The sequence below is a fragment of the Planomonospora antibiotica genome (genome assembly GCF_014647955.1).
GTDB classification, from domain to species: Bacteria; Actinomycetota; Actinomycetes; order Streptosporangiales; family Streptosporangiaceae; genus Planomonospora; species Planomonospora parontospora.
Window position 1 is genome coordinate 55430 of record NZ_BMQE01000023.1, and the last position, 56415, is coordinate 111844.

The 56415-nt window shown below is 73.0% G+C and carries 53 protein-coding genes and 1 tRNA gene (2 of these 54 only partly in view); 21 read left to right on the forward strand and 33 right to left on the reverse strand.

The window, feature by feature from the left end:
* The 3 genes from IEZ06_RS20945 to IEZ06_RS20955 form a co-directional block, all read right to left on the reverse strand.
* On the reverse strand, positions 1–586 hold the 5' portion of the coding sequence (locus IEZ06_RS20945) for a sodium-translocating pyrophosphatase (protein ID WP_189238398.1). It extends 1754 nt beyond the left edge of the window; the window shows 586 of its 2340 coding nt (coding positions 1–586); its start codon is at positions 584–586; its stop codon lies beyond the left edge, outside the window.
* A gap of 668 nt (positions 587–1254) precedes the next feature.
* Positions 1255–1704: an ATP-binding protein gene (locus IEZ06_RS20950; RefSeq protein ID WP_189238399.1), complete on the reverse strand. Its 450-nt coding sequence runs from the start codon at positions 1702–1704 to the stop codon at positions 1255–1257.
* A 2-nt stretch (positions 1705–1706) separates the two neighbouring features.
* Complete coding sequence (locus tag IEZ06_RS20955; protein ID WP_012887265.1) at positions 1707–2057, reverse strand: STAS domain-containing protein; 351 nt, start codon at positions 2055–2057, stop codon at positions 1707–1709.
* 171 nt (positions 2058–2228) lie between these two features.
* On the opposite strand from IEZ06_RS20955, the gene IEZ06_RS20960 reads away from it, so the two are divergent.
* Complete coding sequence (locus IEZ06_RS20960) at positions 2229–4784, forward strand: DEAD/DEAH box helicase (protein WP_505852370.1); 2556 nt, start codon at positions 2229–2231, stop codon at positions 4782–4784.
* Between the two features lie 225 nt (positions 4785–5009).
* Here IEZ06_RS20960 and IEZ06_RS20965 read toward each other — a convergent pair whose 3' ends face one another.
* The 9 genes from IEZ06_RS20965 to IEZ06_RS21005 form a co-directional block, all read right to left on the reverse strand.
* Entirely contained in the window at positions 5010–6995 is a 1986-nt protein-coding gene (locus tag IEZ06_RS20965; protein WP_189238400.1) for a hypothetical protein, read from the reverse strand.
* Between the two features lie 183 nt (positions 6996–7178).
* Complete coding sequence (locus IEZ06_RS20970) at positions 7179–7571, reverse strand: Rv3654c family TadE-like protein (protein ID WP_189238401.1); 393 nt, start codon at positions 7569–7571, stop codon at positions 7179–7181.
* Complete coding sequence (locus tag IEZ06_RS20975; RefSeq protein WP_203872039.1) at positions 7571–8047, reverse strand: TadE family type IV pilus minor pilin; 477 nt, start codon at positions 8045–8047, stop codon at positions 7571–7573. Before IEZ06_RS20975 ends, IEZ06_RS20970 begins: the two co-directional genes overlap by 1 nt.
* Before the next feature lie 127 nt (positions 8048–8174).
* A complete protein-coding gene (locus tag IEZ06_RS37510) occupies positions 8175–8423 on the reverse strand; it encodes a DUF4244 domain-containing protein (protein ID WP_229798474.1) in 249 nt (82 codons plus the stop codon).
* 141 nt (positions 8424–8564) lie between these two features.
* Positions 8565–9383, reverse strand: a complete 819-nt coding sequence (locus IEZ06_RS20985) for a type II secretion system F family protein (protein WP_229798476.1) — start codon at positions 9381–9383, stop codon at positions 8565–8567.
* Positions 9384–9441: 58 nt separating this feature from the next.
* A complete protein-coding gene (locus IEZ06_RS20990) occupies positions 9442–9963 on the reverse strand; it encodes a type II secretion system F family protein (protein WP_229798478.1) in 522 nt (173 codons plus the stop codon).
* Between the two features lie 221 nt (positions 9964–10184).
* Complete coding sequence (locus IEZ06_RS20995) at positions 10185–11375, reverse strand: TadA family conjugal transfer-associated ATPase (protein WP_189238402.1); 1191 nt, start codon at positions 11373–11375, stop codon at positions 10185–10187.
* Positions 11372–12442 (reverse strand): septum site-determining protein Ssd, encoded by a 1071-nt coding sequence (gene ssd, locus IEZ06_RS21000; RefSeq protein WP_189238403.1) that lies wholly within the window; start codon positions 12440–12442, stop codon positions 11372–11374. The genes IEZ06_RS20995 and ssd overlap by 4 nt, the downstream gene beginning before the upstream one ends.
* Before the next feature lie 909 nt (positions 12443–13351).
* Positions 13352–14125: a Fic family protein gene (locus IEZ06_RS21005; RefSeq protein ID WP_189238404.1), complete on the reverse strand. Its 774-nt coding sequence runs from the start codon at positions 14123–14125 to the stop codon at positions 13352–13354.
* Positions 14126–14425: 300 nt separating this feature from the next.
* On the opposite strand from IEZ06_RS21005, the gene acs reads away from it, so the two are divergent.
* The 4 genes from acs (at position 14426) to IEZ06_RS21025 (ending at position 18852) form a co-directional block, all read left to right on the forward strand.
* Positions 14426–16438, forward strand: a complete 2013-nt coding sequence (acs, locus tag IEZ06_RS21010; RefSeq protein WP_229798480.1) for an acetate--CoA ligase — start codon at positions 14426–14428, stop codon at positions 16436–16438.
* 553 nt (positions 16439–16991) lie between these two features.
* Positions 16992–17486, forward strand: a complete 495-nt coding sequence (locus tag IEZ06_RS21015; RefSeq protein ID WP_189238405.1) for a phage holin family protein — start codon at positions 16992–16994, stop codon at positions 17484–17486.
* Complete coding sequence (locus IEZ06_RS21020) at positions 17483–18406, forward strand: alpha/beta fold hydrolase (protein WP_189238406.1); 924 nt, start codon at positions 17483–17485, stop codon at positions 18404–18406. Before IEZ06_RS21015 ends, IEZ06_RS21020 begins: the two co-directional genes overlap by 4 nt.
* The gene (locus IEZ06_RS21025) at positions 18403–18852 is read left to right on the forward strand and encodes a DUF309 domain-containing protein (protein WP_189238407.1); all 450 of its coding nucleotides are present in this window, start codon (positions 18403–18405) and stop codon (positions 18850–18852) included. Before IEZ06_RS21020 ends, IEZ06_RS21025 begins: the two co-directional genes overlap by 4 nt.
* Before the next feature lie 138 nt (positions 18853–18990).
* Here the strand turns inward: IEZ06_RS21025 and IEZ06_RS21030 are convergent, their stop codons facing one another.
* Positions 18991–20190 carry a MarP family serine protease gene (locus IEZ06_RS21030; RefSeq protein ID WP_189238408.1) on the reverse strand — a complete coding sequence of 400 codons (1200 nt, stop codon included), beginning with the start codon at positions 20188–20190 and terminating at the stop codon, positions 18991–18993.
* A 73-nt stretch (positions 20191–20263) separates the two neighbouring features.
* Between IEZ06_RS21030 and IEZ06_RS21035 the strand changes: the two genes are divergently transcribed.
* On the forward strand, positions 20264–20782 hold the full coding sequence (locus tag IEZ06_RS21035; RefSeq protein ID WP_189238409.1) for a HEAT repeat domain-containing protein: 519 nt from the start codon (positions 20264–20266) through the stop codon (positions 20780–20782).
* 117 nt (positions 20783–20899) lie between these two features.
* On the opposite strand, the gene IEZ06_RS21040 is transcribed toward IEZ06_RS21035, so the two are convergent.
* Together IEZ06_RS21040 and nth are read right to left on the reverse strand one after the other, a co-directional pair.
* Positions 20900–21544 carry an NUDIX hydrolase gene (locus IEZ06_RS21040; RefSeq protein ID WP_068898357.1) on the reverse strand — a complete coding sequence of 215 codons (645 nt, stop codon included), beginning with the start codon at positions 21542–21544 and terminating at the stop codon, positions 20900–20902.
* Positions 21545–21632: 88 nt separating this feature from the next.
* Positions 21633–22352, reverse strand: a complete 720-nt coding sequence (gene nth / locus IEZ06_RS21045; protein ID WP_229798482.1) for an endonuclease III — start codon at positions 22350–22352, stop codon at positions 21633–21635.
* Between the two features lie 232 nt (positions 22353–22584).
* Between nth and IEZ06_RS21050 the strand changes: the two genes are divergently transcribed.
* On the forward strand, positions 22585–23265 hold the full coding sequence (locus tag IEZ06_RS21050; protein ID WP_189238410.1) for a Crp/Fnr family transcriptional regulator: 681 nt from the start codon (positions 22585–22587) through the stop codon (positions 23263–23265).
* Positions 23266–23340: 75 nt separating this feature from the next.
* Here the strand turns inward: IEZ06_RS21050 and IEZ06_RS21055 are convergent, their stop codons facing one another.
* From IEZ06_RS21055 to sp36, 4 genes are all read right to left on the reverse strand, one after another.
* Complete coding sequence (locus IEZ06_RS21055; protein WP_189238411.1) at positions 23341–24132, reverse strand: MBL fold metallo-hydrolase; 792 nt, start codon at positions 24130–24132, stop codon at positions 23341–23343.
* A complete protein-coding gene (locus IEZ06_RS21060) occupies positions 24129–24956 on the reverse strand; it encodes an NUDIX hydrolase (RefSeq protein ID WP_189238412.1) in 828 nt (275 codons plus the stop codon). The genes IEZ06_RS21055 and IEZ06_RS21060 overlap by 4 nt, the downstream gene beginning before the upstream one ends.
* 148 nt (positions 24957–25104) lie before the next feature.
* A complete protein-coding gene (locus tag IEZ06_RS21065) occupies positions 25105–25563 on the reverse strand; it encodes a RidA family protein (protein WP_189238413.1) in 459 nt (152 codons plus the stop codon).
* 5 nt (positions 25564–25568) lie between these two features.
* Positions 25569–25724, reverse strand: a complete 156-nt coding sequence (gene sp36 / locus IEZ06_RS21070; RefSeq protein WP_141703503.1) for a Sp36 family protein — start codon at positions 25722–25724, stop codon at positions 25569–25571.
* Positions 25725–25865: 141 nt separating this feature from the next.
* Here sp36 and bagA point away from each other — a divergent pair, with 141 nt between their 5' ends.
* Both bagA and bagB read left to right on the forward strand, forming a co-directional pair.
* Positions 25866–26867 carry an ATPase BagA gene (gene bagA, locus IEZ06_RS21075; protein ID WP_189238414.1) on the forward strand — a complete coding sequence of 334 codons (1002 nt, stop codon included), beginning with the start codon at positions 25866–25868 and terminating at the stop codon, positions 26865–26867.
* A complete protein-coding gene (gene bagB / locus IEZ06_RS21080) occupies positions 26864–28027 on the forward strand; it encodes an ATPase BagB (protein WP_189238415.1) in 1164 nt (387 codons plus the stop codon). The genes bagA and bagB overlap by 4 nt, the downstream gene beginning before the upstream one ends.
* Positions 28028–28210: 183 nt before the next feature.
* On the opposite strand, the gene IEZ06_RS21085 is transcribed toward bagB, so the two are convergent.
* Positions 28211–28507: a WhiB family transcriptional regulator gene (locus tag IEZ06_RS21085; RefSeq protein ID WP_068898049.1), complete on the reverse strand. Its 297-nt coding sequence runs from the start codon at positions 28505–28507 to the stop codon at positions 28211–28213.
* A gap of 299 nt (positions 28508–28806) precedes the next feature.
* Between IEZ06_RS21085 and IEZ06_RS21090 the strand changes: the two genes are divergently transcribed.
* On the forward strand, positions 28807–31005 hold the full coding sequence (locus IEZ06_RS21090; protein ID WP_307811721.1) for a transglycosylase domain-containing protein: 2199 nt from the start codon (positions 28807–28809) through the stop codon (positions 31003–31005).
* A gap of 106 nt (positions 31006–31111) precedes the next feature.
* Here IEZ06_RS21090 and IEZ06_RS21095 read toward each other — a convergent pair whose 3' ends face one another.
* Positions 31112–31567, reverse strand: coding sequence for a GatB/YqeY domain-containing protein (locus tag IEZ06_RS21095; RefSeq protein ID WP_189238417.1), 456 nt, complete (start codon positions 31565–31567; stop codon positions 31112–31114).
* 92 nt (positions 31568–31659) lie between these two features.
* Here IEZ06_RS21095 and IEZ06_RS21100 point away from each other — a divergent pair, with 92 nt between their 5' ends.
* Together IEZ06_RS21100 and IEZ06_RS21105 are read left to right on the forward strand one after the other, a co-directional pair.
* Complete coding sequence (locus tag IEZ06_RS21100) at positions 31660–32583, forward strand: metallophosphoesterase (RefSeq protein ID WP_229798484.1); 924 nt, start codon at positions 31660–31662, stop codon at positions 32581–32583.
* Between the two features lie 32 nt (positions 32584–32615).
* Positions 32616–32689: transfer RNA gene (locus IEZ06_RS21105), tRNA-Pro, on the forward strand.
* Between the two features lie 109 nt (positions 32690–32798).
* Here the strand turns inward: IEZ06_RS21105 and IEZ06_RS21110 are convergent.
* The gene (locus IEZ06_RS21110; protein WP_189238419.1) at positions 32799–34244 is read right to left on the reverse strand and encodes a rhodanese-like domain-containing protein; all 1446 of its coding nucleotides are present in this window, start codon (positions 34242–34244) and stop codon (positions 32799–32801) included.
* A 51-nt stretch (positions 34245–34295) separates the two neighbouring features.
* The gene (locus tag IEZ06_RS21115) at positions 34296–34820 is read right to left on the reverse strand and encodes a DUF6789 family protein (protein ID WP_203872038.1); all 525 of its coding nucleotides are present in this window, start codon (positions 34818–34820) and stop codon (positions 34296–34298) included.
* A 259-nt stretch (positions 34821–35079) separates the two neighbouring features.
* Between IEZ06_RS21115 and IEZ06_RS21120 the strand changes: the two genes are divergently transcribed.
* From IEZ06_RS21120 to IEZ06_RS21135, 4 genes are all read left to right on the forward strand, one after another.
* Positions 35080–36279, forward strand: coding sequence for a cytochrome P450 (locus IEZ06_RS21120; RefSeq protein WP_189238420.1), 1200 nt, complete (start codon positions 35080–35082; stop codon positions 36277–36279).
* A gap of 331 nt (positions 36280–36610) precedes the next feature.
* Positions 36611–37264, forward strand: a complete 654-nt coding sequence (locus IEZ06_RS21125; RefSeq protein WP_189238421.1) for a hypothetical protein — start codon at positions 36611–36613, stop codon at positions 37262–37264.
* The gene (locus tag IEZ06_RS21130) at positions 37257–38930 is read left to right on the forward strand and encodes an N-6 DNA methylase (protein ID WP_189238422.1); all 1674 of its coding nucleotides are present in this window, start codon (positions 37257–37259) and stop codon (positions 38928–38930) included. Before IEZ06_RS21125 ends, IEZ06_RS21130 begins: the two co-directional genes overlap by 8 nt.
* Positions 38915–39559, forward strand: a complete 645-nt coding sequence (locus IEZ06_RS21135) for a restriction endonuclease subunit S (RefSeq protein WP_189238423.1) — start codon at positions 38915–38917, stop codon at positions 39557–39559. The genes IEZ06_RS21130 and IEZ06_RS21135 overlap by 16 nt, the downstream gene beginning before the upstream one ends.
* A gap of 9 nt (positions 39560–39568) precedes the next feature.
* Here the strand turns inward: IEZ06_RS21135 and IEZ06_RS21140 are convergent, their stop codons facing one another.
* The 6 genes from IEZ06_RS21140 to IEZ06_RS21165 all read right to left on the reverse strand — a co-directional run bounded on the left by IEZ06_RS21140 (position 39569) and on the right by IEZ06_RS21165 (position 45876).
* A complete protein-coding gene (locus IEZ06_RS21140) occupies positions 39569–40279 on the reverse strand; it encodes a 4a-hydroxytetrahydrobiopterin dehydratase family protein (RefSeq protein ID WP_189238424.1) in 711 nt (236 codons plus the stop codon).
* Positions 40280–40410: 131 nt separating this feature from the next.
* On the reverse strand, positions 40411–40869 hold the full coding sequence (locus IEZ06_RS21145) for a carboxymuconolactone decarboxylase family protein (protein WP_068898037.1): 459 nt from the start codon (positions 40867–40869) through the stop codon (positions 40411–40413).
* Complete coding sequence (gene sigJ / locus IEZ06_RS21150) at positions 40866–41735, reverse strand: RNA polymerase sigma factor SigJ (protein WP_229798486.1); 870 nt, start codon at positions 41733–41735, stop codon at positions 40866–40868. Before sigJ ends, IEZ06_RS21145 begins: the two co-directional genes overlap by 4 nt.
* Before the next feature lie 190 nt (positions 41736–41925).
* On the reverse strand, positions 41926–43176 hold the full coding sequence (locus tag IEZ06_RS21155; protein ID WP_229798488.1) for a PucR family transcriptional regulator: 1251 nt from the start codon (positions 43174–43176) through the stop codon (positions 41926–41928).
* Positions 43177–43439: 263 nt separating this feature from the next.
* Entirely contained in the window at positions 43440–44321 is an 882-nt protein-coding gene (locus tag IEZ06_RS21160) for a collagen-like triple helix repeat-containing protein (RefSeq protein WP_189238426.1), read from the reverse strand.
* A 256-nt stretch (positions 44322–44577) separates the two neighbouring features.
* Positions 44578–45876, reverse strand: coding sequence for an aspartate aminotransferase type Ic (locus tag IEZ06_RS21165; RefSeq protein WP_189238427.1), 1299 nt, complete (start codon positions 45874–45876; stop codon positions 44578–44580).
* 149 nt (positions 45877–46025) lie between these two features.
* On the opposite strand from IEZ06_RS21165, the gene IEZ06_RS21170 reads away from it, so the two are divergent.
* Entirely contained in the window at positions 46026–46955 is a 930-nt protein-coding gene (locus IEZ06_RS21170) for a DUF4429 domain-containing protein (RefSeq protein WP_189238428.1), read from the forward strand.
* A 158-nt stretch (positions 46956–47113) separates the two neighbouring features.
* Here IEZ06_RS21170 and IEZ06_RS21175 read toward each other — a convergent pair whose 3' ends face one another.
* From IEZ06_RS21175 to IEZ06_RS21185, 3 genes are all read right to left on the reverse strand, one after another.
* On the reverse strand, positions 47114–47845 hold the full coding sequence (locus tag IEZ06_RS21175) for an HNH endonuclease family protein (RefSeq protein WP_203872037.1): 732 nt from the start codon (positions 47843–47845) through the stop codon (positions 47114–47116).
* A gap of 231 nt (positions 47846–48076) precedes the next feature.
* The gene (locus IEZ06_RS21180; protein WP_189238429.1) at positions 48077–49045 is read right to left on the reverse strand and encodes a magnesium transporter CorA family protein; all 969 of its coding nucleotides are present in this window, start codon (positions 49043–49045) and stop codon (positions 48077–48079) included.
* Positions 49046–49153: 108 nt separating this feature from the next.
* Complete coding sequence (locus IEZ06_RS21185; protein ID WP_189238430.1) at positions 49154–50206, reverse strand: NAD(P)-binding domain-containing protein; 1053 nt, start codon at positions 50204–50206, stop codon at positions 49154–49156.
* A 91-nt stretch (positions 50207–50297) separates the two neighbouring features.
* On the opposite strand from IEZ06_RS21185, the gene IEZ06_RS21190 reads away from it, so the two are divergent.
* Entirely contained in the window at positions 50298–50819 is a 522-nt protein-coding gene (locus tag IEZ06_RS21190) for a hypothetical protein (RefSeq protein ID WP_189238431.1), read from the forward strand.
* Between the two features lie 376 nt (positions 50820–51195).
* Positions 51196–53556: an MMPL family transporter gene (locus tag IEZ06_RS21195; RefSeq protein WP_203872036.1), complete on the forward strand. Its 2361-nt coding sequence runs from the start codon at positions 51196–51198 to the stop codon at positions 53554–53556.
* Here IEZ06_RS21195 and IEZ06_RS21200 read toward each other — a convergent pair.
* On the reverse strand, positions 53543–54763 hold the full coding sequence (locus IEZ06_RS21200) for a benzoate/H(+) symporter BenE family transporter (protein ID WP_189238433.1): 1221 nt from the start codon (positions 54761–54763) through the stop codon (positions 53543–53545). The two genes, IEZ06_RS21195 and IEZ06_RS21200, sit on opposite strands and share 14 nt — an antisense overlap.
* 169 nt (positions 54764–54932) lie before the next feature.
* Here IEZ06_RS21200 and IEZ06_RS21205 point away from each other — a divergent pair, with 169 nt between their 5' ends.
* Positions 54933–55439 carry a helix-turn-helix domain-containing protein gene (locus IEZ06_RS21205; protein WP_229798490.1) on the forward strand — a complete coding sequence of 169 codons (507 nt, stop codon included), beginning with the start codon at positions 54933–54935 and terminating at the stop codon, positions 55437–55439.
* Between the two features lie 146 nt (positions 55440–55585).
* Positions 55586–56415, forward strand: the 5' portion of a protein-coding gene (locus IEZ06_RS21210; protein ID WP_229798492.1) for an MFS transporter. It continues 388 nt past the right edge of the window; the window shows 830 of its 1218 coding nt (coding positions 1–830); the start codon lies at positions 55586–55588; its stop codon lies beyond the right edge, outside the window.

Below are 56415 nucleotides of genomic sequence, written 5' to 3' on the forward strand. Positions count from 1 at the left end.
CCCTCATGAACATCGCGAGCAGGGCGGCGCCGAAGCCGAAGCCCTCCAGCACGGCGGGGGCGTCGCCCTTGTAGACGAACACCACGATGGCGGCGCCGAGCAGGCCCAGGCCGACGGTGAACATGCCCGCCACACCGCCGGTGCGGAAGGCGATGCGCATCGCCGTCTTCTCCCCGGCGGTGCGGGCGGCGGCGGCGACGCGGACGTTTCCCCGGACCGCCAGCCACATTCCCATGAATCCGGTCAATGCGGAGAAAACCGCGCCGATCACGAAGAATACTGAACGGCCGATCCTTACTTCCGTCGAAACCGCCGGAAGCAGATACAGCAGGAAGGGAATGGCGATGACGAATACGGCGAGCGTGCGGAACTGCCGCCCCAGATATGCGGCGGCTCCTTCCTGCACGGCCCTTGAGATGTTCTGCATGCGCTCGGTGCCCTGATCGGCGGCGAGCACCTCGCGGACGAGGCCGCCGGCGACGGCGAGCGCGAGCAGGGCTACGGCGGCGACCACGACCACGATGGTCAGGTGGGAGCCGCTCAGGGATACCGCTGTCTCATCGACGGCGGCGAGATGGACAGACATCCGACTCTCCTCGGCAAGACGGGAACACGTCCTGCCCGGAGTGCGTCGCGATGAGTGGAGCGGTGGGTCGGCGGCGCACGTCCGGGCGATTGGCAGTGCCGCTTCCGGTTGCGTCCACAGACCTTCTTTCGGAGCGGAACCCGACAAGGGTCCCGTCCGAAGGACAAACCTTGGCCGGTGCGGGGAGTCTACGCAGCAAGGACGCGGATATGAAGCCTCTGCACACCGCCAATCGGCGACGTGTCCAACAGTGCCCGCGAACCCGCCCGCCCATACCACCGTTTACGCTGCTGAGCGCCGCCCATGTCCATATTTTCGCGACATTTCGGCCTACAACATTTACCCCGTTAAAGAAGACCGAAAATCTGCGGAGCTCGCCGGGCGGAGACGTCGGGCCCAGGGGAGGACGAGACGGCAGGTCGGGGAAGGCGGATCCGACGGGTGCCCGGAGAGGGCGGGGACGCCCGGCCCTCGAGGAGAGGGCGGATCCGGCGGATTCCCAGAGAGAGCGGGTCCGGCGGATTCCCGGAGAGAGCGGATCCCGCGGGTTCCCGGAGAGAGCGGATCCGGCGACCCTCGGGTCCGGACATGACGACGACCGGGCGCGCCCCTGTGGGCGCGCCCGGTCGTGGAGAAGCCGTCACCCGGAGGCCACGGGCCGCCCCGGGTCAGACCGGGGACAGGCCGTTCGGCGCGGCGGGCCAGCTCATGCGGATGCGCATGCCCTTCGGACTCGGGAAGACCTCGACGTCGTCGGCCAGCCCCGCGATGACCGCGATGCCGAACCCGGACATCAGCGTGTCGGGGACCTTCCCGAGGAGGTCTTCGAGAGAGGGCGTGGTGCGCTCCTGCCGCTCCAGCTCATCACTCGGGGCCGCGTCGGTGACGATCACCTCGAACCGCCCCGAGTCGTCGCACAGCTCGATGCGGATCGGCTCCCCCGGGCAGTGGAGGCGGTGCGCCTCGACCGCCCGGGAGCAGGCCTCACCGACGGCGAGCCGTACCTCGTCCAGCAGTGACTCCTCCACCCCGGTACGGCGCGCGATCGCGGTGGCGACCAGGCGTGCCGTACGCACGTGGGCGGGAAGGGCGCTGAACGTCAGCTCGACGGTGGCCATGGCTACTTGTCTCGGCCGTGGGCTTCCTTGGCCTCCTCGACCGAGGCGTAGATGCCGAAGACCTTGGTCAGGCCGGTGATCCGGAAGATCTTCAAGATGCGCTCCTGGGTGCAGACGAGCTCCAGGGAGCCGTCGTGCGCCCGAACGCGCTTGAGCCCGCCGACCAGGACGCCGAGACCCGTGGAGTCGAGGAAGTCGACCTTCTCCATGTTGACCAGGAGGTGGAAGTTCCCCTTGTTGACCAGGTCGATGAGGAGCTCACGCAATCTGGGCGCGGTGTAGACATCGATCTCACCCTCGACCTCGACGATGGTGAGACGGTCCTCGGAATGGTGGTCCAACTTCAGATCCACAGATCCTCCAGCGCCTTGCCTGCGAAAATACGATTCAGGCGTGACTTCTGGGACCTGGAGGTCCCTAGACGACAAGCCCCGACGCGCGGCATTCAACCATGCGTACGCTCAGTGTCTATACGAAATCACGATTCCCGGCGACTCTGCCCACAGATGCGAGACTGAAAACCAGTGAGCCCGTCTTCTTCCTCCCCGTCGCGAGCAGACCCTCCGCTGTCCCGTCTGCTCGGCGTTCCCGCACGTCGGGGGCGCGTCACCCATGTGGAGCATGTTCCAGCACGTCAGGCGGGTCAAGCCCGATGGCCGGATTGGGTCAGCGAGACGCTGGTTACGCGCTGGGCGAACCAGGGTATTTTCGGTCTTTGGCCACATCAGGCGGAGGCCGCCGAGCTGGCTCACCGTGGCCGAAACGTGATCATCGCCACCGGCACCGCCTCGGGCAAGTCCCTCGCCTACCAGGTCCCCGCGCTCAGCTCCGTGCTGGACGGGGGCACCGCCCTCTACCTGACTCCCACCAAGGCCCTGGCCGCCGACCAGCTCCGCGCCCTGGAGGCACTCGACGTGCCCGGCCTGCGCGCCGCGGCCTACGACGGCGACACGCCCTACGAGGAACGGGCCTGGATCCGGCGGCACGCCAACTACGTGCTCACCAACCCGGACATGCTCCACCGCGGCCTGCTGCCGGGCCACGCCCGGTGGTCGGGTTTCTGGCGGCGGCTGCGGACGGTGGTGGTGGACGAGTGCCACGGCTACCGGGGCGTCTTCGGCTCCCACGTGGCGCAGATCCTGCGCCGCCTGCGCCGGGTCTGCGCCCGGTACGGCTCGTCCCCGGTCTTCGTCCTCGCCTCCGCCACGGCCAGCGACCCCGGGGCCTTCGCGATGCGCCTGACGGGCCTCCAGACGGCCGAGGTGACCACGGACGCCTCTCCCCGGGGTTCGATCACCTTCGCCCTCTGGGAGCCGCCCCTGACCGATCTGCGGGGCGAGGGCGGCGCACCGGTCCGGCGGCCCGCCGCCGCGGAGACCGCCGACCTCCTCGCCGACCTCGTCCTCGACGGGACCCGCACCCTCGCCTTCGTCCGTTCGCGGCGCGCCGCCGAATCCGTGGCCCTGTCCGCCCGGGCCAGGCTCTCCGACCTGGCCTCGGGCACGGTCTCCCCGCCTCCTTCGGGCATGCTCTCCCAGCCTCCGCCGTCCCCGACGAGCCCGGCGGGTCCCGCGCCGGGGACGGACCCGGCGGACCTCTCCGGCCTCCGGTCCCGGGCGGACCCGGCCGGGACGGCATCCGGAACGACCTCCAGGACGGACCCGGCGGGCCCCACCCCCGGCGCGGACCCGACCGGCCCTTCCGGTCCGCCGTCCCGGACCGCCCCGGCGCCCCTCACGAGCCTCGCGGACCTGCCCGGCAGGATCGCCGCCTATCGGGCCGGATACCTCGCGGAGGAACGCCGGGGCCTGGAGCGGGCGCTGCGGTCGGGGGACCTCCTCGGGCTGGCCACGACCAACGCCCTGGAACTCGGCGTCGACGTGTCGGGGCTGGACGCCGTGCTCATCGCGGGATGGCCGGGCACCCGGGCGTCACTGTGGCAGCAGGCCGGACGGGCCGGCCGCGCGGGCCAGGACGCGCTGGCCGTGCTGATCGCCAGGGACGACCCGCTCGACACCTATCTGGTCCACCATCCGGAGGCCCTGTTCGGGCGGCCGGTGGAGGCGATCGTGCTCGATCCCGGCAATCCCTACGTCCTGGGCCCGCACCTGTGCGCGGCGGCGGCAGAGATCCCCCTCACCGAGGAGGACCTGGAGATCTTCGGTCCGACCTCGAAGGAGGTGCTCGCCTCGCTGGTCGGCGACGGCCTGCTCCGGCGGCGGCCGTCGGGGTGGTTCTGGACCAGGCGGGAGCGGGCGACCGACCTCGCCGACATCCGGGGCTCCGGCGGGGCGCCCGTGCAGGTCGTGGAGCTGTCCACCGGATGCCTCCTGGGGACCGTGGACGAGTCGTCGGCCCACACGACCGTGCACACCGGAGCCGTCTACGTGCACCAGGGCGAGACGTTCCTCGTCACCGAGCTCGACCTGGAGGCGGGGGTCGCACTGGTCGAGGCGGGAACTCCCGACTACACGACCTTCGCCAGGGACGTCACCGAGATCTCCGTCCTGGAGTCGTTCCGCTCCCATCCGCTCGGTCCGGGGGAACTGCACTTCGGCTCGGTGGAGGTCACCCGCCAGGTCGTCTCCTACCTCAAGCGCCGCCTGCAGAGCGGCGAGCCCCTCGGTGACGAGGCGCTCGACCTGCCTCCGCGAACGCTGCGCACCCGCGCGGTCTGGTGGACGCTGCCCGCCTCGGCGATCTCACCCCTGGCCGAGGCCGGGCTGGACCTGGGGGGAGCGGCGCACGCCGCCGAACACGCCTCCATCGGCATGCTCCCGCTCTTCGCCACCTGCGACCGGTGGGACATCGGCGGCGTCTCCACCGAGCTCCACGCCGACACCGGCATGCTCACCGTCTTCGTCTACGACGGCCACGAGGGCGGCGCGGGCTTCGCCGAACGGGGGTTCTCCCGCGCCCTCGAATGGCTCACCGCGACCAGGGAGGCCATCGCCTCCTGCGAGTGCGAGCGCGGCTGCCCCTCCTGCATCCAGTCCCCCAAATGCGGAAACGGCAACGACCCCCTGGACAAGGCCGGTGCCCTGCGCCTCCTCGCCGTCCTCCTCTCGATGAACGGATGACGGAGGCGGCTCAGGACCCGCCCCGCGGGGTGAGCCCGCGGCGGCCCCGCAGAGATCCGACGGGGATCCACGGGAGGGATCCCCGAGACGGGCCTCCGGGTTCGGGACCGGGGCCCCGGTGCCGCCTCGGGACGGCCACGCGGCGGCACCGTTCAAGACCGCGCTCCACCGCCGTCGGGACCGGGGTCCCGTGGCCGCCTCGGGACGGCCACGCGGCGGCACCGTTCAAGACCGCGCTCCACCGCCAGGGCGGAGCCGGCCGGAACGGAGCCCGCCGGGCGCGCCGGAGCCGTGTTCGTCCTCCTCTCGGACCTCCTCCCGGTCCTCCGCCCAGAAGTCCGTCGCCCCGGGTTGGGGCCGTTCCCAGAACCCGCTGTCCTCGATCGACCGGGGTGCGGACGGCAGGTAGCCGTCCCAGCGGCCTCCGCTGCTCCGGACCGCCACGGGGGTGACGCTGCCGATCTCGGGGGCCGGCGCCGCCGCGGGCAGGGTGGAGCCCGTCGATTCGAAACGGGCATGCGGGATCTCCGCCGCCGCGCCGCTCTCCTCCGGCCGGGCCGCATGCTCGGTCCTCCCGGCTTCAGCGGACACCGCCTGCCCGGCTTCCACGGGCGCACCCGGCCGCGCCCCGGAGGAACCGGCCTCACCAGGTGACGCCGTATCCGATGTCTTCCCGCCTCCCCCGGTGAAGGACCGGGTGAAGGAGCAGGTCACGGGGTGCCCGGCTGCGGAGCCCCCGGCCGGTCGCCGGGAGTACGGCATCCGGACCACCGCGAGGATGACCGCGGGGCGACGAGGGGGTCCCGGCGCCTTTCCGGCGGCCGGGCTCCGAGCCGCCCCGGCGCCGTCGCCGCGGAGGGCGGCGCCGCGCGTATCGGTGCCCTCCGCGGCGGAGCCGCCCCGCGAGGTGTCGCCTCCATCCAGCACGGCGCCACCACGCGAAGCGGCACCACCAGCGGCACCGCCATGCGAACCGCCGTCCCACCCCGGAACGGCACTTCCGTTCAGGACCTTGGCGGTCATGCCTTCCCCGGATCCACCGGTCACACGTCCGTCGGCCCGGCCGGTCAGCCACCTGCGGCGGACCCACGCGCCGCCGTGCGCCCCGAGGAGCAACAGGAGCATTCCGCCGGCGATGAGAAGCCCCAGGCCGGCCGTGCCGTCCGTCGCCGGTCCGGGTCGGCCGGTGGCGTCCGTGCTCCCGTCGGACGCGGTCTCCGCCACCTCCGAACCGGCCCTTCCCGTCCCGCCCCCTTTTCCCGCCCTCCCCGCCGCGCCGGAGTCGGCCGCCTCGGAGCCCGTGTCCGGCTCCGTACCGCTCCCGGCCCCACCGGCGCCCGGCCCCGTGCCGGCTCCGCCCTCCTGGGCTCCGGATCCCCCGTCGGGGACGATCTCCGCAGGCCGGGCCCGGCTCGTCGGAGTGTCCTTCTGCGGCAACCGGGGGAGGCTCTCGACACCGGACCGGCGGTCGTCCTCCGCGTGGTTCCGGCCCTCCCGCCGGGCGCCCGCGTCATGCGGGTCCCCTTCGTCTCCTCTGGAGCGTGCGCGTTCCCGGGCCCTGGGGACCGGAACGCTCACCCCCGCGACGGCCGACCGGCCCGAGGCGAGGGTGCCGCCTCTGCCGTCGCTCCGGATCGCCCGCACCGTGAACCCGATCCGCTTGCCCGCGGCCTTGGCGGGAAGCACCAGGGTCACCCTGCACGAGCCCCCGCCGCACGCGCCGCTCACCCCCACGGCGCCGACCCGGCCGGTCCGGCTGCTGAAGATCTCGTAGCCCCGGAGATCGGGCTCGGCCCCCCGGCTCCAGGTGAGCACGGCCCGGTCGCCCCGCAGCCGGACGCCCACCCCGCCGGGCGAACGCGGAGGAACGGACTGGGTCAGCGTCCGGGACGTCTCGTCCCATCTCCCGCCCAGCAGCTTGCCTCGTTCGACGAGCCTGATGGTGTAGCGGCCGTTCGGGCGCCTGCGGGGATCCCAGGCGTAGGAGACACGCCGGTCTCCCTTCGCGACCTGCCTGCCGTTGACGTAGAGCACGGCGTCGAAGACCAGGTCGACCCTGCCCGAGATCGTCACCTTCCGGTCCGAGGTGACCCGTGACGGCATGTCCAGACTCGCCTTGGCATGGGCGGGACCCGCCGCGGCGAGCATCGCGGAGACAGACACGATCGGAGCGATCACCGCCACGGTGACCAGGCTGCGAACCGTCGTCACGACGTTTCCCTTCGTCGGGGGCCGCATCGCGGCCGCCCTTTCCGGAGCTGAACACGAGGCGGCATGGACGTGAGGTAAGTAGAACGTTACGTGAGGTTTCCGGCTTTTGGACGATGAGTCCAAGAAGTTGTGATTCGATCGCGACTTCGCCCATCCTCGGACCTGTCGTTTCGGCATCGGGCCTCACCCGGCCCGGTCGGTGATGTACACGGGGCCGGCGCGAGCCCTGGCCGAGGCCTCCCGGTCCCCTGCGACCGGAAGTGAGAACCCCACCGCGACCTGGACGTCGACGATGCCGTCGGTGCCGGTGGAGCACCGTAGGAGCCTGGCGCCGTTCGCGGCCGCCAGCGAAGCCGCCTCAGCGCACCCCCGGCCGGGCTCGGTGAAGACGAGCCGCGCGGCGGCGAGCGCTCCGAGATCGGCCGCGCTCTGTGCACGATGCCGTGCCACCCTGGCCGTCCCGGTGAGCACCACCGTCACCGCCAGTGCGAAGAGCACCGCCATGACCGCGACGGTCCAGACCGTCGCCGAACCGCGCTCCCGTCGATCCGCCGCCCGCGGCACGGCCCTCCCCATCAGCCGCCTCCGATGCCGGAGCTCCGGCCTCCGGGCGGGAAGGTATCCGGCCCGCCCCCCACAGCCGGACCCGGCCGCTCCGCGGACGGACCCCGTCCCGCGAACGGGCCCGCCTGTCCCGTCCCGGGCTCGGCGGCGGAGACCGCGGCCCGCATCCCCGGCTCGGTCGCGGAGACCGCGATCGCGCGAACGGTCACCTCCGGCAGAGAGAGCCCCCACCGAGGTCTCACCCCGGCCTGCACCTCCACTCGCACGCGCTCGGCGTCGCGTGTCACCTCCGCCCGCGCCCCGTCCGGGGCGACCGACAGAACGCCGCTCCGCACCTGCTCGATCGTTTCGCCCCTGGACGCGGCCCGTGCCCCCGCCCGGGCCGCGTCCACGCACTCCAACTGGGCTCCGACCACGGCGATCGCCCACAGCCCTGCGGCGAGGACCACCATCAGGGCCGGCAGCGCCGCCGCGGTCTCCGCGGTCACCGACCCCCGCGAGGAACGCGGGGCACCTGGGCGGACCACCGGGATCACCGGTCACCTCCGGCGTGGGGACGCTGGCTTTCGGATCGGACCCTTCGCCCGGTCGTCTCCGATCCGGACGACCCCGTCCTCAAGCCTGAGCCCCCTGCCCCGTGGTGTTCAGCGCCCGGTCGATGAGGGCCCTGATCATCTCCTGCACCTCCGGACTCGTCACGACCTTGAAGAGGAGTGCGGCGAACGCGCAGGCGGCGATGGTGCCGACGGCGTATTCAGCGGTGGACATGCCGCGCTCCCCGCCCGGGCCGGTGATCAGCGAGGAGCGACGCTCCCACCACCTCACCAGCGCGTGCCGGAGACCGCCGGTGCTCGATCCGGTCATCGTTTCCTCCTGAGGATGTGAAGCCGTGCCTTCCGTCGCGGCATCGGCCACCCCAGGTTCCGCGATATTCACATCGCCCTGTGGACAAGAGCAGGATTCTGTGGAAAAGCACTCCGTGAGCACGTCATCCCTGTGGATAACTCAGGGGAGGACGATCTCGCCGGCGAGCCCCGCGACGACCGGGACGATGCCGAGAAGGACGAAGGCCGGCAGGAAGCAGAGGCCCAGCGGCGCGACCACCTGGACCCCCACCCGCCGCGCGGCGGCCGACGACGCCGCGCGGGCCGCGTGTCGGGAGTCGTCGGCGGCCCGCGTCAACACGTCGGCCACCGGGGCGCCGCTGAGCGCCGCCCGGCTCATGGTCCGGGCGAGTGGGGCGAGCGCACGATCGGCCGCCAGCGCGAGCCAGGCGTGCTCCGGCGCGGCTCCCAGCCTCAGCTGGCCGCTCACCCGTGCCAGACGGTCCCCGAGCGGCCCGCCGACCGCCTGGACGGTCACGTCGAGAGCACCGGTGACGGGCTGTCCCGCGCGCAGGCAGGCCACCATGAGATCGGCCGCGAACGGCAGGTCGGCCGTGATCCGCTCTCGCTCCCGGCACCGCGCCGGCCCCTCCCGCCTCCGCAGGACCAGCAGTACGGCCACGGCGCCCGCACCTCCCACCACGGCCCCCGTCACGCCTCCCAGCGCCAGGAAGGCCGCCAGCGCGGTGGTGACCGCGATCGCGGTCTCACCTCGGCTCGGCGGCCTCCCACCGATGCTCTCCGCCTCTGCCCCTGTCCGCCCGGCACCACCGGGTCCGCCCCCGGGGGGACGGATCGCGCCCACGGGAGTGTGCGCCGGGAGCGGGGGGTCCGGACGTGCCCGCCGGAGCCGGCGGACCGGATCAGCGGGCGACGTCCACATCCAGACCGCGGCGGCGGCGAGCACGGCGGTCAGCGTCCCCGTCTGCAGAGCGTTCATGTGTTCCCCTCCTCCTTCCTGCCCGCAGCGGGGGCCCGGGCCTGCCCGCAGCGGAGTCTCAGGCACGTTCGGCGCGGGTGACGAGACGGCGGGTCCACCACAGGCCGCAGCCGTCGAGAGCGATGCCGGCCACCAGGCAGGCCGCTCCCGCCGGACCGCCGAACAGGAAGTCGAGGGGACGCATGCCCAGCCCCGCCGCCATCGCCAGGCCCAGAACCGGGAGTCCGGCGAGCAACCGGGCCGTCGCGCGCGGACCGGCGAGCTGGGCCGCGACGTCCTGGCGATGGGATTCGGCCTCTCTCAGGGAGGCCGCCACCCGGTCGACGAGGACGACGAGCCCTCCGCCGACGGTCACCCCCGCCCGCCAGCAGGCGGCCAGTCTCCTGAGCCCTTCGCCTCCCCGCTCCGGTGCGGCGGCCAGCAGGGCCGCCGGAACGTCACCGCCGTCCCGTGCCGCCGCGACCAGGGAGCGGAGCACCACCGGATCGGGGAACGCCACGGCCGCCCCCGCCCGGATCAGAGCTTCGTGCGCGGTCCGACCGGCGGCCAGCTCGGCGGCCAGCCCCTGGCAGAGTTCCAAGGACGCCGCCCGCCAGGCCGCCGCTCTCCGGGACGGCCGGGAGCGGCGGGCCGGCCACCTCGGGGACGAGCCGGGCCCGGCCGGGCCGTACCGCCGCGGACCCGGCGGGCACCGTAGACGCCGTAGCCGGACGGCCGCCGGATCCGGGCCCGTCCACGACCAGGCGGCCGCCCCTGCGAGGAGCAGCGCGGCGGCGGTCAGGACGGCGGGCATGTCCGCGATCACCGCCGCGGAAGGACGCCGGGGACACGGGCCGTCAGGGCGGGCAGCCCCGGGCCGTGCACCACCCGACCACCGGGAGTGAAGGTGAGCGCCGGTTCGGCCTGGACCAGGCCCGACGGGTGACGCGTCATCATGCATATCTCCGCCACCCGTCGCCGGCCGTCGGCACGGTCGCGGACAAGGTGGACGACGGCGTCCAGCGCCGCGGCGATCTGGCTGTGGACCGCCTCTCTGCTGAGACCCGCGGCGCAGGCGAGGGCCTCCAGCCGGGAGGGGACGTCGGCCGCCGTGTTGGCGTGCAGCGTGCCGCAGCCCCCCTCGTGCCCGGTGTTCAGCGCGGCCAGGAGGTCGACGACCTCCGCCCCGCGCACCTCGCCTACGACGAGGCGGTCGGGGCGCATCCGCAGCGCCTGGCGGACCAGATCACGCAGGCCGACGCCCCCGGCGCCCTCGATGTTGGGCGGACGCGACTCCAGGCGCACGACGTGGGGGTGCGCGGGCCGCAGCTCCGCGGAGTCCTCGACCAGGAGCAGGCGCTCACTGTGGTCCGCCAGGGAGAGCAGCGCGGACAGCAAGGTCGTCTTCCCCGTGCCCGTGCCGCCCGAGATCAGGAAAGCGAGCCGGGACTCGATCATCGCGGTGAGCATCGGGGCTGCGTCGGGCCCGATCGTCCCGGCATCGAGGAGGTCGGAGAGGGTGAACGTGCGTCGCGGCGGGAGCCTCAGAGACAAGCAGGTGCCGCCCGGGGCCACCGGGGGCAGCACGGCATGGAGCCGGACTCCGCCGGCCAGCCTGGCGTCCGCGTAGGGGCAGGCGTCGTCGAGGCGGCGGCCCGCAGCCGACGCCAGCCGTTGCGCGAGCCTGCGGACCGCCTCCTCGTCGGGGAAGGCGACCTGGGTCCGGCGCAGGCCGCCGCCGTCGTCGATCCACACCTCGCGCGGACCGTTCACCAGCACGTCGGTCACCTCCGGTTCGGCCAGCAGCGGTTCCAGTGGGCCGGCTCCGATCAGGTCCGCGCAGAGGGCCCTGGCCACGGCCAGGATCTCGGCGTCGCCCAGTGTCGCCCGTTCGGCCCGGAGCGCGGCGGTGACGTGTGCGGCGCTGGGCTCGACGCCGGTCCGGGCCAGGCGTATCCGGACCGCCTCGACCAGTTCGGGCGGGGCGGCGGTGGCGAGCGGAGACCGGTTCACGTCCCGGCTCCGGCCGTGCGGACCCCCGGCAGGGTGTCCAGCGAGTCCAGGAACGACCGGCAGAACCGGCCGAGGGCGGTCCGCCGGCCGATCGGCGGGGTGTCCCCCCGGTTCAGCGCGGTCATGAGGCGGGGCTGGTCGGGCAGGCTCCCGGCGCACGGCGTGCCGAGGGAGGCGGTGACCACCTCGTCCTCCAGGACCCCGCTCCGGACGACCGCCCGGATCTCCCCGGTGTGCCCGCGGATCCCCGAGAGCACCTGGGCCGCGGCGAGGACGCCGCGCACGTCCGCGGTGACGACCAGCAGCGCGGTGGCCGCCCGGCTCAGGGCCTCCACCGCGGCCGGGTCGGGGGCGCGCGGGAGGTCGACGACCACCAGGTCGAATCCGCGCTGACCCGCGTCGAGGACCGAGCGCATCGCCTCGGCCGGGATGGGCTCGGCCTCGCCCCGGTGGAAGGAGAGCAGGGTCAGATCGGAGAAGGTGGGCAGGGCCGCCTGGAGGGCGGTGAAGCTGACCCTGCCCTCTCTGGCGACCAGGTCGGACCAGCGGGCGCCCTCGGCCTCCTCCTGGCCGAGCAGGAGGTCGAGCCCGCCGCCGAGCGGATCGGCGTCGACGAGGAGGGCCCGCCGACGCCTGCGAGCCGAGGTCAGGGCGAGTCCGGCGGCGAGCACGCTGGCTCCGGCCCCACCGCGCCCGCCGATGACGCAGACGACCTGCCCGGCTCTCGTGGCGGGCTCCGCGACGTCGGCGAACTCGTCGGCGAGCCGCCGTTCGGCCGCGGGAAGCTCCAGCACGGCCTGGGCGCCCACCGCGACGCACTTGCGCCAGGTGTCGGGGTCGCCGGGATCGCGCGTGACCAGCATGACCCGGTGCCGGGACGGCGGCCCCGTCGCCGCCATGGCGTCGGCCACGTCACTGCCGACGACGACCATTGGGGCACGGCTCCAATAGGGCCGGGCGTGCGCGGGCACATGCGCGACGTCGAGCTCCGCTCCGGCGGCCGCGGCGACACGCAGCAGGTCGTCGAGCAGGTCGTGGTCCTCGGTGATGACCAGCGGGCGGTCCAAGATGCCTCCCTGGAAGGTGGGAGACCCACCTTCCAGGGGGACCCGCTCCTCCCGAGCTCCCGAACTCCGCTCTGTGGACGACCGTCCGGCACCCGTCATCGCCTGTGGAGAACGCCCGGAAAAGGGCGACCCCCGCCGGGGGGGGATGGCGGGGGTCGCCGAGCGGTCCGGCTCTGGGGGGGTAGGGCCGGTCCCGTTTCAGGGGAGAGCTTTCAGCAGCCGGCCCGTCCTGGCGAGGGAGCCGCGAAGCCGATCACACATGACGCTCCGGCCCAGGGGAGCCAACCGTATCGTGCCCCATGCTCACGGGCCTCGTCGAGAAGGAACCTCCGGTTTTCTCCGACCGCCTCCGCACAGATATCCGATGACGAGGCCGGAACCGATGAAGCCCTTCCTCGCCGACCGTTCGGCGATCACAGAGAGTGATCATCAGCGGAGTGCCGACCCTCTCCCAGTGCGGGGCCTCTCGTCCACCCTGCACCCTTCCGAGGCATTCAGGATGGTTCGTCCCGAACATTCCAGAATCCGTAAAGGTCTTGGTCTCAGGGGTTCCCATCAGCCGGAATCCGTCATACAAAGGTTTCACGGACCCAGTGTCCGCGCACGGCCACCAGGTACCCACGCGCGACCAGCCGCGGGAGGCGCGTCGACACGGGCTTGCCCCGTTTCGACGAATACAGGTGCACGCTTGGTAACCAGGTGAGACGTGCCGGCGACGGCGCCCCCGCAACGGGGCGCCGTCCGCTTTTCACTCCCCGTGTCCGCGATCTCGGTGGCCGGGCCTCTCCGCACCGGGCGCACCGCTCCACAGCCCGCCCCGCCGTACCGGATCCGCGACGGCTCCACCGCGCCGGTCCCGCCCCGCCGTACCGGATCCGCGACGGCTCCACCGCGCCGGCCCCGTCCCGATCAGCCCCGCTGCATGGCCTCGCAGATCGCCGTGGCCTCGCGCACCCCGAGCGTGACCGCCGCGGCGCAGTGCCGTACCCAGGCGGTGATCCCTTCGGGGGTGCCGGTCAGGTAGGCCCGCAGGCCCTCCCCGTAGGCGGGCCCGAGCTCCAGGTGGCCAAGCTCCACGGCCGCCAGCGACTTGGGGTCCAGCCCGAACTCCACCAGCGTCAGCCGCTCCGCCGCCCGCGCGACGATCCCGTCCGCCGTGCCGAACGGCCGCAGCACGGCCAGCTCCGCGTGCACGATGGCGGCCAGCACCAGGGCCGGCGCCTTGGAGTCGGCCGTCACCAGGCCGACCAGTCCGTCCACCCGGGCCACCGTCGCCTCGGCCCCCGGTACGGCGCCCACCCCGAGCGGGTCCGGCGCGGTCTCGGTGGTCCTGGGCCGGCCGAGGTCCTCGGTGAGGCCGGCCGCGGCCAGGGTGTGCAGCCTGGCCAGCACCTGCCGCGGCGCCGTGCGCCAGGTACGGCCGAGCCCGCCGAGCTCGGCCGAGACGCGCAGCGCGCCCTGGACGACGGGGTCGGCCGTCTCCGGGATCGCCTCCAGGGGGATGTCCGCCCCCTCCAGCGCCGCGGACGCGCGGGCTCCGCGCAGGGCCGACCGGGCCGACACCTCGGGGCTCTTGCGCCGCAGCACACGGTGCCCGTAGAGCCGGTCCACGGCCTTGCGCACGTCGGCCACGGCCTCGGACACTCCCGGCAGCTCGGCGATGACAGCCAATGGGTCGCTCACGGTTCCCGACCCTACCGGCCGGTCAACAAGCCGCCGACCCCGCCATGCGACCACCGCCGGAAAGCGGCGCCGGACCGTTCACCGAACATATGGCGCCATCCGGCGCAGCACCCCGCCGGAGCCCGTGGAACGCCGCGCCCTCCGTTCCTAGGGTCGGGATCGACCGCTTCCACGGACCCTCTTATCCACCCCTGAGCCCATATGAACCAGGACGACCCCTGCATCCGGTTGGTACAGACCTGTCTAGACCTCTTGTGGCGGACGGCTCCACCCTGGTGAAGTGGGACACACCCGAAGCCGATGAGCAGTACGAGTAAGGAGTGCGTAGTGGCCCCGGAGACCCCTGGTTCCGAACCGCGTGAGCCCCAGGAGACGCTGTCGAACCTGCTGAGCGAGACCCGGCGGTTCGCTCCTCCCGCCGGACTGGCCGCGGCCGCGAACGTGACCGAGCAGGCCTACACCGAGGCGGAGGCCGACCGGCTGGCGTTCTGGGAGAAGCAGGCCGAGCGGCTGAGCTGGTCCAGGCGCTGGGACACCACCCTGGAGTGGAACCCGCCCTTCGCCAAGTGGTTCGTCGGCGGTGAGCTGAACGTCGCCTACAACTGCGTGGACCGCCACGTCGAGGCGGGGCGCGGCGACAAGATCGCCTACCACTGGGAGGGCGAGCCCGAGGGCGACACCCGCACGATCACCTACGCCGACCTGCAGGGGGAGGTCGGCAAGGCGGCGAACGCCCTGACCGAACTGGGTGTCGGCAAGGGCGACCGGGTCGCGATCTACATGCCGATGATCCCCGAGCTGCCGATCACGATGCTCGCCTGCGCCCGCATCGGCGCGATCCACTCCGTCGTCTTCGGCGGCTTCTCCGCCACCGCGCTCAGCGGCCGGATCAAGGACGCCGACGCCAAGGTCGTGGTCACCGCCGACGGCGGCTACCGCCGCGGCGCGCCCAGTGCCCTCAAGCCGACCGTGGACGAGGCGGTCAAGGAGTGCCCCGGCATCGAGCACGTGCTCGTGGTCCGCCGGACCGGCCAGGAGGTGGACTGGACCGGCAAGGACGTCTGGTGGCACGACCTGGTGGAGCGCCAGAGCGCCGAGCACGCCCCGGTCCCGCACGACGCCGAGCACCCGCTCTACATCCTCTACACCAGCGGCACGACCGGCCGCCCGAAGGGCATCCTGCACACCACCGGCGGTTACCTGACCCAGACCGCCTACACCCACCACGCGGTCTTCGACCTCAAGCCCGAGACCGACGTCTACTGGTGCACCGCCGACATCGGCTGGGTGACCGGTCACTCCTACATCGTGTACGGCCCGCTCGCCAACGGCGCCACCAGCGTCATCTACGAGGGCACCCCGGACACCCCGCACCGCGGCCGCTTCTGGGAGATCGTGCAGAAATACGGGGTCACGATCCTCTACACCGCCCCGACCGCGATCCGCACGTTCATGAAGTGGGGCGACGACATCCCCGCCAAGTACGACATGTCGTCCCTGCGGATCCTGGGCAGCGTCGGCGAGCCGATCAACCCCGAGGCCTACGTCTGGTACCGCGAGCACATCGGCGGCAACCGCACCCCGGTCGTGGACACCTGGTGGCAGACCGAGACCGGCGCCATCATGATCAGCCCGCTCCCCGGCGTGACCAGCGGCAAGCCCGGCGCCGCCATGCGCCCGCTGCCCGGCATCACCGCCGAGGTGGTCGACGACCAGGGCAACGGCGTCGGCAACGGCGGCGGCGGATACCTCGCCATCCGCGACCCGTGGCCGTCGATGCTCCGCACCATCTGGGGCGACGACCAGCGCTACATCGACACCTACTGGTCCCGCTTCGAAGGCGTGTACTTCGCGGGCGACGGCGCCAAGAAGGACGAGGACGGCGACATCTGGCTGCTGGGCCGCGTCGACGACGTCATGCTCGTCTCGGGCCACAACATCTCCACCACCGAGGTGGAGTCGGCCCTGGTCTCCCACCCGAAGGTCGCCGAGGCGGCCGTGGTCGGCGCGACCGACCCGGTGACCGGCCAGGCCATCGTCTCGTTCGTGATCCTGCGCGGCGGCGCCGAGGAGGGCGCGGACATCGCGGCCGAACTCCGCGCCCACGTGGCCAGGACCCTCGGACCGATCGCCAAACCCCGGCAGATCCTGGTCGTCCCCGAGCTGCCGAAGACCCGCTCGGGCAAGATCATGCGGCGCCTCCTCCGCGACGTGGCGGAGAACCGCAGCGTCGGCGACGTCACCACCCTGGCCGACAGCACGGTGATGAACCTCATCTCCGAGAAGCTGCCCAGCGCCAAGAGCGAGGACTGATCCCGCCGGGACGGGTCCCCACCGCGCCGGGGACCCGTCCCGGCGCGGCGGGCGCGGGCCTCCGGGACCCCGCCCGCCGCGCCGTACCCGGTTGTCGCTAAATATCCGGCCAATCGACTCCGTATAGGCTGGTGCCCAGGAGTGCCGGGAAGTCTGGTCGGCCGGGGAGGGAACAGGCCCTCCGCGAACACGCTTCCCGAAAGACCCATGTGCCGCACCGCCGAGATCCCGCCGTTCCGGCCCACCGTCCTCCGCGTCCTCGGCGGGGCGCGGCCGCCCGTACGATCCGGATCGCCCAGACTCTCCGATGAGCCGCACCGGCGGGACGGGGCCGCGGCGCCGATACCGGCCGGGATCGGCTTCACCGTGTCGCTGCTCATCGCAGGCCCCGCCTTCGGCGATGATCCGGAGAGGTCGAACACGGTGACCGCGGACGTGCCCGCGACGGACCGCACCGCCGCGCCGCCGACGGCGGCTCTGCCCGAGTCGCGCGTGCGCGCACACCCCAACGCGCAGGATGATGTTGGCATCGGCGCTCGATAGGAGATCGTTCATGACGCACAATCCGGCCGCGGAACCGCAGGAGGAGTCCCTGGGCTCGCTGGTCGCCGCGGCCAGCAGCCACATCTCCACTCTGGTCCGAGCCGAGATCGAACTGGCCAAGGCCGAGCTGAGGTTCGACGCCAAACGCGTCGGCCTGGCGGCGGGGCTGTTCGCCGCCGCGGCGTTCATCGCCCACCTGTGCCTGATCCTCGCCTCCTTCGCCATCGCCTACGCCCTGGTGGGCGTGTTCGACTGGGCGGAAGGCTGGGCCTTCGCGACCGTCACCCTCTTCTACCTGGTCGTGGCGGGCCTGCTGGTCTTCGTCGGTGTCCGGCGGCTCAAGGGCCTGACCGGGATGAAGCGGACGCTCCGCTCGCTCAAGACCATCAAGAGCGGCGAGAGCGAGCTCTCCGGCTCCTCCGTCGCCCCCGTCCCCTCTTCCGCCCCCTCCCCCTCCGCCGGGAAGCCCGGCGCCCCACGAGAGTCGGTGAAACCGGACCAGTGAGCCGACCAGACGAGTCCGCGGTCCTCATCGAGGGCCCCTGGACCCACCGCTCCGTGCACGCCCGCGGCACCCGCTTCCACATCGTGGAGGCCGGTGAGGGCCCCCTGGTGCTGCTGCTGCACGGGTTCCCCCAGTTCTGGTGGAGCTGGCGCCACCAGCTCGTCTCCCTGCCCGCCGCGGGCTACCGCGCCGTCGCCGTGGACCTGCGCGGCTACGGCGCCAGCGACAAACCGCCGCGCGGCTACGACCTGCCGGCCCTGGCCGCCGACGCGACCGGTCTGATCCGCGCGCTGGGCGAGACCGGTGCGATCGTCGTCGGCCACGACTGGGGAGGCCTGGTCGCCTGGACGATGGCCGCGCTCGACCCGAAGACGGTCCGGCGGCTGGTGGCGGTCTCGGCGCCGCACCCGCTGCGGCTCCGCTCCGCGCTGCGCTCCGACCCCTTCGGCCAGCTGCGGGCGAGCGCCCACGCGTTCGGCTTCCAGCTGCCGTTCCTGCCCGAGCGGCGGCTGACCGCCCGCGGTGCGGCCCTGGTGGGCAGGCTGTTGGACGAGTGGTCGGGGCCCGCCTGGCCGGAGGCGGAAACGACCCGGACCTACCGGGAGGCCTTCGGCATCCTCAACGTCGCCCACTGCGCGCTGGAGTACCACCGCTGGTTCGCCCGCTCCCAGCTCCGTCCGGACGGGCTGCGGTACGCCAGGAGCATGCGGACCGGGATCGAGACGCCCACGCTGCAGCTGCACGGCGCGCTCGACCGGCGGATGCTGCCACGCACCGCCCAGGGCTCCGGCCGTCACGTGGTCGCCCCCTACCGGTGGCGCCTGGTGGAGGGCGCCGGGCACTTCCCGCACGAGGAGCGGCCCGGAGAGTTCGACACCGAGCTGATCGACTGGCTGGCCGACCCGGAGCCCGACCGGTGACCGCCCGCGACCGCGACCCGGACGGCCGGGCGCGCAACCAGCGTCCCCGCGACGCGTTCGGCCGCCCGCTGCCGCGCGGGGCCGAGGGCGTGGAGCGCATCCCCGACGACTACGCGCCGGACGCGGCCGAAGCCCTCGCCGAGGCACGCCGCCTGCTCACCGAGAACCGTCCCTTCCACGCCCACGAGGTGCTGGAGGCCCGCTGGAAGACCGGCCCGGCGGACGAGCGCGAGCTCTGGCAGGGGCTGGCGCAGATCTGCGTCGGCCTCACCCACCTCCAGCGGGGCAACCGGCGCGGGGCCTCGGCGCTGCTCGAACGCGGCGCCGCCCGGATCTCCGGGTACGGCCCGCCGTACCCGGAGATCGCCCGCGCCGCCCGGGAGCTGGCAGGACCGGCGGAAGCGGATCCGGTGGAGGCGATCGCCGGGATCAGGGCCCTGCTGTGAGGGACCCGGCGGGGATCAGGACGACCGCGAGGACTCCCGCTCCGCGGTGAGGCGGAGACGGGGCGTCACAGGGACCGGGCCGGTCACCAGGAGGGGGCGTCGCAGGGACCGGGCCGGTCACGGGGCCGGGGCGCCGGGTCAGTGGTCGCACTCCTGGGTGTCCACCCGGTTGAGCAGCCGGGAGCCGTCCTCGGCGTCCGGGGCGACCTCGCCGGCGGTCAGGACGTAGCCCGTCTCCTGCTGGTCGAGGGCGGCGGCGAAGACGACGCCGTAGACCCTGCCGTCGGGGGTGAGCAGCGGCCCGCCGGAGTTGCCCTGGCGGACCAGGCCGCGGATCGCGTAGACGTCGCGGACGACGCTGTTGCGCTCGTAGATGTCGGTGCCCTTGGCCTTGTGCCGCACCCGGATGCGGGCCTCGTTGGGGGTGAAGCCCTGCCCGTGCGGGAAGCCCGCGATGATCGCGTCGTCGCCCGTCTCGACCTCTCCGGCGTAGAAGCGCAGGATCGGCAGGTCGAGCCCGGGGACGTGCAGGACCGCGATGTCCCTGTCGGGGTTGTAGAGCACGACCCTGGCCGGGCGCGAGTCGCCGCGGTGGTCGATGATCTGCAGGTCCTGGTCGACCCCGGCGACCACGTGGGCGTTGGTCATGATCTTGTTCTGGGCGTAGACGAACCCGGTGCCCTCGATGTGCTTGCGGCAGCTCGATGCGACGCCCTGGACCTTGACGATGCTCCGGCGGGCCCGCTCCAGCCGCGGGTTGCCCTTCAGCACGCCCTGGTCGGGCGGGGCCACCTCGACGAGGCGCCCGCCCCCGATGCCGTCGAACACCTTGGGGAAGCCCGACTTGTCGATGAAGTCCTTGATCGGGTCCTGGATGTCCTTGGCCGCCTGCGGCATCGCGTCGTCGACGGTGCCCAGCAGCAGCGACTTGTGCACCTGCTCGCTGATCAGCGTGAACTGGGACGAGGCGACCAGGCTGCCGATGAACCAGGTGCCGATCAGCACCGCCAGCGCGCTGGCGAACGTGCCGCCGACCGCGTCGACCACCTTGGCGGGCTCCCAGGTGACGTGGCTGCGGATCACCGCGCCGATCGTCGACGACGCGAACTGGCCGATGATGGCCGTGAGGAAGACGATCACGATGGCGAGCAGCGCCTGCTCGGTGTCGCCGTCGACCACGGCGCCGGCGATCGGCGGGGCGATGAAGACGCCGAGCAGCAGCCCGCCGACGAACCCCACGAAGCTCATGGCCCCGATGATGAACCCCTGCCGGTATCCCGACACCGCGAAGGCCACCATGAGGGCGATCAGGACAAGGTCGAGGAGATCGCCGTTCACCCCTTTACGGTATCCAGCCACCGCCCCGCGCGCGTAGCCCTTCTCCGAGCTCCGTTGTGGCTATCGTTGCACCATGGCAACGATCGGGGGGCCGGTGTCCGTCACGTCGCTGATCGAGACGGCACTGGGAGATCCGGACCATGACGGTGCGATCCGCTGGCAGGCGATCGCCCAGCTGCAGGAACGGGGCGATCTGGAGACCTTCACCGCGGCCCGGCGGCTGTGCGGGGGAGCCACCACGGCCGAGCGCATGCTCGGCGTCGACATCCTCGGGCGGCTCGGCTTCACCGACCGGAGCCTGCCGGTCCTGCGCTTCCTCGCCGCCGGCGAGGACGACCCGATGGTGCTCTACTCGGTGCTGATCGCCTTCGGCCACCTGCGCGACCGCCGCGCGCTGCCCTCGGTCATCGAACTGGCCGGGCACCCCGACGCCGGCGTCCGGTACGGCGCCGCCTACGCCCTGCCGAACATCGTCGGCAGCCCGCCCGACCCCGCCGGGCTCGCCGCGCTGCGCCGCCTGGCCCACGACTCCGACGAGGACGTGGCCGACTGGGCCTGCCTGGGGATGACCCTGGTGGGCGGCGGCGCCTAGCCGGTCCGCGGCCTGCACACGGGCGGCCGACACCCGAGCGGCCTGCGCACAGGCGGCCGACACCCGAGTGACCTGCACACGACGCGGACGGCGCCGTCCACCGGACCCGAGGGCGCCTCAGCCCCGGGAGGCCAGGGCCAGGACCTCGGGAGGCACGTCCTCGACCCGTGAGCGGTCCCACGGTCGCTCGAAGCCCGAGACGGAGAGCACCCCGTCGAGCACGCCCGCGGTGAACCCCCAGACCAGCAGTCCCCGCACCCGGAACGCCGGGCTGGCGTAACCGCTCGGGTGGCTCAGGACGAGCCGGTTGGCCGGGTCGACCAGCTCGGCGACCGGCACCCGCTCCACCGACTCCACCTCGTCGGGCGAGGCCGCGTGCACGGCGCTGGGCGTGTGCCACCAGCCGATCACCGGGGTCACCCGGTTGTCGCTGCGCCAGATGTACAGCTCGGGCATCGTCCCGACCACGTGCACGCCCGACGGGTCCAGACCGGTCTCCTCCTCGGCCTCGCGCAGCGCGGCGGCGACCGGGCCGCCGTCCTCCGGGTCGACGCCGCCGCCGGGGAAGGCCGGCTGCCCCGCGTGCCGCCGCCCGCGCGAGCTGCGCTGGATCAGCAGCACGTCGGGGCCGAGCGGCCCCTCGCCGAACAGCAGCAGCACCGCGGCCGGGCGCCCTCCCGACCTCGGCGGGCGCAGCGCCGGCGGCACCGGCCTCTCCGCGGCCCGCTCCGCAAGCGTCTCCAACCACTCGGGCACTTCCACCGCCACACCTCCGGTCTTCTGCAACACGTCGCCCCCGCCCGCGCTTCCCCGCCACCGGCCCCGGCATTCCCGGCCCGCGGCGGAGCCGCTACGAGGAGGGGCCGGGGCGCACCAGTTTCGCGGCCTGCACGGGGTCCGTGGGGCCGGTGCCGTACGAGGGGCACAGTGCGGTCAGCGGGCACGCGCCGCAGGCGGGCCTGCGGGCGTGGCAGATGCGGCGGCCGTGCCAGATCAGGCGGTGGGAGGCCATCGTCCAGTCGCGCTTCGGGAGGAGCTCCGCGACGACGTGCTCGATCTTGACCGGGTCGGTCTCCGCGGTCCAGCCGAACCGGTGGACGAGCCGCTGGAAGTGGGTGTCGACGGTCAGGCCGGGGACCCCGAAGGCGTTGCCCAGGACCACGTTGGCGGTCTTGCGCCCGACGCCGGGCAGCGCGACCAGGTCCTTCAGCCTGCCGGGGACCTCGCCGCCGTGCCGCTCGCACAGGGCCTGGGCCATGCCCATGATGCTGGCGGTCTTGGCCCGGAAGAACCCGGTGGACCGGATGATCTCCTCCAGCTCGGCCCGGTCCGCCCCCGCGTAGTCCTCCGCCGTCCGGTATTTGGCGAAAAGCGTGGGAGTCGCGAGGTTGACTCGCTTGTCGGTGCACTGGGCGGACAGGATCGTCGCGACCAGCAGCTCCAGCGGGTCGGTGAAGTCGAGCTCGCAGTGGGCGTCGGGGTAGGTCTCCGCCAGGATCCGGTCCATGCGCCGGGCACGGCGGACCAGCGCGAGCCTGGACTCGCCCGCCGGGGGGTCTTCGCGAAGCACCCCGACAGCTTATGCGTCCGGGTCCCCGCCGAGCCCCGCGGTGCGATGAGTCACAATGGCTGTTGCGGACGCCGGGGACCGGTCACGGGCGCCCGCGCCGACGACACCACATCAACCCAGAGCCAGAGGACGACGTGCGGACACGAGGACGAGGGACGGGCCGTCCGCCGGCGGCGTCACGCGAGCGCGGCAGGACCGAGGACGAAGCGTGAAACCTCAACAAGGAGGCACCGTGAACACCGACGACGTGCTGGGCAGGGCCCCCCTGTTCTCCGCGCTCGACCGCGAGGGCGCCGCCGCCCTGCGCACCAGCGTCTCGGAGGTCCAGCTGTCCAAGGGCCAGACCCTCTTCAACGAGAACGAGACGGGTGACCGGCTCTACGTCGTCCTCGAAGGCAAGATCAAGCTGTCCAGGACCGCTCCCGACGGCCGGGAGAACCTGCTCAGCGTGCTCGGCCCCGGCGAGATGTTCGGCGAGCTGTCGCTGTTCGACCCCCGCCCCCGTACGGCCTCCGCCATCGCGCTGACCGACGTCCGCCTGGCCGGGCTCGGCCACGACGACCTGCGCCCCTGGCTGACCGGCCGCCCCGAGGTCGCCCTGCACCTGCTGCGCGCCCTGGCCCAGCGGCTGCGCCGGACCAACGACGTCCTGGCCGACCTGGTCTTCACGGACGTCCCCGGCCGGGTCGCCAAGGCCCTGCTCGACCTCGCCGACCGCTTCGGCCAGAAGGTCGACGACGGGGTCCGGGTCCACCACGACCTCACCCAGGAGGAGCTGGCCCAGCTGGTCGGCGCCTCGCGGGAGACCGTGAACAAGGCCCTGGCCGACTTCGCCCAGCGCGGCTGGCTGCGCATCGAGGCCAAGGCCGTGGTCATCATGGACATCGAGCGCCTGCACAACCGCTCACGCTAGACACCGCCGCGCGCCCGGCGCCGCCCGAGCGCCAGGACGTCGCCGGGCGCCTGGGAGCACCGCCGTACGGCGCGGCTAGGCGTCGCCGAGATAGTCCAGCTGGGCCCGGACCGACATCTCGGCCGCGGGCCGGAGCGAGCGGTCCACGTCCGCGTAGACGATCGCGACGATCTCCGCGGGCGTGGCCGCGCCGCTCTTCCGCGCGGCCCTGATCTGGTCCAGGCGCCGCCTCCGGTGCGCGATGTAGCCGTCCAGCGCACCGATCGGGTCCGGCAGCACCGGGCCGTGGCCGGGGAGCAGGGCCTCGGCCCCGACCTGCTCGACCGTGGCCCGCAGCCGGTCCAGGGAGCGGAGATAGTCGGCCAGGTCGCCGTCGGGGGCGATCACCGTCGTCCCCCGGCCGAGCACGGTGTCCCCGGTCAGCACCGCCCGGTCCGCCGGCAGCCAGAAGCAGAGCGAGTCCGCGGAGTGGCCGGGCGTGCCCAGCACGCGCAGCTCCAGGTCGCCCACGCCGACCACGTCGCCGTCCCCGAGCCCTTCGTCGCCCAGCCGGTGCCGGGGGTCCAGCGCCCGCACCGGAGCCCCCGTCAGCTCGGCGAAGGCGCGCGCGCCGCCGCTGTGGTCGTGGTGCCCGTGGGTGAGCAGGATCGCGGTCACCCTGCGGTCCCGCAGGTGCGCCGCCACCCGCGCGAGATGCGCCTCGTCGTCCGGCCCCGGATCGACGACCAGCACCTCCTCCCCCAGACCGACCACCCAGGTGTTGGTCCCGTCCAGGGTCATGGGGGACGGGTTGGGGGCCAGCAGGTTGAGCGCGTGCTCCGTGCCCGCCCCGTCGGGCCCCTCCAGCGGTATCCGCAGCCCGCTCATGCCGCGCCGAACCGGTGGTCGTCGTCGAACACGATGCGCATCTCGCCGTCCACCTCCGCGATCCGCGGCATGAAGGTGACGATCTCCCGCTCGGCCGCGAGCACGTCTGCGACCTTCTCGTAGGCGGTCAGCTCGCTCAGCGTGCGGTGGGTGGGCGGCATCAGGAAGATCTCCCCCCTCGCCGCCTGCTCGATCGCGTCGCCGGGCCGTACCCAGGCGACCTGGTCGGCCTCGCCGCCGACGTCGCGGGTGCGCTGGCCGGGCGGGAGCGCGGCGACGAAGAAGCGGGTGTCGTAGCGCCTGCTCTCGACCTCCGGCGTGATCCAGTGCGCCCAGGGGCGGAGCAGGTCGGCGCGGAGGACCAGGCCGCGCCTGCCGAGGAAGTCGGCGAAGGACAGGGTCCGGTCGATCAGCGCGAGCCGGTCGGCCTCCCAGTCGTCTCCCGTGGTGTCGTCCACGACGGAGACCGGTGAGGAGCCGGCCAGCAGCACGCCCGACTCCTCGAAGGTCTCCCGGACCGCGGCGCAGACGAGGCCCCGCGCGGTCCTCTCGTCCGCGCGGAAGACCTCGCCCCAGGCTGCGGGCGAGGGTCCGGACCAGGCGACCGCCTGGTCGGCGTCGCGCGGGTCCACCGAGCCCCCGGGGAAGACGTAGGCCCCGGCGGCGAAGGCCATGCTCGCCTTCCGCCGGAGCAGGTAGACCTCGGGGCCCTCGCGGAGGACGACCACGGTGGCCGCGTCCCGGGCCGGGACGGGCTCGGCCCGCCCGGCCAGGATGTCGCGCGCGCGCTCGCCGAGTTCCCCGGGAAGCGGAATCCCACCCATGCCTGAACCTTTCACCCGAACCCGCCCGAACATTGCTCGGTTTTTGGGTCCATCATGTGGTACGGCTCACTCCCGGGCAATCATCGGCCTCCCGGGCGGTCATCGGCCTCCTGCGCGACCTCCGGCGGACCTCAGTCCCGGACGGTCGTCAGCGGACCTCGGCGATCAGCTCGACCTCGACCGGCGCGTCCAGCGGGAGGACCGTGACGCCCACCGCGCTGCGGGCGTGCACCCCGGCCTCGCCGAAGACCTCGCCGAGCAGCTCGCTGGCGCCGTTGACCACCTGCGGCTGGCCGGTGAAGTCCGGGGCGCTGGCCACGAACCCGACGACCTTCACGATCCGGACCACGTTCGACAGGCCGCCGGCCGCCGACGCGACCGCCGCCAGGGCGTTGAGCGCGCAGATCCGGGCCATCTCCCGGCCCTCCTCCGCGCTCACCTCGGCGCCGACCTTGCCGGTCGCCGCCAGCCTGCCGTCCACCATCGGGACCTGGCCCGAGGTGTAGACGTGGTCGCCCGACCGGACGGCCGGGACGTAGGCCGCCAGCGGCGGCACGACCTCGGGCAGCGTCAGGCCCAGCTCGGCCAGCTTCTCCTCAGGGGACACCGCGCCTACTCCTTCGGGCGCTTGAGGTAGGCCACCAGCTGCTCGGGGTTCGGCCCCGGCACGACCTGGACGAGCTCCCAGCCGTCCTGGCCCCAGTTGTCGAGAATCTGCTTGGTCGCGTGGACCAGCAGCGGCACAGTCGAGTACTCCCACTTCGTCATGCGGGACACACTAGCGAGACCTCCCCCCGCCGGGCGCCCCGGCGCGGCCCGCACGACCCGGCCGCCGCGAGAAGGTGTGAATCGCGTCCCAAACAACGGCCCGCGCGAGTCGCCAAGTAACCGTTGGGTAGCCTTCGAACTGTGAAAGCGCGCGACACCGACTGGGATGGGGTACGGCTTCACGTCGTCACCGGCAAGGGCGGCACCGGGAAGACCACGGTCGCCGCCGCGCTCGCCCTCGCGCTCGCCGCGGGCGGACGGAAGGTCCTGCTGGTCGAGGTCGAGGGGCGCCAGGGGATCGCACAGATCTTCGACCTGCCGCCGCTGCCGTACGAGGAACGGAAGATCGCCGTCGCCCCGGGGGGCGGCGACGTCCACGCGCTGGCCGTCGATCCCGAAGAGGCCATGCTCGACTACCTCGAGATGTTCTACGGCATGCGCCGGGCGGGCCGGGCGCTGAGCAAGCTGGGCATCGTCGACTTCGCCACCACCATCGCCCCCGGTTTCCGCGACGTCCTCGTCACCGGCAAGACGACCGAGGCGGTGCGGCGCAGGGACAAGGAGGGCCGGCGGACCTACGACGCGGTGGTGCTGGACGCCCCGCCGACCGGCCGGATCGTGCGCTTCCTGAACGTCACCAACGAGGTCGCGGGGCTGGCCAGGATGGGCCCGATCAAGAACCACGCCGACCTGGTGAACGGCGTCGTCGCCTCACCCGAGACCGCGGTGCACTTCGTCACCCTCCTGGAGGAGATGCCCGTCCAGGAGACCCTCGACGGGCTGGCCGAGCTGCGCGCGGCGGGCCTGCCTCCCGGCGGCGTCTTCACCAACATGGTCAGGACCTCGCTGCTGCCCGCCGAGGCCGTCGAGGCGGCCGCCGCGGGCCGGTTCGACCCGGACGAGCTGGCGCTGGGCCTCAAGGCCGCCGGGCTGGCCGACGGGGCCGACGCCGCCGCCGTGGCCGCGGCCCTCACCGAGGAGATCGTCGAGCACGCCCGCCGCACCGAGCTGGAGCGCCAGGAGCGGGCCTCGCTCGACGCCGCCGGGCGGCCCCGCTACGAACTGCCGCTACTGCCGGACGGCGTGGACCTCGCCGGGCTGTACGAACTGGCCGAATCGATCCGCACCCAGGGAGCAGCATGAACGAGCGGACCGGAGGGCACCGCACCGCCCCCGTGCTCGACCTCGACGCGATCATCGACGACCGCAACACCCGGATCATCGTCTGCTGCGGCTCCGGAGGCGTGGGCAAGACCACCACCGCGGCCGCCCTGGGACTGCGCGCCGCCGAGCGCGGGCGCAGCGCCGTGGTCCTCACCGTGGACCCGGCGCGGCGGCTGGCCCAGTCGATGGGCCTGACCGAGCTCGACAACACGCCCCGGCCCGTCGCGGGCGTGGACGGCGAGGGCGAGCTGCACGCCATGATGCTCGACATGAAGCGGACCTTCGACGAGATCATCGAGGCGCACGCCGATCCGGAGCGGGCCCGGCAGATCCTGACGAACCCCTTCTACCAGTCCCTGTCGTCCAGCTTCTCCGGCACGCAGGAGTACATGGCGATGGAGAAGCTCGGCCAGCTCCGCCGGTCGGGCGACTGGGACCTGATCATCGTGGACACCCCGCCCTCCCGGTCCGCCCTGGACTTCCTGGACGCGCCGGAACGGCTCGGCCGCTTCCTCGACGGGCGGCTCATCCGCCTGCTGACCGCCCCGGCGAAGGTCGGCGGGCGCAGCGCCTTCAAGCTGTTCAACGCCGGCTTCGGGTTCGTCGCCGGGACCCTGACCAAGCTGCTGGGCGCGCAGGTGCTCAAGGACCTGCAGACGTTCGTGTCCGCCCTGGACGCCGTCTTCGGCGGGTTCCGGGCACGCGCCGACCAGACCTACCGGTTGCTGCAGGCCCCCGGGACCGCGTTCGTGGTCGTCGCCGCCCCCGAGCGGGACGCGATGCGCGAGGCCTCGTACTTCGTCGAGCGGCTGGCCGAGGAGCGCATGCCGCTGGCCGGGCTCGTGGTCAACCGGGTCCACCGCTCGCCCGTCACCGGGCTGTCGGCGGCCCGGAGCAGCGCGGCGGCCGAGGACCTGGAGGCGCGGGGCGAGCACGAGCTGACCTCCGCGGTGCTGCGGCTGCACGCCGACCGCATGCAGCTGGCCGCCCGGGAGCACCGCGAGCAGGAGCACTTCGTCTCCGCCCACCCCACGGTGCCGATCGTCCAGGTCGCCGCGATGCCCACGGACGTGCACGACCTGGAGGGCCTGCGCGAGGTGGGAGAGCTCCTGGCCGGGCGGTGGCGCCCGGCGGCCTGACCCGCCCGGGACCGCCTCGCTCCGGCACCGCACCGGGCGCCGTCCCCGGGCACCGGCACGCCGTTCCGCGCCGCGGGCGGGCGCGGAACGAACGCGCACGGACCGGGTTCGGACGACATGGGTACGGCCGGCGGGCGGCGCCGGCCGTACGGGGTCGAAATCATGCCGGGGCGGCTCGCGGGCTCAGCCGGCGATCAGCTCGTTCGTCCGCTCGTACTCTTCCTTGGCCAGTTCCAGCAGGTCCCGCCAGGAGTCGACATCGGGTCGCCGGCGCAGCAGCGCCCGGCGTTCCCGCTCGGTCATCCCGCCCCACACCCCGAACTCGATGCGGTTGTCCAACGCGTCGGCGAGGCACTCGGTTCGGACCGGGCACCCTCGGCAGATGAGCTTCGCCCGGTTCTGGGCAGCGCCCTGGACGAACAGCGCGTCAGGATCCGCACCCTTGCAGGCCGCGCTGGACGTCCAATCCGTGATCCACATTCGACCCCACTCCCCTTAGGTGGTCAGTCGTGACTTGGAGCCGACGGGCGCGGTCGTCGGGCTTCCGTATTCAGTTGCCGCAGAAGAAGAACGTACGCAATCAGACGTTCGGGCGGACAGACCCCGGCGGGACCAATTTCTTGCATGGTCATGGGCGGCCATGTGGCCGGGAATGACTAGTTACCTATCGTCGATTCAAGGGAACGCCAAGCACGAACGGTGTTCCGTTACCGTTCGAGCCGTCCACCCGACGTACTCTTGTTCTCGTGCAAGCTCAAGGCAAAGATCAGAAGTCGGCAGTGGGCAACGTCCTGCGGCTCGTCACCGCGGGCGCCGCCGCGGGGGTGTTGGTCGCTGCCATCGCGCTTCCGGCGATGGGTGGTGCGGGCGTGACGGTGAAGTCCGCCATCCAGGAGCTGCACCTGCAGCCGGAGGAGCTCAAGGAGCCGCCGCTGCCCGAGCGGACCGTCCTGCTGGACGCCGACGGCAAGCAGTTCGCCCAGTTCTACTTCGAGAACCGCGAGTCGGTGAGACTCGACCAGATCGCCGACGTCATGAAGACCGCCATCGTCGCGATCGAGGACTACCGGTTCTACGAGCACGGGGCGCTCGACCTGGAGGGCACGGCCCGCGCCGCGGTGAAGAACTTCACCGGCGGCGGCGTCGTCCAGGGCGGCTCGTCGATCACCCAGCAGTACGTCAAGCTCGTCCTGGTCAACAGCGCCGAGACCAAGGAGGAGCAGGCCGCCGCCCAGGCGCCCACCCTCGAACGCAAGCTCAAGGAGCTGCGCTACGCGCTGGCCATCGAGGAAAAGTACACCAAGTCGGAGATCCTCGAGCGCTACCTCAACATCTCCTACTTCGGCGCGGGCGCGCACGGCATCCAGGCCGCCGCCAAGCGGTTCTTCGGCAAGCCGGCCTCCAAGCTGACCCTGTGGGAGGCCGCCACGCTGGCCGGGGCCGTGCAGAACCCCAGCGTGACCGACCCCAACACCGGCAAGGCCGCCCGCGCCCGGCTGCTGGAGCGGCGCAACCTCGTGCTGGACACGATGGCCAAGCTCGGCAAGATCACGAAGGCGGAGGCCGAGGAGGCCAAGGCCAAGAAGCTCGGCTACAAGGACGTCCCGGTCCCCGGCGGCTGCGACGAGAGCCCCTACCCCTACTTCTGCCTCTACGCCCAGCACGAGATCCTCAACAACGAGGACTTCGGCAAGACCCCCGAGGCACGCAAGAAGTTCCTCCAGCGCGGCGGCCTGACGATCAAGACGACGCTCGACACGCAGGCGCAGAAGGCCGCCGAGAAGGCCATCAAGGCCTACGTCAAGACCACCGACAAGCCGGTCGCCGCGCAGGCGATGGTCGTGCCGGGCACCGGCGCCATCAAGGCGATGGCCGCCAGCCGCAAGTTCGGCCAGAACAAGAAGAAGAACGAGATCAGCTACAACCTCGCCGCCGACGTGCTGCACGGCGGCGGCGCCGGGTTCCAGGCGGGCTCCACCTTCAAGCCCATCACCCTGCTCGCGGCCCTGGAGAAGGGCATGAAGCTGAACGACGGCTTCAGCACCGGTTCGACCTACCACGCGCCGAGCAGCAGCGCCTTCCGCGACTGCAAGGGCAACCGGGTGGGCGAGCCCTCGCATCCGGTCCACAACTCCAGCGAGGGCGGCGGCGGCTTCAAGACCCTGACCACCGGCACCCTCGGCTCGGTGAACACCTTCTTCATGAAACTGGAGGAGGTCGTCGGACTCTGCGAGACCGTCAAGACCGCCCAGAAGCTCGGCATCAAGCGCGCCGACGGGCAGCCGCTGAAGGAGTTCGAGACCTTCACCCTCGGCATCAACGAGATGGACCCGGTGACGGTCTCCGCCGCCTACGCGACGATCGGCGCCCGCGGCGCCTACTGCAAGCCGATGGCCATCACCGAGATCCGCGACCGGAACAACAAGGCCACCTCCTACAAGCCGAAGTGCAAGCAGGTCCTGGACGAGGAGGTCGCCGACGCGGCCGCGCACATCATGTCCGGGGTCTTCACCAAGGGCACGATGAGCGGCGTCGGCGGCATCGGCCGCCCCGCGGCCGGCAAGACCGGGACCACCGACGCCTACACCGCGGCCTGGTTCGCCGGTTTCACCCCCGACCTGGCCTCCGCGGTCAGCATCGGCGACCCGCGCGGCGCCTTCGAGCACGACCTGGTCGGCGTGACCATCGGCGGGCGCTACTACTCCTACGTGTACGGCGCCTCGATCGCCGGGCCGATCTGGAAGCAGTCCATGATCGGCGCGTTGAAGGGCGTGGAGGCGACGCCGTTCACCCCGGTGAACATGGAGCGCTTCGGCGGCTGCTCGGCCGGCCGGTGCGCCCCGCCGCCCAAGAAGCCCGCCAAGGTCGACGGTGACGGCGGCGGCCGCGGTGGCGACGGTGATGGCGGCGGCGGCAACGACGTGGAGTCCCCGGACGGCTGGGGCGACGCGAACGGCGGCGCCCCGATCATTCCCTGACCGCCCGCGGCGGCGCCGCTAAGACAGGAAGAGAGCCCTCCTCGGGGCCGGTGACGGCCGAGGAGGGCTCTCTCTTCACGTCGGCCCGAAGCCGTCTCCGGGGCTCTCAGCCCGCCAGGCGGGCCCGTACGGCCTGGGCCACCCGGCCGCCCTCGGCCCGCCCGGCGACCTTGGGGTTGAGGACCTTCATGACCTGCCCCATCGCCTGCGGCCCGGCCGCCCCGCTCTCCGCCACGGCCTCCTCCACGAGCGCGGCGAGCTCGGAGTCGGAGAGCTGGGCCGGGAGGTACTCCTCCAGGATGGCCTGCTCGTCCATCTCGGCCTTCGCCTGCTCGGTGCGGCCGGCTCCACCGAAGGCCTCGGCCGCCTCGCGGCGCTTCTTGGCCTCCTTCGTCAGCACCTTGACGATCTCGTCGTCGGTCAGCTCGCGGGAGGTCCTGCCCGAGACCTCCTCGACGTTCACGGCCGCCAGGGCCATCCGGATCGTCCGGGTGCGGATCTCGTCCCTGCTCTTCATCGAGGCCGTCAGATCGGCCTTCAGCTTGTCCTTCAATGCGCTCATGCGGTCCATCTTGCCGCCTCACCAGCCCGGTTGTATTCCGGGTTTCCTTCCGGCGGGCCGGATCGGCGGCCCGGCTCGGGCATGATGGAGGGGTGAGGAAAGCAGCCGCAGTGCCCCTGTCCCTGCTCGGCGCCGGCCTGGCCGGTCTGGCCTACGCCTCGGTCATCGAGCGCAACGCGTTCCGGCTGCGGCGTTTCGACGTGCCGGTGCTGGAGCCCGGACGGCGTCCGGTGCGCGTCCTGCACCTCTCCGACCTGCACCTCACCCCCGGCCGCCGGCTGCTCATCGAGTGGGTCCGCTCCCTGGGCGACCTCCGGCCCGATCTGGTGGTGAACACCGGCGACTCGATCGCCCACCCCGAGGCGGTCCCCGCCCTGCTGCACGCCCTGGAGCCCCTGCTGCAGCGCCCCGGCCTGTTCGTGTACGGCTCCAACGACCTCTACTCCCCGCGCCCCAAGAACCCCGCGCGCTACCTGTGGCGGACCTCCAAGGGCGACAACCGCCGCAACACGCCCGACCTGCCCTGGGAGGAGCTCGGCGCCGGGATGGCGGCCGAGGGCTGGCTCGACATGAACAACACCACCGCCCGGATCAAGGTCGCCGACCTCGACGTGGCCGTGGGCGGCATCCATGACTCCCACATCGACTACGACCGCTACGACCGGATCGCCGGTCCCGCCCCCGCGGACGCCGACCTCCGCCTGGGCGTGATGCACTCCCCTGAGCCCCGCAACATGACCCGCTTCGCCGCCGACGGCTACCAGCTCCTGCTGGCCGGGCACACCCACGGCGGCCAGCTCTGCGTCCCGTTCTACGGTGCACTCGTCACCAACTGCGGCATCGACCGGGCCCGCGTCAAGGGCCTGAGCCGCCACGACGCCGCCTACCTCCACGTCTCCGCGGGCCTCGGCACCAGCCCGTACTCCCCGGTCCGGTTCGCCTGCTTCCCGGAGGCTTCGCTCCTCACGCTCGTACCGCGCCGCCGGGGTGGCACAAGCATCCACGAAGTCCGCTAGACTTTCCCAAGCACGAGCAAGACGGCGTGCACCGGGGTGTAGCGCAGCTTGGTAGCGCGCTTCGTTCGGGACGAAGAGGTCGCAGGTTCAAATCCTGTCACCCCGACGTTGCAGTGACTTCCCGAGGCCGAGGGCCCGGTCGCCAGAGATGGCGGCCGGGCCCTCGGTCGTTCTCCCTCGGCCGTTCTCCCTGGGTCGTTTCCCTCCGCGGACCGTCAGGCGGCTTGGTGCGCGGTGCGGGCGGTGATCACGTCGGGGATCCCGGCACCTGTCAGCACGACGGGCCGGTGGCCCTCCCCGGCCAGCAGGGTCGCGGCAATGGAGGCCCGGCGGCCCGAACCGCAGGCGACCAGCACGGGGCGGTCCTGGTCGAGGGCCTCCGGCACGCCCTCGGTCACCAGATCGGGCAGGAAGCGCTCCACCGCTCCGTCCAGCCGGGCCGCCTTCCGCTCGGCGGGCATCCGCACGTCGAGCACCTGCGCGCCGGGCAGGGCGAGATGCCTGAGGAAGGCGGGCAGGTCCACGAGCGTGAAGGTCTGGGTGGCCGCCGGGCCGAGGTCGCGGACGACGCCGCACACCGTGTCCATCCCGATCCGCGCGAGCTGGACGACCTCCTCGGTGACGTCCTGGTCCCGCTCGGCGACCAGCACGATCGGCGTCCGGTACGGCAGCAGCCACCCGGCCCAGCTGCCGAAGTCGTCGCCCGGCTCGATCCCGACGGATCCGGGAAGGGCCCCCTGCGCCTGCGCCCTCCGCGGGCGGACGTCGACCACCCGCGCCGCTGCGTGCACGGCGGTGGCGGTGAGCTCGGGAACCCTCGGCGAGGGCATCGGCGGCACGCCGAGGGTGTTGGCTCTGCCCATGTGCCGGTAGAACGCCGGGATCGGCATCGGCTCGGCGAGCAGCGCGTCGGCGAAGGCCTCCGCGGCGTCGCCGGCGTCCATGGAGGATCCGGGCCCCGCGGCGTCCATGGAGGATCCGGGCCCCGCGGCGTCCGTGGGGGCCCCGGGCTCCGCGGCGTCCGTGCCGCCGACGGCGAGGGCCAGCAGCGGGTTGCCGGTGAGCTCCGCCCCGATGGTGGAGGTGTGCCGGCCCGCACCGGAGGACGTGCAGAACGAGCCCTCGCCGTGGGTGGGGAACAGGCCGGTCCGCGGGGGCAGCGCCGCCAGCCGGCGCAGCGAGCCGTACTGCAGGCGGGCCAGGGTGCGGGCCCGCTCGGGGCCCAGCAGGTCGGGGCGGCCGGCCGAGGCCACCAGCAGGCTGCCGCCGGAGAAGAGGGCCGCCGGCTCGCCGTCGGCCAGCACCAGGTAGCTGGTGTGCTCGGGGGTGTGGCCCGGGGTGTGGATCGGGCGGACGACCAGGCCCCGCCCGCCCGCGAGGTCCTCCAGGTGGAAGGCGGGGGTGTGCCGGTAGGCGGCCGCGGCCGCGGCGGGCAGCACCAGTTCGGCCCCGGTGCGCAGGGCGGCCTGCTCGGCGCCCGAGACGTAGTCGTTGTGCAGGTGGGTCTCCAGCACGAACCGCAGTTCCACGTCCCGTTCGGCGACGACCCGCAGGAACCGGTCGACGTCGCGCTGGGGGTCGACGAGCACCCCCCTGCCCTCGTGGACCAGCAGGTGGCTCTGGTCGCCCAGGCCCGGAGTGCGGAACGACACGATCTCCATTTCCCCGCCTCCGCTCGGTCGGCGCACGGCCCCGGACGGGGCCCTACGGGTTCATACCCGGGAAAGGCCGGGAGGACCTGCGGAAACGGGGACCTGCGGGGACGCGCCGGGCCCGTCGTCCCCGCACCCGGCGCGGTCACCGCCGTTCATCCGGTTCAGCGCGAGAGCGAGCGCCGCGCCGTACACCACATGGGCCGTGCCCATCACCAGGGGGCGCCCCGGCCGGTCGCGCGGGATCGAGGGCAGGATCCCCAGGCGGGGCACCCAGCCCGCGTAGCTGCCGACCCAGATCCCCAGGGCGTAGACGACGCCGAGCGGCGGAGCGACCCGCCGCCCGCGGGAGAGCAGGCCGTACAGGGCGCCGGCGGTGGCACCGAACCCGAAGTGGGCGATCGCGCCCAGGACCCCCTCGCCGGGCTTGGGCCGGTGCCGATGCCCGGGCAGGGCGGCACGGACGATGCGTTCGGGCGGCTGGTCGCCCATCAGTCCGGCCCTCTCCCCGGCGACCATCACCACGCTCATCACCGCGGTGGCGAGCACGCCTCCTGCGGCTCCTCTGACCAGGTTGCGCATCATGACGGGCGAATGCCCCCGTCCCGGCGGGGGAAACCGGCGTGCGCACACCGCCCCGGGCCCGGCGGCTCCGCCCGGTGGCCGATGCCGCGTTGGGTCCGGCGGCTCCGCTCGATGACCGGTGCCGCCCCGGGTCCGGCGGCTCCGCTCGATGACCGGTGCCGCCGCCTGACCGGGACCCGGCGGGTCCGGGAGCGGACCTCCGCCGGGAGGTCCGGGAAGGCTCCTTCCCGGCCGGAGGTTCCGTTGATACGGTCGATTGATGTCGGACGCCGCGCAGTTCCCGTTCGCCCCCGGGCCGCACCAGGGCCCTCCCACCGAGTACGGCCGCCGTCACCGCGAGGAGCCCCTCGGACCGGTCGAGATGCCCAGCGGGGACCGCGCCCTGCTGGCCGTACGGTACGACGACGTCGCCACGGTCCTGAGCGACCCGCGCTTCTCCCGGGAGCTCGACTACCCCGGGGCGCCGCGCTTCCTCCCCGGGTTCGACATCGCCGACGCGCCCGGGAGCATCATCTCCATGGACCCGCCGCGCCACACCCGGCTGCGGCGGCTGCTGTCCGGGACCTTCACCCCCCGGCAGATCGCGGCGTGGCGGCCCCGGGTGCGCACGGTCGCGCACCGGCTGGTCGACGGGATGCTGGAGCAGGACGGCCCGGTCGACTTCGTCTCCGGCTTCGCCTTCCCCCTGCCGGTCCAGGTGATCTGCGACGTCATGGGCGTCGAGGACCTCGACGTCGAGCGGGTCCGGGAGTGGTCCGACGCCGCGCTCTCCACCTCGGCGCTCACCCCCGACGAGCAGATCGCCGCGATGATCGAGTTCGGGGCCTACATCTCCGAGCTCATCGCCGCGCACCGCCTCGCCCCCGGCGAGGGGCTGCTCACCGCGCTCATCGAGGCCCACGACGAGGGCGACAAGCTCAACGAGGAGGAGCTGATCCGCATCACGCTCGGGCTCTTCCTCGCCGGTCACGAGACGACGGCCTCGGTGCTGTCCCGCGCCCTGCTCCGGCTGCTGGGCCCGGACGGCGAGTACGCCCGCCTGGTGGACTCCCCCGAGCTGGTCGCGCCCGCCGTCGAGGAGCTGCTCCGCATGGAGGAGCCCGGGGACGTCGGCCTGCTCCGCGTCGCCACCGAGGACGTCGAGCTCTCCTGCGGCCGCGTACGGCGGGGCGAGGCCGTCATGGCCCCGCCCTGCGCGGCCAACCATGACCCCGCGGCCTTCCCCGAGCCCGACCGCTTCGTCATCGGCCGCGACGGTCCGGGGCACCTGGCGTTCGGCCGCGGCGCCCACTACTGCCTCGGCGCGAACCTGGCCCGCCTGGAGCTGGTCGAGGCGCTCGCCGTGCTGACCGAGCGGCTCCCCGGCCTCGCCCTGGCCGAACCGGCGGACGCCGTGCCGTGGACCACCGGGCACATCGTCCGCCGTCCGGAGCGGCTCCCGGTCATCCCGAAGAGGTGACCGCCTGACCGGCACCCGCCTCGAGATCCTTCGACGGCGACGGCGACTCATCGCGATGACGACACGGAGCTCCGCCCCCGGACGGCGTTAACACTTTTTTGTATTGCTATACGCTTGAACGTGTAGGGGCAAACGGTTACCGTGATCCCTGCAGCGAAGTTCTCTTCGAGGCGACGGCTCGTCCGGCGACCGGCCGGCCGAGCCGGCCGAGCCGGCGTAGAAAAAGCCGTGCCCCGGGTGGCATGCGAAGCAGAGGCGAACCCGGGGCGTACATCTCAAGTCTACCCACCGGCGCCATCCCCCCACAACGGATACTTCCAGGAGTGTCATCGTGAGTTCTGAGCTGCCCGAATGGTCAAGACGGGCCTTCTCCGAGCCCCGCCTGAAGCCTTATCTGGTCGCCTCCCACGGAGACAGTGCACGGGCCTGGCGCCTGTACCGCTGGAACGTCGAGGTATCACAGGCCTTCTACGGCTCCCTGCACTGCCTTGAGATCGGTCTGCGGAACGCCGTACACGATCGGCTCCTCGAGAGGTACGGCCGCGCCGACTGGTGGGAGGCCGCGCCGTTGAAGAAACACGACTCCGGCAAGGTCGCAAAAGCCAGAGACGACCTGCGGCGCAAAGGGGTCGGCCGCCCCACGGCTGACGACGTGGTGGCAGAACTGTCCTTCGGCTTCTGGGTATCCCTGCTGAGCAGTTCCTACGACCGCCACCTGTGGGTTCCCGCCTTGCACCGGGCCTTTCCGTACTACGCGGGCCGCCGCTCCGTACTGCGCGACAACTTTCAGGCCATGGTGCTGCTCCGCAACCGGATCATGCATCATGAGCCCGTCCACCATCGGCATCTGCCCGCCGACCATGCCAAGATCTATCGGCTCCTGGGTTACCTCGAGCCCGAGATCGTCACCTGGCTGCAGGGCTTCGACCGAGTACCGGAGATACTCGGCCGGAAACCGGGGAACGACGGCGGCGAACATGCCTGACGGCCACCTGTCCCGGTCCGACGTCGCGCGGCTGGCCGAGGTGCGACGTCCCGCCGTGACCAACTGGGCACGCCGCCATCAGGACTTTCCCAAGGCGGTGGACATCGGAGGAGAGGAGCTCTTCGAGGTCCGCTCCATCGCCGCGTGGCTGGACGGACGCCCGATCCCGAGCAATGCACGCGTGGCAGGAGAACAGGCGGGCTCGACCTACGGTGAACGCTTCCGCAGGAACCTCGCGGCGTCGGTCGACGCAGGATCGGCGTCGGTCGACGCAGGATCGGCGTCAGTCGGCGCAGGATCCCTCAGGCCCTCACCCGGAACGCCGGAGAACGCTCCTTCCACCGGGTCGAACACGACGAACTCCTTGTGGGAGGACCTTCTGCGACTGCGCGGGCCGGTGGACGTGCTCCGTTACCGGAACCTCGTGCTCGGCCTCGTCTACCTGCGATCCCGGGACGAGGACGGATGGGCCGCCGAGGGGATCGAGCAGGTCATCCCGGCGCTGGAGAACAAGACCCCTGAGGTTCACATCGCGCTGCGAGACCTCCGGGTGAACGACCGGACCGCCCAGCAGCTTGCGGACATCGCCGCCATCGTCGACCGTTTCGTCGGCGAACTCGGTGGGGCCGAAGCCTTTCACCTGCTCCTCAGCCGCTTCGCCACGCTCGAAGGCCGCCGCGGCGGTGAGTTCCACACTCCCGAATCCGTGGTGCGCATGCTGGTCGGCGTCTCCGCACCGGCCATCGCACGAGAGGTCTACGATCCTGCCTGCGGAACGGCCGAACTCCTCACCGCAGCGGCGGTCCACGCCCGGGAGACGAACGGCCGCACGCCTTTCCAGGTGCACGGCACCGCGTTGAACGCCGAGTCACTCGCACTGGCCCGCATGAACCTGCAGCTGCACGGCGCAGACGCGGAACTGCGTATCCAGCCGGCTCATGCCCTGTGCGGCGCGACCCATCCCCACGGCCCGTTCACCTGGATCGTCACCAATCCCCCCTTCAACATGGGCGGCTGGTGCCCCGACGGCCCTCAGGACCACGGGGCCTGGCTCTATGGACCACCGCCGGCGCACAGAGCCGACTTCGCCTGGCTGCAACATGTGGCCGGACTGCTCGCATCCGGTGGACGGGCAGCCGTTCTCATGGCGCTCAACGCCGCCTTCTCTCAGAACCCGAGCGAGCACGTGATCCGATCCCGCATGGTGGACGACGGCTGTGTCGAAGGCGTGATCGTCCTGCCTCCCCGGCTCTTCCACTCAACGGACATCGCCGTCGGTATCTGGCTGCTGACTCCTCCGGGCACGCCTCGGAACGAGGCGCTCTTCGTCGACGCTTCCGGCCTGGGGCGAATGGCCGGCCGCACCCGGCGGGAGCTCACCGACGCGGACATCGAGGCGGTGACCGGCGTCGTCGACGGCTGGCGGCGGGGGGAAGGCATTGATGATCGCCTCGGCTCGGCCGCGGCGGTGTCACTGAAGACGATCCGTCTGCACGGATACAACCTGAATCCCCGGAAGTACACCGGGACGGCGGCCGACGCACCCGCTGGAGGACGAACGGTCGAGGCTCTCCGGCGGGAGCTGGAGCGCCTCGGCAGGCTGGCGACGATGGTCGACGTGCGGATCGAACGGGAGATGAGGAACCTCGGATGCCACGGTCACTGACGGGAGAACTCGCCGAGATGTGGCGGGAGGTCCCGCTCTTCGACGTCTGCGAGTTGAGGGCGGGAGCGAGCACTCCGGCCGACTCCGGCGGTCCCGTCCGCGTGGTGAAGCCGAGGAACGTCACGGACGGCAGGCTGACGGGGACCCCCGACGGCATCACCGAGGAGTCCGCCGGAAAGCTGGGCCGCTATCGGCTCGTGGCCGGGGACATCGTATGCGTGCGAACCGGCGGCGTCGGCAGACATGCCCTGGCGACCGTGGAACATACAGGGTGGATCTTCGGAACGGGCATCATCAGGCTGCGTCCCGGTGAGGACGTCGACCCGCTCTATCTCAACCACTATCTGAGCCATCCGTCCGTACAGGACTGGTTCAGGCGCAACGTCGCGGGAACCGCCGTCCCGAGCATCAGCACCGGAACCCTCGGCACGCTTCCGGTCGCGCTTCCTCCCATGCACACGCAGAAGTCGATAGGCCGAACACTCGGCACACTGAACGAGAAGATCGCGATTCACGAGCAGATCTGCCGGACCACCGCCGAACTCCGCGACGTGCTGCTCTCCCGTCTGCTCTCCGGGGAGCCGGCCCCGCCCGCCGAACACACGGGCGACGACGGTGCCTTCGCATGAACGGCCCGGTCAGTCCCTGCCCTGCCAGGTCGTCACGCAGGCCTCGTTGCCCTCCGCATCCGCCAGCACCCAGAAGGACGGGGCGCGCCCGTCGGACAGGAGCACGCCGCCCGCGGCCAGGGCCGCCTCGATCCGGCGGGGCGCCTCATCGTGCGGGACGGACACGTCCAGGTGGATGCGGTTGCGCTGCGGGCGGGCCTCGTCCATCTGCTGGAACCAGATCGCCGGGCCGTGGCGGAACGGGTCGACGAGCGGGTCCTCCGGGCCGTCCGCGCCGGGCTCGTCGACGTAACCCATCACCGCCTTCCAGAAGGGGCGGATCCGGGCGATGTCCAGCGCGTCGATCGCGATCTCGACGAGCTGCACCGAGCGCGGCTCCGGCTCGGCGACCCCCGGTGAGGGCCGAAGGCCGAGTCCCCGCACGGCCGCGGAGATCCGGCCGGCGAGCTCCACCTCCGCGGAGGTCACCGTCGCCGCGGCGAGCGACTGCAGCGTGAGCACCAGCCGGTCGCCGCGCACGTCCATCCAGAGGCCGCCGTCGGCCCCGTCACCGGCCGCCTCCGCCAGGCGCGCGGCGACGTCGGCCGCCCGGCGCAGCGAGGGCACCCGTACCGTCGTCTGCAGGGCGCCCAGGACGTACCGCCACCCCGCCTCGCCGACGGCCTCGGAGATCTCCCGCCTGCTCGGCCTCGCGGCCGTGTTCCCACCGTTCTCCGTCATCCCGGCATGATCGCAGAGACGACCGCCGCCCGGGAGGCCGTGCAGGGGGCGACGGGGCGGTCGGGGCGCCGTCCGGGAGGCCGCGCGGAGGGCGGCGGGCCGCCGGGCCGGACGGGGTGGTCGGTGCGCCGTCAGCCCTGGCGGTACGAGCCCGCGATCTGCCGGGTGGTCACGCAGATGCGGTTCCACGCGTTGATCGTGGCGATCGCCACGACCAGCGCGGCCAGCGTCTTCTCGTCGTGGTGCCGGGCCGCCTCCTCCCAGACCGCGTCGGGTACGGCCTCGCCCCGGTCGGCCAGCCGGGTGGCCTCCTCGGCCAGGGCGAGCGCGGCCCGCTCGGCGTCGGTGAAGTACGGCGCCTCCCGCCAGGCCGCGACCGAGAAGAGCCGCTCGTCGCTCTCCCCGGCCTTCTTCGCCTCGTGGGCGTGCATGTCCACGCAGAACCCGCAGCCGTTGATCTGGCTGGCGCGCAGCTTCACCAGCTCCAGCGTGGCGTGCGGCAGCGTGCTGGTGCGCAGGAACCCCTCCAGGCCCAGCATCGCCTTGTACGCCTCCGGAGCCAGTTCCCCGACGTTCATCCGTGCCTTCATCGGACTCTCCTCAGTTTCTCGGGATTCATCACGGTGTCGATCTCGGTGATCCGGCCGTCCGCCACGGTCAGCCCCATCACCCCGATGAGGTCCTTCCCCTGGAAGCGGAGCAGACCCGGCCGGCCGTTGACCGTGGACGGCCGCAGGCGGTGGCCCGCGCCGAAACGCTCGGCCACGCCGAGCACGAAGCGGGCCACCCGGTCCGCGCCGAGGATCGGCCGCCGGGCGGCTCTGACCACCCCGCCGCCGTCGCTGCGGAGCACCACGTCCGGGTCGAGCAGCGCCAGCAGGGCGCCGAGATCCCGGCCCGCCGACGCCTCGGCGAAGGCCTCCACCACTCTGCGGTGCTCGGCGGTGTCCACGTCGAACCTGGGTGCGCGGGCCGAGACGTGCCGCCGCGCGCGGGCCGCCAGCTGGCGGCAGGCCGCGGGCGTGCGCCCGACCGCCTGGCCCACCTCGTCGAACGAGAGCCCGAACACGTCGTGCAGCACGAACGCGGTGCGCTCGGCCGGGCTGAGCGACTCCAGCACGACCAGCATCGCCAGGCTCATCGACTCGTCCAGCGTCACCCGCTCGGCCGGGTCGGCCTCCTCCACCACGGGTTCGGGCAACCACGGCCCCACGTACTCCTCCCGGCGCACGCGCGCCGAGCGGAGCACGTCCAGGGCCAGCCGGGAGACCGTCACCACCAGCCAGCCGGTGACGTCCCGGATCTCCGTCCGGTCGGTCCGGACCAGCCGCAGCCACGCGTCCTGCACCACGTCGTCGGCCTCGTCCACGGTGCCGAGCAGCCCGTAGGCCACCCCCACCAGCCGGGGCCGGATCGCGTGGAACTCCGCCGCGAGCCCGTCGAGATCGTTCTTCACGTCATGAGGACGGGGCAGCCCCCGATCGTGTGACATCCGAAACCCGCCTCCCGATCCCGTACCGGATCCGATGCTCGCATCCGCGACGCGGTCGACGGTCCGGGGCGGAAGATCGACGAGGTCCGGAGCGGGGCCGGCGCGATCGGGCGGGGTGACGGGCCCGGAGAGGGCCAGGCCCGGCCGGGAAGGGTCAGGCCCGGCCGGGAAGGGGCCTGGCGCGGTCGGGAAGGGGCCTGGCGCGGTCGCCGTTCTTCCCGGCGCGCAGCGCCCAGGCGCGCAGGACGGCCTCCAGCTCGAACCGGCCGTCCGGGTCCTTCAGTTGGTCGGCGAAGAGTTCCACGGCCTGGCGCAGCCGGTAGCGCACGGTCTGCGGATGGATGTGCAGCCGTACCGCGGCCTCGTTGGCGTTGTAGCCGCTCTGCAGCCAAGCCAGCAGCGTCTCGGCGAGCCGGTCGCGCTGGCCGGGCTTGAGCCCGCGCAGCGGGGCGAGCCGCGTCCGCTCCATCAGCTGGATCAGCGTCTCGTCCCGGAAGATCATGATCGCCGACATGTGTTCGGAGACCCTGATCACCGCGTCGGAGGCGAGCACGCCCCGGCGCGCCAGGTCCAGCGCCCGTACGGCCAGCCGCAGCGAGAGCGCACCCTCCCCCGTCCTGACCGCGGGCCCGACCGCCACGGTCCAGTCGGAGAGCAGGGGGCGCAGGAGAGCCTGCCGGCCCGGGCCGTCCGGGTCGGGCACCACCAGGCAGGGGTCGGACCGGTCGAGGTCGGCGAGCACGTCGGGCGGGAGGCCGGGCCGGGGCAGCTCGCCCGGCCTGCGCGGGGCCAGCGCCACGCAGGCGAGCGTGCGCGGCGGTGTCCAGCCGACCGACCGGGACAGGTCCTCCACCGCCCGCGCGTCGGGCGGCGGGTCGGCCACCAGCAGGTTGAGCAGCCTGCGGCGGCGCAGTTCGAGCTCGCCCGCCGCCCTCGCCTGCGCCTCCGCGTAGCCCTCGGCCGCCGCCGCGGCGATCTCGTCCAGGTAGACCAGGATCGCCTCCCCGATGTCGCACATGCGCTGCCGGGAGAGGTCCAGCCGCTCGGACTCGGTGGCCAGCCTCCGCCAGGCGACCCGGGCGCAGATGCGCAGCGCGGACTGCAGGGAGTCCAGCGGGCGGCCCTCGCTCGCCTCGCCGCCGCCGATCCCCCGGTAGACCTCCAGCAGCCGGGTCCGGCTCACCCTGCGGTCCCCGACCCGGTTCACGAACCCGGCGAGCGCCTCCTCCACGGCCCGCCGCACGATGCGCGCGTAGGCGCCGCTCGGCCGGGAGTACTCCGGCACGCTCGCCCGGATCTCGCCGATCATCTCGTCGGCCAGGTCGTCCAGGTAGGGCCGGAACACCTCGGCGAACTCGCGGGGGATGTCGGCCGGCGGGCGTTCGACGTCATGGACAGCGGACACGGATGCCTCCCGGCTTCGGACGTTACCCCGGAGTCAGGAGGGCGTCTCCTGACACCGGCGCACATTCCGCCCGGCGGCATCGCTCACGTCCGTGACAACTTTTCCGCCCGGCCGTCCCTCACGTCCGTGGCGACCTTCCGCCCGGCCGTCCCTCACGTCCGTGACGATCTTCCGCCCGGCCGTCCCTCACGTCCGTGACGATCTTCCGGCCCGGCTTCTCCCGGGCCTTCCCGTCGCCTCCCCGGCCTCCGGCCGGGCCGCCCTCAGGCCTGGACGGGCGCGGCGGGACCGGCGGACCCTTCGGGGCCGGGAGATCCTTCGGTGCCGGGGGATCCTTCGGTGCCGGGGGATCCGGGAGGCCGGGCGGCTCCGGAGGTCCGGGCCGCGCCGTCGAGCGGTGAGCCGCACTGCCAGGCGTGCTCGAACTGCTGGAGCCAGTAGGCGTACCAGTGGGGGCTGTTCTCCCTGGTGAGCTCCAGGTGCATGCGGGAGGCGGTCGAGGTGTCGCGGAACCCGTGCGTCTCGACGATCACCTTTCCGTGGGCGGTGTCCGGGTCCAGCGCGATGAGGCTGAAACCGGGACTGTAGGGCAGCAGCCGCGCTCCGAATTCGCCCTTCACCTGCCAGCGGCCCATGGCCCGCAGATGGCCGACGGTGGTGCGCACCGCGTCGGGCAGCCGCTGCACGGGCAGGTCGACGGAGTCGTCGAGCTGGGCCGAGGCGATCCCGACCGCCGCGGTCTCGGCGGGATCGAGGACGAGCACCCGGAGCGTGCCGTCCGCGCGGGAGAGCACGGTGCTCCGCAGCAGTTCGCAGGTCTGCGGCGAGAGGAGGTTCACCGCCGAGGGCGCGAGGATCCGCACGTCCCGCGCCTGGCGGAAGCGGACGTGCAGCGGGACGTGTTCGTAGGCCGAGCGGTCGCCCAGGAGGTCGTCCTGCCGCTGCGCGGGCTCGGGAGGCACCGCGACCCGGTAGACGAGCAGGCCGATCCCGGCCAGGACGACGGTCCACTTGAGGTCTTCGGGCAGCACGTCGCCGATCGTCGACAGGACCGCGAAGACCACGGTGACGGCGGCCACGGCGTACACGTCCAGATTGCGGCGCGCCTTGATGTCCCCGGCGACTTTGCGGAACCCGACGGCCATAGTCCCGTCCCTCCGGCTCGAACCACCCGTGACCTCTTGATCCAAGGATGTCCCATGGATCACCGCTGCGCTGCGGCGTTCCCGCCTCTTCGTCGGGGCAGCCGGTGGAGCAGTCCGCGGAGCGGCCGGCAGACGCTCCGCCGGAACCCGCGACGGAGCGGCCGAACCGCCTGGTGCCCCGGGCGGTACGGCCGGCGAACCACCGGAGGGGCTTCCCGGCGGCGTTCAGCGGGGAAGCCCGGCGAGCGGTCGCGCGTCAGCCGGCCGCCTCCAGCAGCTTCTCGGTGGCGACGAGCCGCACGCACACGGTCAGACCGGCGATGGCGAGCTCCAGCTCCTCCGGTTCGGGGTAGCTGGGCGCGATGCGGATGGTGCTGTCGCGGGGGTCCTTCCCGTACGGGTGGGTCGCCCCGGCGGGCGTCAGGGCGATGCCCGCCTCGGTCGCGCGGCGCACCACCTCGCGCGCGCAGCCCTCCAGCACGTCGAGGCTGACGAAGTAGCCGCCCGCCGGACGCGACCAGGTGGCCAGGCCCGTGCCGCCCAGCTCCTTGCTGAGGATCGCCTCCACCGCGTCGAACTTCGGCCGCAGCAGCTCGCGGTGGCGCTCCATGTGCGCGAGCACGCCGTCGGCGTCACGGAGGAACTCCGCGTGGCGGAGCTGGTTGACCTTGTCCGGGCCGATGGTGCCCTTGCCCAGGTTACCGATCAGCCAGGCCACGTTGTCCGGGGAGGAGCCGAAGAAGGCGACCCCGGCACCGGCGAAGGTGATCTTCGAGGTGGAGCCGAAGACGAAGGCCCGGTCGGGGTTGCCGCTCTCGGCGCAGAGCGCCAGCAGGTCGGCGATCTCCACGCGCTCGTCGGTCAGGTGGTGGACGGCGTAGGCGTTGTCCCAGAAGATCCGGAAGTCCGGGGCCGCGGCCGGCATGGACGCCAGGCGGCGCACGGTCTCGTCGCTGTAGCAGGTGCCGTCGGGGTTGCTGTACTTGGGCACGCACCAGATGCCCTTGATCTGGGCGTCCTCGCGGACCAGGCCCTCCACGACGTCCATGTCGGGACCGTCGGCGGTCATCGGCACCGGGATCAGCTCGATGCCGAACCGCTCGCACAGGGCGAAGTGCCGGTCGTATCCGGGCACCGGGCACAGGAAGGCGATCCTGGGCTCGTCCGCCCACCGGCGCTCGGCGCCCGGCAGGCGGCTGAGCAGCGCGTGCACGACGGAGTCGTGCATCAGCGTGAGGCTGGAGTTGCCCGCCGCCACCAGCTGCGCCGCCGGGACCTGCAGGAGGCCGCTGAAGATCTCCCTGAGCTCCGGCAGGCCCTGCAGCCCGCCGTAGTTGCGGGTGTCGGTCCCGTCGGCGGCGCGGTGGCCGCCCGAGGGCAGCGTCAGCAGCGCCTCGGCGAGGTCGAGCTGGCGCGGCGACGGCTTGCCCCGCGTGAGGTCGAGGGAGAGGCCGCGCCGGACCAGCTCCTCGTAGTCGCGCCGGGCGCGGTCGCGCTCGGCGGTCAGCTCCGCGGCGTTCGGAGCCGGGGAGGGGGAAGAGTCCGAGGAGGTCACGAGGGTTCCTTCGCCTGCCGGATCGGGAGTGGAATGGAATTGAAAGGATAGAAGACCCGCCGCCGCGCCGGGGTGCCGGGTTCGGCGATGATCGCCTCCCCGGGCCCGGTCCGGGCCGGAGAAGTCCGCTTCTGCATAAGATCGGGCATATGGCGGAGGTCATGGGGCGGGACGGGACGTGGACGTTCGACGGGGAGATCCTGCGGATCGTGCCGGGCCGCGACCGGGGGGTGCACAAGCTGCGGCAGCTGCTCGGTGAGGTGACCGTGCCGCTGGAGGCGGTGGCCGGCGTCTCCCACGAGCCCGGCAAGAAGGGCGGGCGGCTCCGGCTGCGCCTGCGTGAGGGCGCCGACCCGTTCAACCAGGCCGCGCGCGGCCGCATCCCGGACTCGGCCGACCCCTACCAGCTGGCCGTCGAGCCCGACCGCGGCGGCGTCGCCGACTACTTCGTGGACGAGGTGCGCAACGCCCTGGTCATCGACCAGGTGCCGGACGGGCCGGTCTCCCGCTACCTGATGCCCGGCCCGAGCGTGCCGCTGACGGCGTCGGCGGGGGACGGGACCGCGACGTTCGACGGCGAGTCGGTCCGCCTGGAGTGGAGCTGGGCGGTGGAGTCCACCAAGAAGTCCGCCGGTTCGCAGCGGATCGCCCTGTCCGAGCTGACCAGTGTGGAGTGGATCCCGGCCGCCGGGCTGGAGAACGGGCACGTCCGCTTCCACGTCCGGGGCTCGGTGCACCGGCTCGCCCCCAAGTACGACCCGCACTGCCTGGTGCTGTGGGGCATGGACAAGGAGACCCGGACGATCGCGCTGCTCGTCGCGGCCGTGCTCGCCCGGCTGCCGCACCCGTCGGCCCCCGCCGAGCCGCCCGCCGCGGAGCAGGCCGCCCTGACCGCGCAGACCGCCCCCGCCGGAGCCGGAGGAGGTCCGCCGGGGGAGGCCGGGAGCGAGGGCGAGCGGCCGGACGACCACGACGCGCTCCTGCGGCGGCTGCGCGAACTGGGCGGTCTGCACCGGGACGGCGTGCTCACCGACGAGGAGTTCGCCCAGGCCAAGCAGGCGATCCTGCGACGCTTCTGACCCCACCGGGTCCCTGGGCCTCCACGGACCCGCCGGTCCGGTCCGCGGCTCCGATGCGTGCGGTCCCGGTCCGTGCCTCGGCTCCGATGGGTGCGGTCCCGGTCCGTGCCTCGGCTCCGATGGGTGCGGCTCCGGTCCGCGGCGCCCCCGCTCCGCGCTCAGCGGCACTGGGCGAGCATGGCGGCCTTGTCGGCCCGCGTCACCGGGAGGCCGTACTTCAGGGCGACCTGGGCGAACCGGACGACGTAGGCGCAGCGGACCTTCCGCCGGGGCGGGAGCCAGGCGGCCGGGCCGGACCCGCCCTTGGCCTCGTTGGCGTCGCCGTACACGGGCATGAGGTTGAGCGGGTCGTTGGCGATCCGCTCGCGCTTGGCCCTGGACCAGCGCGAGGCGCCCATCCGCCACTCGTAGGAGAGCGGGACGACGTGGTCGACCTGGATCTCGTCCGCGCGGCGCTTGCTCCAGCGGATGACTCTGCCGGTGTAGGGGTCGCGCAGGTCCAGCTCGACCACTTCGCACCGCGATCCCCTGCGGTAGCGCACGTTCTCGCCGTCGCGGGCGAGCAGGTCGTCGCGGGTCCGGCAGCCGTTGCGCGCGTACGGCACGCCCGCGGCGGTGTCGGCCCAGTTCTCCCCGAACCGGGCCCGCGAGTAACCGGCCTTCGACCCCATCGGCGCGGTCCTCAGCCGCTTGATCAACCGCACCGCCCTGGCCCTGTCGCCGCCGGTGACCGGCGCCAGACCGGGTCTGACTCCGTCGGGGTTCTGCAGCGGCGCGGCCCGCACCGCGCCGCCGGAGGGCGCGGTCGCCGCCCCGGTGTCCTGCCGCGCCACCACCGCGAACATCACCGCGCCGGCCAGGAAGGCGGTGACCACTCCCCGCGCGCTCACCCATGCCCTCCGAAGACCGTACGCCGACCGGCACTTCACCGATTCCCGGATTCGGCTCCGCCGACACGGCGGCGGCCGGGAACGGCCACCGGCACGCGTCCCGCCGGAGCCTCCGGGTGTCCCGCGGATCGTACCTCCGGCGCGCCCGGCGGATCATCGGGGCCGCCGCGCTCCCCGGAACGTCCGGCGGATCACCGGAGCCGCCCGCGTTCCCGGAGCGCCCGGCGGCCGTCAGAGCCAGTCGCGCCTTCTGAACGCCCGGTAGAGCAGGGCCGTACCCGTGACGATCAGGGCCGTCGAGACCCAGAAGCCCACCGGTTCGCCCGAGCCGGGGTAGGGCACGTTCTGCCCGTAGAAGCCGGTGATCAGGGTGGGCACCGCGATGATGGCGGCCCAGCTGGTGACCTTCTTCATGATCTCGTTCAGCTTGAAGCCCTGCTGGTTCTGGTGGGCCTCGCGGACGTTGCCCACCAGCTCCCGCAGGGAGTCGGTCCACTCGGCGGCGCGCAGGATGTGGTCGTAGACGTCCTGGTAGTACGGGATCAGCACCGGGTCCACCGTCTCCGGGCCCCGGCGGAGCAGAGTGCCGACGACCTCCCGCATCGGCAGCGCCAGCCGCCGGAACTGCACCAGGGTCTTGCGGAGCTCGAACGTCTGGCGATGGCGGGCGCGCAGGTCGCCGTCCACCCCGTCGAAGAGCTCGTCCTCCAGCTCCTCGATCCGGTCGTCCAGCGGCTGCAGCACCTCGAAGTAGCCGTCCACGATGTGGTCGAGCAGACCGTGCAGCAGGTAGGCCACGCCGTACCGGGCCATCGCGGCGTTGGCGTCCCAGCGCCGGAGCACGCCCTCGATGTCGAAGCCGGCCCCGTCCCGCACCGTGACCAGGGCGTTCTCCGTCACGAAGACCGACAGCTCGGTGAGCTCGATCCGCCCCTCCACCAGCCGCGCCGCGTAGACGGTGATGAACAGGTGGCTGTCGTAGGTGTCGAGCTTCGGGCGTTGGCGGTCGTGGAGCGCGTCCTCGACGGCCAGCTCGTGCAGGCCGAGCTCCTCGCTGATCTTCGCCAGGTCCGCGGCCGTGGGCGCGCAGAGGTCGAACCACACGACGGCGCCGGGCTCGGCGACGCACTCCGACACGTCGTCGATCGGGAAGTTCTCCCGCACCAGGGCGCCGTCGCGGTACAGGCGGGTGCGATCCATCACGCCAGCCTAGCCAGCCGGAAAGTCCCGGATGCCCGGTCGGCCCAGCCGGATCAGGCGGCCCGATCGGATCAAGGCCCGGCCGGATCGGATCAAGGCCCGGCCGGATCAGGCGGCCAGCGGTCCGGCGAGGAGCCGGCGGACGTGCCGGGCGACGGTACGGCCGGCACGGTTGGCCCCGATGGTGCTGGCGGACGGGCCGTAGCCGGCGAGCAGGACGCGGGGGTCGCGGACCGCCACGGCGTCCTCGACCCTGATGCCGCCGCCCGGCTCGCGCAGCCCCAGCGGAGCCAGATGACCGATGGCCGGCCGGAAGCCCGTGGCCCAGAGGATCACGTCGGCCCCGGCGGACCGGCCGTCGTCCCAGACGACGCCCTCGGGCACGATCCGGTCGAACATCGGGAGCCGGTCCAGGACCCCGGCCGCCATGGCCGCCCTCACCCGCGGGGTCACCGGATAACCGGTCGCCCCCACCACGCTCCCCGGCGGGAGCCCGGCCCGCACGCGGGCGTCCACCCGGGCGACGGCCGTACGGCCCGCCTCCTCGTCGAACGGCCCTTCGCGGAAGACCGGGGGACGGCGGCTGACCCAGGTGGTCCCCGCCGCCACCTCCGCGATCTCCATCAGCAACTGGACCGCCGAGGCCCCCGCCCCGACCACGACGACCCGCTCTCCCGCGAACTCCTCCGCGCGGGTGTAGCCGGCGGTGTGCAGCTGCCGTCCGCGGAACGTCTCCTGCCCGGGGTAGCGGGGCCAGAAGGGCCGGTCCCAGGTGCCGGTGGCGTTGACCAGGGCCCGTGCGGACCAGTCGCCCGCGGTCGTCTCCACCGCCAGCCGCCCGCCCGCGCCCTCGCGGACCGCACGCACCTCCACCGGCCGCCGCACCGGCAGGCCGAAGGTCCGCTCGTAGGCGGCGAAGTACTCGGAGACGACCTCCGACGACGGCCGGGCCGTGTCGGCGACGCCCAGCGGCAGACCGGGCAGGTCGTGCACGCGGTGCGCGGCGCCCAGGGTCAGCGACGGCCAGCGGAACTGCCAGGCGCCGCCGGGCCGCGGGGAGCGGTCGAGCACCACGTGGTCGATCCCGGCCCTGGTCAGGAAGTAGGAACTCGACAGGCCGGCCTGACCGGCTCCCACCACGACGACGTCGATGTCCACCATGTCCCGGTAAAACACAGAGGGGCAGGCGAATAATCCGGCACCCCCCGGGCAGCAGAAGTCTCGCAACATCCGCAGCCGAGATGAGGTCACGATGATAGTGCTGGGACTTCTCCTGATCGTGCTCGCGGGTGCGGCCGTGATCGCGGTCTCCTGGGACGAGGCCGCCACATCCACCGCCACCGCGTCGTTCACGGTCTTCGACCGCACGTTCCAGCTCTCGCAGCTGGAGTTCTTCTTCGCCGGGGTCGTCACCGGCGCCGTCCTGCTGCTCGGCATCGCGCTGATGCTCGCCGGCATGCGCCACGCCGCCGCGCGCCGCCGCCGGCTGCGCGACTCCCGGCTCGAGGCGCGTGACCGCGTCGCCCGCCTGGAGGAGGAGAAGCGCGAACTGGAGCGCAAGCTCCAGGAGAGCCCCGACCCCACCGCCACCACCCCGGCCACCGCCCCGGCCGCCGCGCCCGTGAGCCGGGACCGCGACCGTGACCGTGACGGCGTGGACGACCGGGACGAGCCCACGGCCCCCCACCCGAGGGTCGACGTCCCCCGCCAGTCCGGCCAGTCCAACGACCAGCTGGTCGCCGGTCGCCACCAGCGCACCTCGCACCACCGGTAGACGCCGGAGGCGAGGGCGCGCCGGTCCACGGCGGCGCACCGCCGCAGCGGACGCACCGGTCCGCGGCGGCACCGCCACCGCGGGCGCGCCGGGTCCGCCCGTCCGCCCGCAGACGACTCCGCCGGTACGGCTCCGCGCCCCGTACCGGCGGAGTCGTCTGCGCGACCCTGAGGCCCGGCGCCTCCGACCCTGATCTTCCCCTCCCCCCGGGCCGGGGTTGTCCCCTAGCCCTGCGGGTGGACCCGCCCGGCCCTCCTACCCACGGAGGACGACCCCGGAGACGGTCTGTGCGGCCGATGCCCGGTCCCCTTCCCGCTCCTAGTTTCGATCTCGGAAGAGAACGAGCAGGGGAGCCGGAATGGCACGCCGTAGGAACATGGCAGCGTCGATAGGCGGATGGAGCGCGCGCCATCGATGGGCCGCGCTGTTGGTCTGGGTGGGGTTCGTGGTGACGGCGACCCTGGTGGGCAACGCCGTCGGGACGCAGAAGATGGAACCCTGGGAGGGTGGCAGCGGGGAGTCCCGCGAGGCCGCGATGGTGCTGGACGCGGCCGGGTTCCCGGACGCCGCCGGGGAGAGCGTGCTGATCCAGGCCCGCGGCTCCGGGGCTCCGGCCGACTTCCGCCAGGCGGCCGGGGACGTCAGGGAGGCGGTGCTCGCCACCGGCCGGGTGGAGAACGTGCGCACGCCGTACGACCCCGAGGCACCCGCGCCGGTCAGCGCCGACGGGCGCTCGGCGCTGGTGACGTTCGACATGAAGGGCGAGCGCGCGACGGCCAAGGACCGGGTGAAACCCGTGATCGACGCCGTGGCGCAGGTCCAGAAGGCCCACCCGGACCTGCGGATCGACCAGGCGGGCGACGCGAGCTCCGGTCTGATGATCGGTGACGCGCTCGCCGGCGACCTGGTCCGCGCGGAACTGCTGTCGGTCCCGCTGACCTTCGGCATCCTGCTCGCCGCCTTCGGCGCGCTGCTGGCCGCCGTGGTCCCGCTGGTCGTGGCGTTCACCGCCTATCTCGGCTCGGTCGGCCTGCTCGCGCTGACCAGCCAGCTCCTGCACGTCGACTCGGCCACCACCAACCTCATGCTGCTGATCGGCCTGGCCGTCGGCGTGGACTACTCGCTGTTCTACATCCGCCGGGAGCGCGAGGAGCGGGCCAGGGGCCGGGGCCGGGAGCGGGCGCTGGAGATCGCCGCGGCGACCTCGGGGCGCGCGGTGCTCATCTCCGGCGTCACCGTGATCGTCGCCATGGCGGGCATGTTCCTGACCGGCAACGGCGTCTTCATGGGCTTCGCCCAGGGCACGATCCTGGTGGTCCTGACCGCGATGATCGGCTCGGTCACCGTGCTCCCCGCGATCCTCTCCCTGATCGGGGACAGGATCGAGGCCCGGGTCGTGCACGGCGCGGTCCGCAAGGCCACCGGCCGCACCTGGCGGCGCAGGCTCGGCGGGCGCGAGGGGGGCGGACGCGTCTGGAACGCGATCCTCACCGGGGTGCTGCGCCGCCCGGTCGTCTCGGTGCTGCTGGCCGGGACCGTCCTGGTCGGGCTCTCCGTCCCGGCGTTCGACCTGCGCACCGGCGAGGCGGGCCTGGCGGACCTGCAGGGCGACTACCCGGTCGTCGACACGCTGCGCCGCATCGGCACCGCCTTCCCCAGCGGCAAGGCGCCCGCCGTCGTCGTGCTCAAGGCCGGCGACGTGACCGCGCCCGCGGTGCAGCGGGAGATCCAGCGCTTCAAGGAGCGCGCCTTCGCCACCGGTGAGGCCGTCGAGCCCTTCGGCGTCAACGTCAACCCGGACAGGACGGTGGCCACGGTCTCCGTCGGCCTGGTGGGCTCCGGCGCGTCCGACGCGGTCTCCGAGCACGCGGTGCGCACGCTCCGGGAGAAGGTCGTGCCCGAGACCGTCGGGCTGGTCGCCGAGGCGTACGTCCACGGCGGCGTGGCCTCGGTGATGGACTTCAACGCCCAGCTCGGCCGTACCGTGCCGCTGGTCTTCACCTTCGTCCTGCTGCTGGCGTTCCTGCTGCTGCTGGCGTCCTTCCGGTCACTGGTCGCGGCGGTGACGGCCATCGTGCTGAACCTGCTCTCGGTGGCCGCGGCCTACGGCGTGCTGGTCGTCGTCTTCCAGTACGGCTGGGGCGAGGACCTGCTGAACTTCGAGTCCACCGGTTCGATCGTGAGCTGGCTGCCGCTGTTCCTGTTCGTGATCCTCTTCGGGCTCTCGATGGACTACCACGTGTTCATCCTGAGCCGGATCCGCGAGGCGTTCGACCGGGGCATGCCCACCGAGCAGGCGGTGACCCACGGGATCAGGACGACCGCCGGGGTGGTGAGCAGCGCGGCGTTCATCATGGTCGGCGTGTTCGCCATCTTCGGCACGATGTCGATGCTGAGCTTCAAGGAGATGGGCATCGGCCTGGCCGCGGCCATCCTGATCGACGCCACGATCGTCCGGGCGGTGCTGCTGCCCGCGACGATGAAACTGCTCGGCGACGCGAACTGGTACCTGCCGCGCTGGCTGAACTGGCTGCCCGTGCTGGAGCACGAGCCCGAGCCGGAGAGCGGCGGAACCACCGGCGGAACCGGCGACACCGGCGGGCCCGGCGGGCCCGGCGGGCCCGGCGGGCCCGGTCAGGACGGCGGTTCGGACGGCGGTTCGGACGGCGACTGGGGCGGCGGTCCGGACGAGCCCGACCCCCGCCCCGGCCGGCACCGGCCGGTCACCGTCGGCTGATCTCTTCGGCCGGTTCTTCGGACGGCTCCCCGGCCGGCTCCTCCGGCACGGTCCGGGGAGCCGCCCGGCGGTGGTGCAGCAGGGTCGTCAGCCCGCCCGCGACCAGGCCCCAGAAGGCCGCGCCCACCCCGAGCAGCGTCATGCCCGACGCGGTGACCACGAAGGTGACCACCGCCGCCTGGACGCGATCGGGGTCGGCGACGGCCGCGGTGACCGCGGAGGCGAGGGCCCCGAGCAGGGCGAGCCCGGCGACGGCCTCGACGAGCACCGGCGGGGAGAGCAGGACGAGGGCGGTCGCCAGGCCTGCTCCGACGCCCAGGACGACCATCGAGATCCCGGCCGTGACGGAGGCGATCCACCGGCGGCCGGGGTCGGGGCCCGCGTCGGGTCCGGCGGCCAGGGCCGCGGTGATCGCGGCCAGGTTCACCGCGTGACCGCCGAAGGGGGCGGCCAGGGCGCTCGCCGCACCGGTGCCGGCCAGGAGGGTGCGCAGCGGCGGGCGGTAGCCGTACCCGGCGAGGACCGCCATGCCCGGTACGTTCTGCGCGGCCATGGTGACCAGGAAGAGCGGGAGCGCGATGCCGACCATCGCCGAGGCGCTCCAGGACGGCGCGGTCAGCTCGACCACCGGGCGCGCGACCACCGCGCCCAGGCCCGGACCGGTCAGCACGATGGCCGCGACGGCGGCCAGCAGGGCCCCCGGCACCGCCCAGATCCGCGCGAACCGGCTGAGCAGTGCCCAGACCAGGACCACGGGACCGGCCACCGCGGGCACCTCGACGAGCGCCCGGACCGGCGCGACGCACAGGTTCAGCAGGACGCCGGCCAGCATCGCACCGGCGATCGGGGCGGGGATGGACGCGATCCAGCGGCCGAGGGGAGGGAAGAGCCCGGCGACGGTGAGGAGCATCCCGCAGACGGCGAACGCGCCGACCGCCGCCGGGAAACCGCCCTCGACCGCGCCGGTGGAGACCAGCAGCGCCGCGCCCGGCGTGGACCAGGCGACGCTGACCGGGATGCGCAGCCGCAGGCCGAACCAGATCGCGGTGGCGCCGGCGGCGACGCAGAGCGCGAGCAGGCCGGAGGCCGCCTGAGCCCGGTCGGCGCCCACCGCCCGGAGCCCGGCCAGGACGACGGCGAAGGAACTGGCGAAGCCGACCAGGGCGGTCACCATCCCGGCCAGCACGGGCTGCAGCAGACGGTTCATCGTCGTCCCCTCACGTCCCCGCGGTGTCCCCACGGCGCCTCCGGCGTTTTCCGTCGCGTCGCCGCCTCCAGGGTGTTCCGTAAACGGAACGGCGGTCATGCTGCACGATAGCCCCATGAGGCCAGACGCACCAAACCCCCAGCCCAGGACGGACACCCCCGCGACCGACATGTCAGACGTCGGACGGCGGATCCGCGGGCTGCGGGAGGAGCGCGGCCTGTCCCTCTCGGAGCTCGCCCGGCGCGCCGGGATCGGCAAAGCGACGCTCTCCGGCCTGGAGAACGGCACCCGCAACCCGACCCTGGAGACCCTGTGGGCGGTCACCGCCCAACTGGGCGTCCCCCTGGCCGCCGCCGTCGGCACCGGTCCCGTCGCCCGCGGCGCGGCCGTGCAGGGCGTGCTGCTGGAGGTCTTCGAGGAGGAGGGCGCCACCTACGAGCTCTACCGGCTCGTCGTGCCGGCGGGCTCGTCGCAGACCTCGCCCGCCCACCCGGAGGGCGTCACCGAGCACCTCACCGTCTTCACCGGGACGCTGCGCGCCGGACCGGCCGACGCGCCCCTGCTCGCCGGGCCCGGCGAGCACGTCTCCTGGCGCTCCGACGTCCCGCACACCTACGCCGCCGGGGACCAGGACGTCCACGCCGGCCTCCTGATCCGCTACCCCCGGCGGCCCTGACCCCGGCCTCCGAGGACCTGCTTCAGCCGCCCGTCCTCAGCCTTCGAGGACCTGCTTCAGCACGGCCACGCGCTCGCGCCAGAAGGTCTTCATCGCGGCGACCCCCCCGGCTACACCATAAAGTTCGCAAAAGTAATATTCAGGTCATGACGCCACGGTCCAAAGCGATGCTCTTCTGGGTCACCGGCGTCATCGCCTACGTCATCGCCGTCTTCCACCGCCAGTCCCTCGGCGTCGCGAGCCTGGAGGCCGCCGCCCGGCTGGGGGTCGGCGCGTCCGGGCTCTCCCTGCTCGCCATGCTGCAGCTCCTGTTCTACGCGGGGATGCAGGTGCCCGTCGGCGTCCTGGTGGACCGCCTCGGGTCCAAGCGCATGCTGGTCATCGGGGCCGCGGTGATGACCTGCGGCGAGCTCGTCTTCGCCTTCTCGTCCGGCCTGCTCCCGGGCGCCGCCGGGCGGGCGCTGATCGGCTGCGGCGACGCGATGACGTTCATCAGCGTGATCCGCCTGGTCGGCCTCCACTTCCCGGCCCGCCGCAACCCGGTGATGGTCCAGCTCACCGGCATCATCGGGCAGCTCGGCGCACTCGCCTCCGCGGTCCCGCTGATCCACTCCCTGAACGCGTACGGCTGGACGCCCACCTTCCTGGGCGCGGCCGGGCTCGGCGTGGCGGCCGTGGTCCTGCTCCTGGCGGTCCTGCGCGACTCCCGCCCCGCCGGAGCGGCCGGGCAGGCACCGGGGCTGAAGGCCGCCTGGGCCGAACCCGGCACCCGCCTGGGCATGTGGACGCACGCGGCCACCCAGTGCTCGGCCGCCGCGTTCCTGCTGCTGTGGGGATATCCGTTCCTGGTCCAGGCACAGGGACTGGACCCGTCCACGGCGGGCGTGCTGCTGTCCGCGCTGACCCTGTGCGGCATGGCCTGCGGACCGGTGCTCGGCTATCTCGCCGGGCGGTTCCCCTTCCACCGCTCCTGGCT

What these genes read in the sequence shown, in the direction of transcription:
- IEZ06_RS20950 (WP_189238399.1), bottom strand. Translation starts at nt 1,704, where the DNA reads ATGGCCACCGTCGAGCTGACGTTCAGCGCCCTTCCCGCCCACGTGCGT.
- IEZ06_RS20970 (WP_189238401.1), bottom strand. Translation starts at nt 7,571, where the DNA reads ATGGGGAGGGCCGTGCCGCGGGCGGCGGATCGACGGGAGCGCGGTTCG.
- IEZ06_RS37510 (WP_229798474.1), bottom strand. Translation starts at nt 8,423, where the DNA reads ATGACCGGATCGAGCACCGGCGGTCTCCGGCACGCGCTGGTGAGGTGG.
- IEZ06_RS20985 (WP_229798476.1), bottom strand. Translation starts at nt 9,383, where the DNA reads ATGAACGCTCTGCAGACGGGGACGCTGACCGCCGTGCTCGCCGCCGCC.
- acs (WP_229798480.1), top strand. Translation starts at nt 14,426, where the DNA reads ATGAGCAGTACGAGTAAGGAGTGCGTAGTGGCCCCGGAGACCCCTGGT.
- IEZ06_RS21015 (WP_189238405.1), top strand. Translation starts at nt 16,992, where the DNA reads ATGACGCACAATCCGGCCGCGGAACCGCAGGAGGAGTCCCTGGGCTCG.
- IEZ06_RS21035 (WP_189238409.1), top strand. Translation starts at nt 20,264, where the DNA reads ATGGCAACGATCGGGGGGCCGGTGTCCGTCACGTCGCTGATCGAGACG.
- IEZ06_RS21055 (WP_189238411.1), bottom strand. Translation starts at nt 24,132, where the DNA reads ATGAGCGGGCTGCGGATACCGCTGGAGGGGCCCGACGGGGCGGGCACG.
- IEZ06_RS21060 (WP_189238412.1), bottom strand. Translation starts at nt 24,956, where the DNA reads ATGGGTGGGATTCCGCTTCCCGGGGAACTCGGCGAGCGCGCGCGCGAC.
- sp36 (WP_141703503.1), bottom strand. Translation starts at nt 25,724, where the DNA reads ATGACGAAGTGGGAGTACTCGACTGTGCCGCTGCTGGTCCACGCGACC.
- bagB (WP_189238415.1), top strand. Translation starts at nt 26,864, where the DNA reads ATGAACGAGCGGACCGGAGGGCACCGCACCGCCCCCGTGCTCGACCTC.
- IEZ06_RS21085 (WP_068898049.1), bottom strand. Translation starts at nt 28,507, where the DNA reads ATGTGGATCACGGATTGGACGTCCAGCGCGGCCTGCAAGGGTGCGGAT.
- IEZ06_RS21095 (WP_189238417.1), bottom strand. Translation starts at nt 31,567, where the DNA reads ATGAGCGCATTGAAGGACAAGCTGAAGGCCGATCTGACGGCCTCGATG.
- IEZ06_RS21110 (WP_189238419.1), bottom strand. Translation starts at nt 34,244, where the DNA reads ATGGAGATCGTGTCGTTCCGCACTCCGGGCCTGGGCGACCAGAGCCAC.
- IEZ06_RS21115 (WP_203872038.1), bottom strand. Translation starts at nt 34,820, where the DNA reads ATGATGCGCAACCTGGTCAGAGGAGCCGCAGGAGGCGTGCTCGCCACC.
- IEZ06_RS21120 (WP_189238420.1), top strand. Translation starts at nt 35,080, where the DNA reads ATGTCGGACGCCGCGCAGTTCCCGTTCGCCCCCGGGCCGCACCAGGGC.
- IEZ06_RS21130 (WP_189238422.1), top strand. Translation starts at nt 37,257, where the DNA reads ATGCCTGACGGCCACCTGTCCCGGTCCGACGTCGCGCGGCTGGCCGAG.
- IEZ06_RS21135 (WP_189238423.1), top strand. Translation starts at nt 38,915, where the DNA reads ATGCCACGGTCACTGACGGGAGAACTCGCCGAGATGTGGCGGGAGGTC.
- IEZ06_RS21140 (WP_189238424.1), bottom strand. Translation starts at nt 40,279, where the DNA reads ATGACGGAGAACGGTGGGAACACGGCCGCGAGGCCGAGCAGGCGGGAG.
- IEZ06_RS21145 (WP_068898037.1), bottom strand. Translation starts at nt 40,869, where the DNA reads ATGAAGGCACGGATGAACGTCGGGGAACTGGCTCCGGAGGCGTACAAG.
- IEZ06_RS21160 (WP_189238426.1), bottom strand. Translation starts at nt 44,321, where the DNA reads ATGGCCGTCGGGTTCCGCAAAGTCGCCGGGGACATCAAGGCGCGCCGC.
- IEZ06_RS21170 (WP_189238428.1), top strand. Translation starts at nt 46,026, where the DNA reads ATGGCGGAGGTCATGGGGCGGGACGGGACGTGGACGTTCGACGGGGAG.
- IEZ06_RS21180 (WP_189238429.1), bottom strand. Translation starts at nt 49,045, where the DNA reads ATGGATCGCACCCGCCTGTACCGCGACGGCGCCCTGGTGCGGGAGAAC.
- IEZ06_RS21185 (WP_189238430.1), bottom strand. Translation starts at nt 50,206, where the DNA reads ATGGTGGACATCGACGTCGTCGTGGTGGGAGCCGGTCAGGCCGGCCTG.
- IEZ06_RS21190 (WP_189238431.1), top strand. Translation starts at nt 50,298, where the DNA reads ATGATAGTGCTGGGACTTCTCCTGATCGTGCTCGCGGGTGCGGCCGTG.
- IEZ06_RS21195 (WP_203872036.1), top strand. Translation starts at nt 51,196, where the DNA reads ATGGCAGCGTCGATAGGCGGATGGAGCGCGCGCCATCGATGGGCCGCG.
- IEZ06_RS21200 (WP_189238433.1), bottom strand. Translation starts at nt 54,763, where the DNA reads ATGAACCGTCTGCTGCAGCCCGTGCTGGCCGGGATGGTGACCGCCCTG.
- IEZ06_RS21205 (WP_229798490.1), top strand. Translation starts at nt 54,933, where the DNA reads ATGTCAGACGTCGGACGGCGGATCCGCGGGCTGCGGGAGGAGCGCGGC.